Below are 41,541 nucleotides of genomic sequence, written 5' to 3' on the forward strand. Positions count from 1 at the left end.
TCAAGGTCAGGAAATTCGCGGCACTGCCCTGCCCGGGCCCCGACATCATCCGGACCCCCCGTTCGGGATGGGCGGCGGCAAAGCTGTTCACCAGATCAGGAGTAGAGTCGCGCGATCCGTCGTCCCCCACCAGCAGCGTCCAGTCGTCATGGTGCTGGTCAATGAAGGAATTCAGCTGATCGGGCAGATAGGCGGCGCCGTTGTAAGTGGCCAGCAAGATGCGCACGGACCCGTGTGCGGACAGCCGCGCGCCCCGGTTCGGCCTCTTGTCTGGTCCCCTATCCGGCCTCACATCTGGGCCCATAATTGGCCTTGTAATTGGCCTGTCGGCACGCTCGTTCATCGCCTGCCCTTTCTACCGGCCATCGCCCTGTGGTGCCGCTGGTCACCCTACCGTGCATCGGGCGCGGCGCCACTGGTCATCGGCCGTCATCTTATGTTACTTACCGCCAGCATTTCCATCATTTGACCGAGGCTGTTTTGAAGGCTCCCCGCCCCCAGGCACCTGCCGCCCCGACGGCAGAATCCGATACCCCCGCCGCCTCAGGCCCCGGGTCCGCTTTTGGATCGGGCAGCCCGGCCTCTCTGCGCGACGTATCTGCCACAACCCGCCCCCCCGCGCCAGAGCCCGACAGCAGCGCGGACCCCGACAGCGAAGCGGCAGCGCAGGCCCGGCTTGACGCGACACGCCGCGAGCGGCTGGAAATGGCGCAGCGCAAGGAAGAGATCAAAGCGATCAAGATGCGCAAGGAGCTGGATGCGCTGGAAGCGATGGTCGCCAAGGATGACGGTGACGACGACGGCCCGCTGCGCCCCGCTGCGCCCACCGGCAAGCCGGAACCGGAGCCGATCATCGCCGCCCCGCCGGTTGGCAAGGCACGCGCGAAACGGCGCCACTGGGGCGCGCTGATCAGCTTTGCCGTGATGGTGATTGTGCCGGTCATGGTCTGCGTCTGGTATCTGAACCAACGCGCCGCGCCGCGCTATGTGTCGCTGGCCGGGTTTTCGGTGCGCACCGAAGAAGTCGGATCGTCAATCGAACTGCTGGGCCAGGTGGCGCAGATGTCGGGATCATCCTCGTCGGATACCGATATCCTGTACCAGTTCATCCAGAGTCAGGAACTGGTCAGGAAGGCCGACGCGGTGCTGGATCTGCGCGCGCTCTGGGCCAAGGGCGACCCCGACACCGACTTTGTCTTTGCCTATCATCCGCCGGGCACGATCGAGGACCTGGTGACATACTGGGGCCGCATGGTCGGGGTCTATTCCGACAGCGGCACCGGGCTGATCGATCTTGAGGTACAGGCCTTCACCCCCGAAGACGCCACCCGCATCGCGCAGTTCATCTATGACGAGAGCACGCTGATGATCAACCGGCTGTCGGCCATCGCCCGTGACGATGCCACCGGATATGCCCGCGAAGAACTGGAAAGTTCGGTCGAAGAGTTGAAAATCGCCCGCGCGGCGCTGACCCGGTTCCGCAACGAGACCCAGATCGTCGATCCCGCCGCAAGCATCCAGAGCCAGATGGGCATCCTGTCGTCGTTGCAGGGCCAGCTGGCGCAGACGCTGATCGATCTGGACATCCTGATGCAAACCACCAGCGCCAGTGATCCACGCGTCGTGCAGATCCGCCGCCGGGTCGAGGTGATCGAGGCGCGGATCGCCGAAGAGCGCAAGAAGCTGGGCATCGGTGTGCGCGGCGAAACCGGGACGGATGTCCCCGAAGGCGAAGCCTTTGCCGATCTGGTGGGGGAATACGAACGCCTGCTGGTGGATCAGCAGTTCGCCGGCGAATCCTATACCGCCGCCCGCGCCACCTATGAATCCTCGCTGGCCGAGGCGCGGCGGCAAAGCCGCTATCTGGCCGCCCATGTGCACCCGACAACGGCGGAATCGGCCAGGTATCCGCAGTTCTATCAGACCAGCGGTTTGGTGATGCTGTTCTCTTTCCTGGCTTGGGCATTGATCGTGATGATCGGCTATGCTCTGCGCGACCGGCGCTGACGGGGGGCGGGCATGATCGTGCTGCGCAATCTGACCAAGGAGTTCCGCATGGCCGGCACCCGCAAGGTGGTGGCCCGCAACCTGAACGTGACCTTTCCTACCGGCGTGTCGGTGGGGCTGCTCGGGCGCAACGGCGCGGGCAAGTCGACCCTGCTGCAGATCATCGCCGGCTCCGTCGCCCCCACCTCGGGCGAAGTCCTGAGCGACGGCGACATTTCGTTTCCCGTGGGACTGGCCACGTCGATGCACCCCAATATGACGGGCGCACAGAACACCCGGTTTGTCGCGCGCATCTATGGTGTCGACACCGACGAGCTGGTTGAATTCGTGCGCGACTTTGCCGAACTGGAGGGACATTATCACCTGCCCGTGCGCACCTATTCCTCGGGGATGCGGGCGCGGCTGTCTTTCGGCATCAACATGGGGCTGAAGTTCGACACCTATCTGATCGACGAGGTGACGGCGACCGGCGACGCCGCCTTCCGCGGCAAAAGCGAGGCGCTGTTTCAGGACCGGTTGCGCGATTCGGGCGCGCTGTTCGTCAGTCACAGCATGGGGACGATGAAACGCATGTGCGAGGCGGGCGCCGTTCTGGAGAACGGCCATCTGACCTATTACGATGACATTGACGAAGCCATCGCCCAGCACGAGGAAAACATGACCCGCAAACCCGACAACGCCGCGGACGAGTTGCAGCGATGACCCCGGTTGCCCTCCCGGCTCCGGGCCAGAACAAACCCCGGAGCCGCCTGTCATGACCATGGACACGACCCCGCCCGGCCCGGCCGGCCCGTCCGGGGAATTTGCCGCGCCACAGCGCCCCGGCTACCAGACCGGCGGGCGCGATGGTGACAGTCTGGACCGCGACACGGCGCTGCGAACCGTGCGTCAGCGTCTGCCGCGGCTTGCCAGCCTGCGCACCATCGCAGCACTGATCCTGCGCGAGATCGGCACCTCCTATGGCCGCTCCCCGGGCGGGTTCCTCTGGGTCTTCGCCCAGCCGATCCTCGGCATCGGGGTGATGGTGGCGGTCTTTTCCACCGGGTTCCGCACCCCCTCGCTTGGCACCAGTTTCGCGGTGTTCTTCGCCTCGGGGTTTTTGCCCTATATGATGTTCACCGCCGTAACCGGATCGGTGACGGGATCGGTGGGTGCCGCACGCAACCTGCTGGCCTATCCCCGCGTGACCTTCATGGATGCGATTCTGGCGCGCTATTTTCTGGCGGTGATGGTGCAACTGGTGGTCAGCGCGGTCATTCTGGGGGTGATCCTCGGCATTCTTTATCCGCAGAACTACCTCGGGATCGGACCGATCCTGAACGCCTATGTGATGGCCGCCGCGCTGGCGTTGGGAATGGGCATCCTGAACTGCGTTTTGACGCTGTATTATCCGGTCTGGGGCACGGTCTGGTCGGTGGCCACCCGACCTCTGGTCATCCTGTCGGGGGTGATCCTGCTGCACGACCGGATTCCCATGCCCTACCGCGAATGGCTGGAATGGAACCCGCTGGTCCATGTTGTCGGCGCATCGCGCACCGGGTTCTATTACAGCTATCGCGGCGAATACGTCGACACCGTCTATGTCTATATGTTCGCAGCGATCACCGGCACCGTGGGGCTGGTGTTCCTGCGTCGCTACTATCGCGAAAGCATGGAGCGCTGACACGGGCTTCCGGCCGAACGCGCCCCGGCCGGTTGTCGCAGCCGGGGCCTACAGTCAGTCTTCGCTGCCGTCGGGATCTTCGGCGGGAGTGCCTGTGGGTTTCTGGGCCGGGTTCCTGGCCGCTGAGCCCCCTGCCCCGCCGCCATTGAAGCCCTGCCAAGCACGTTTGGCCGGGTTCACCCAGCGGTCGGCAAAATTGCGCGCCAGTTCGTCCGGATGATCGACGGCCAGCTTGCGGATGAACCCGATCGCATTGCCCGGACCATCGGCGACGATGCGCGCCAGATCCTCGCGGATATCGTCCAGATCACAGACCGTGTCACGGTCGAACAACGCGGTCAGGCCGATCCTGTCCAGCCGGTTCAGCGCGCGTTGCTCGATCTTCTCGAGTTCGACCTTGTCGCGCCGGGTCTGGCGGGTCTTGATATGGTCGATCTCGGCCAGAGCCTGTTCGCCGAACTCCGGCGCGACGCCGGGGGCGATATGTTCGATGGCCCGGCTCATGGCCTTGCGCCAGTCGGCCAGCAGCGCCTTTTGCGGCATGATCAGGATCTTTGCATCCTGCGGCGCATGGTGCAGTGCATGCACCAGCATCAGCGCATCCCCCACCGCAAACAGCCCGCGCCGCCCGGAGTTCCAGCGGTCCTTTGTGTTGGACGCCCGGGTGGAATACGACAGGGCGACGGAATGGGGATCGCGGATACAGGCGATGGCGGGCGCATTGTCCAACTCGGCCAGTACGCCGTTCAGGCGATAGAAATAGGTCGGTGTCTTGTTGCCATAAAGCCGGATGCGATCCCGGTTCGCGGTGACGGCGGCGACCGAACTGTCATTCCAGCGGTCGTTGACCGGCGTCAGGAAGGCATCGGGAATATCCAGCGTGGAATGGTCGGTGCTGATCGTCATCACCTCCTGCCCGCAATGCAGCGGTTCCACAGCCGAAATATAGCGCGCGACCGCCGAAGTGCCGCCGCGCGGCATGCCGAACACGATGAAGTCAAGTTTCCTGACCAACAGATATCTCCTTGCAGGAACGGATCAGGTCCGCCGCCACGGTGGTGTGCCCGGTCGGGCGAAAGGGGGGCCGCGCCGGTGGCGCGGCTCCCGGATTTGGGCCCTGATTGGGGCCCGGGACGGTCTGCGGCCCGACCTGAAAATCAGGGCGCCGAAGACCCGGCACTTACGCCTTGGGGGTAATGACCCAGCCGCTTTCAGTCAGCGACTTGAGGGCCTTTCTGGCGGTCCGGGTCATTTCCGGCTTGGCGGCCTTCCAGGCGGCCTTGCGCTCTTCGGCGGACATCTTGGGTTCGCCCTTGCCGGTGGCGCCGCGGGCCTGCCACAGCGCCTTGGCCAGATCACTGGCCATTTTCTGCTCGGGGCCGCGTTCCTTGCGGGCCGCCCCGGTGTTTTCGGAAGTATCCATATCTTCGGGAGCATCCATGGGAAAATCCTTTGTAGGTGACTTGGGGTTGCGGATATCGGGCCGGATCAGGCGGCCGTTTCCCTGCCGATCTTTTGGACGATGGTCTTGTGGGCGTCCCACACTTCGGTCATCGGGACTTCGTCGGTAATACCGCCCGACAGGCTGTCCCACAAGGCGGCGTTGCCAATGCAGCGGTCCATGATCCCGGCCAGTTGGGTCGCCGATCCGGGCAGGAAGGTCAGGCCGTCGACCCCGTCGGCGATCCGTTCGGTCAGCCCCCCGGCGCGGGAGGAGATCACCGGACGGCGCGCGTCCCAGGCCTCGGACACCACCAGGCCAAAGGTTTCGGGCCAGACCGACGGCATCACCACCCAGTCGACCGTCGTCATCAGGTCAAACACGTTGTCGCGCGAATAGGCCCCCGCCTCGGTGATCTTCAGGTTCTTCTTGGCGCCTTTCAGGATCTTGTCGACCTTGGCGACGTAATCCTCGCTGGCATATTGCTTGTTGCCGCCGAAAATCCTGATCTCGACCGGCTTGGTCTTGCTGACCGCGACCGCGGCGCGCAACAGCACATCGATCCCCTTGGCATCGACGAACTGGCCGAAGAAACCGAACACGTTCAGATCGGCCGACCGGGTCGGCGTCCAGCCTTCGGGGCGGCGCGGGGTGTGACCATTGGCGATCACGCTGATCCGATCAGCCTCGATCCCCCAGTCGACATAGCGCGACCGCAGATATTCGGACGGGGCGATGAAATGATCGACCAGATCAAAGGCGCGGCGGAACACCCGGCGGCGCAGGATGAAATCATCGGTGGTGTGGTCGGGAAAGCATTTGACGCATTGATCCGGCGCGGTGTCATGGCAGATCGCGCCTTCGTGATAGCGGAACAACTGCCCCCGGGAATAACAGATCGGCAAGTATTCGTGCAGGGTATAGATGATCTTGACCCCCGGCAGCACCTTGCGCGCCAGTTGCAGGAACTCCAGCCCCACCCACAGGGAATGGTGGATGTGGATCACATCGGGGCGGTGCTGTTCCAGAAAATGGCGCACCGCCTTGTTGCGCCGCTTGTCATAGATCAGGTGATAGAATTCGACGAACCGCTGTCCGGGCAGCAGATATTCGTGATCACCGTCGGGCAGCGCGGTGATGCTGGCGCCGGTCTTGGCGTATTGCGGAAAGATATTGGCGTCGATCGCCGCCAGCATCACCGGATCCGTATCCGGATCGGCGCGGGCCACATCATGCAGATCCTTGGCGACGTATTGCGCGCCGCCTTTCATCACCGATGGATGATAGAGAGACACCGTGAGGTATTTCATGAGCAGGCTCCCGGGGTCACTCAGAGAAGGGACAGATCGGCCGACTCGTCCGAAAGCAGATCGGAGTCGGCGAATTTCTGCGAATAAAGCGCACGGTTCAGCCACATGAAGCTGCGCACATGGGCCGGTTTCGCCTTGCCCACGCCCTCCATGTGAATCCAGCGCGCGGTGTTGTCGATCACGATGTCACGGCCCTGTCCGCGCAGCGCCAGACAGAAATCCGCATCCTCGTAATAGGCGAACAGATAATCGATCGGCAGCCCGCCAACGGCGTCGAACACCGTCTTGCGGATCTTCCACAGGGCCGCGCTGGCCAGCACCGGCTGACCGGCGATCGCGGCCAAGGTCGGTGCGATGATATCGGCGGCGTCGTCCACGTGATGGGTCAGCCCCTTGCCGAAATGTTCGACCCGGAGCACCGGCGCCGACACCCCGCTCCGGGCATTGAAGGCCAGGTCGGCCGTGGTGTACATGCCCGAATGCATCAGCATGCCGTCGCCGTAATACAGCAACGCCCCGTGCAGATCCTCGCCCGGATCGGAAAACAGAAAATCCGTGCCCCGTTCAGGCGCGGTTTCCGGCGGGAAGATGTCGGGGTTCATGAAGATCAGGATCTCGCCCCGGGCGATTTCGGCACCGTGGTTGTTGCCGGCCGAGAACCCCGAATTGCCCGAACACAGGTGCAGCGACAGCGGGATATCGTGAATCTGGCAAAAGGCGCCGAGCTGTTCGACCAGCAGTTGCGCCCCCGCCAGTTCATTGCCGATCACGATCACCTCGGTTTCGCCGTCCCGGGTCAGGGCCTCGGCCAGACTGTCGAGCTGAATCAGCAGCATCTCGGCCTTGCGGTGCAGCGTGATGATGATGCTGCGCGCCACCGGGGCCTGCGCGCGGTGTTGAAACGCCGCGCTAAAGGTCAGACCGTCCAGATATTCCCCCCAGATTTCGGCATACTGGGGATACAGTGCCTGCGCATGGGACAGGGTGTTGCCCACCGGCTGATCGGCCAGAACCGCGCAGGCACTCAGCGACCGGGTGAGAAAACTGTCGATCGACAGCCAGCGCATCGCCGGCTCGTCATACATCTTCTTGTCGTTGATCAGGATACGCACGCCGGAATGCAGGATCAGACCGTCGATCTTGAGCAGCGCCAGATACCCCGAGTCCTGCTGCGTGTCGCCGGTCACCGCCGTCACGTCGGCGCGTTCGTACCAACAGGGCGTCACCTCGCCCAGATCATAGCGTATATAACCGACTTCGACCGTCACATGGAAACTGTGGATGAGCCGCCGGTCGGCCCAGCCCGCCAACTGAATATGGCCGCGGTCGGAACAGAAAACAGCCTCGAGCCGGATGTAATCCTCGGCCTTGATGCCGCGCATCTCGTGCTGGCCATAGCGGGTGAAATGTTCGTTCAGATTGGCGTCGGCATCGGCATCGGTGCCGAAACGCTCGGCCAAATCGCCATTGCCCTCGGCATAGCGGCCGTGAAGGAAGGTGGTCTTCATGTCAGGCTCTCAGTCTTGGGCGCGGGCGCAGGCATGGCCGCAATCCGGGGATCGGTGGTCACGTCAGGGGGCGTCGCAATCTACGCCTTGTCGTCCAGAATGCTATTCGTCTCAAGACGAAATGCGCGCCCTTCCCCGAAACCGACGCTATAGAAGTGGTCGCGTGCATCGGCGAAGGCCTCGCCCTCGATCGCGGCGCCGACATCCTTGTGCTGCATCAGATAGCTCTCTTCGTCCAGCGGCGCGGGAAATGGCATGCGCCCCTCGAATATGCCCGACTGAGCGTAATGATCCAGCGCCGAGGGCACCAGCCCTTCTGCGATGGCGGCCGCCACATCGGGATAGCGGTTGAGATACCAAAAGTCCGAGAACGACCCGTCAAGCGCGGCTTTCAGAATATCGCGCAGGGTGCCCCGCGGCAATGTCACGGTCTTGCCGGCTCCGGGGTCGGCAGCCATCACATTGCGCAGCACCAGCAAAATGTCCTGAGGGTCCATCCGGAAAATTCCTTCTTTAAAAGGATATATTCAGCTATAAATATCAGTATGCCAAGACCCGCGCAGGGCGCGATGGCGCAGATTTCCTCTAAAAGGCGGGACGGAAAAACAAAAGCAAAACCACGCCCGTGCCACCCCGGAGTTGAACTTCCCTTTCAGATGGGGTTGGTCATCGGGAAACCATGCGCAAGGCGCGCTGTTTTGCAACAACGGACAATTGAGGAAAATCACAACCCATGACAGAAATCGTCTATATTCTCGGCTCCACGCGGTCGGGCACTTCGGCCCTGCGCAACGGGCTGGGTGAAACGCGGTTTTCGGGCTATGGCGAGGGGCATATCGTGCCGATCCTCGACGATCTGCTGAGCTCGGTGCGCAAGCACAAGAAACAGGGGCTGGGCGCCGCCGTTTCGGGCAATGGGATGAGAGAGTTGCGCGAGAACGTGCTTCTGCGGCATCTGTTTCACGGCTATGAGCAATATCTGGTCAACCAGATCGGCAGCCGTCACCTGATGGACAAGACGCCAACGATCACGCCGATCCGCATGGCGCCCGACCTGAATACCTTTCACCAGAACCCCCGTTTTATCCACTGCGCGCGGCGTCATGTGGATAATGTGCAATCAAAGGTTAAGAAATTCACCGACCGCAGCCTGGAACAGCATTGCCGTGAATGGGCCGATTGCAACCGGGCCTGGCTGGACACCCGCGACCGGCTGAACGGTAATTTCATCGATTTCGATTTCCACGATCTGGCCACGGACCCCGAGCGTATTTCAGCCCTGATCGGCACATATCTTGAATTGAGCGAGGCCGACACCGCTGCCCTGGCCGCCTATCTGATCGCCAAACGCCCCCAGGCCAGCGCCGACCGCGATCTGACCCAGTTCCTGCGCCTGTCAGAAATGGATTGGTCGGACGAGGAAAAAGCGACCTTCACCAGAATCTGCGGCCCCGTGGGCGAGGTGCTGAATTACGGCATGGAAGATTATTACGCCTGATCCTTCAGCCCGATTGCAGTCAGGCAGTGTCCGGACTAATGATCCCCAATACGACAGAACATCGGGACCGGCATGACGACCTATATCTGCGGCGGATCGAATTCAGTGCGCCGGGGGGGATGGGTTCATCACTTCGACGTGGCATCCGACAATATCTCTATCGGCGCGTCGACATCTATCATGGGCGCTTACCGGGTGATGTTCTGTCGCGATGTTGCGCCCGGTGATACCGTTATTTGGGAATATGCCCTGAACGACGCGAACCAGGCGCTCGGGCGTGGGCGTGCCTATACTGTCGACTATCTCTTGGCCTATTGCGAGGCAATCATCCGCCATTGCGCCGAACGCGGCGCGCGGTTCATTGCCATCGTGCTTACGCCACGCCCCCATGAACGGCTCGACAAGCGGGATCCCTATCGCCGCAAACTCATCCCCCTGCTGCGCCATTACAAAATACCGTTTGTTGAGGTTTCGCAGGAAATGCGCCGCAAGATGGCTGTGGAAAAGCTGCCTGACGATGTATTCTTCGATGATTTTCACTATAAAGAAGATCACCGGATCGTGAAACACACGGCCCGCCGTGCCAAGCGGTTTTGCGATGCCCCCTTCGTCCCGGTCGACCCGACAATCGAGCCGCTTCTGATCACACCGGGCCGTCGGCTTGATCTGCTTACGGGGTTTCGCGACGCTGCCCCCCGATCTTTCTCGAACCGGCTTTTGACGATTGACGTTTTTCCCCCTGAAAGTTTGCCACTGCACATTCCAGACATGGAAGCAGGGGGCAGAATTGTGGGAATCTTCATGATCACCACCTCAAATGGCGGAGTTCTGGAATTAAAGATTACCGCGCCGGATGGGAAAGTCTCGTGTTATGATCTCAGCGTCGCCCATAATGAACCCGGCTTCAGCAAACCGGTTTTCAAGATGTTTTCACTTATAAATGCCCTATCGGATCCAGTCGTTTTTTCTCGGGGAGAGAGCATCACTCTTTCAATGTCTACCGGGGCCGGTCTTGCCCTGAATGATACCGGTTTTGCCGAATCTCCGGATACTTTGCCGACGACGATCGAAACCTCCATCGCAGGAATTCTCGTGGAGTTGGAAAGTTAAGGCAGAATGGATATCCTGAACAAGGGATGCCGTGGCGGCGACCGCACCGCGCCTCACAACTTGTAACCGTCGCTTGCTGATCAGGGCAATCTCTTGCGCCTCACCTTCTTGTCGGTCAGCCCAGCTGCACGTTTTGCTTCTTCCTGCAGAACGCCCCCACCATCGGTGGCCTGCCGGATCTCTTCGCTGATCGCCGCAACCAGCACCCGGAGCTGTGCTTCGCTGAACTGGTGAACCGGGGCGGGATCGGGGGCGGAGAATTGCGCCAGCGCCTCCTCGAGGGAGGGCAGGTGATAATGTTCGCCCTCAGGCAGGTGCCGTTCCAGCCCCTTGCGAACGATCAACCCCTGCATCCGTGACAGGAACCGTTCCAGAGCCTCGGGCGGTGCGGCGGGCCGCTCCGAACGCACATCGGGCAGATGTTCGCACAGCGGGTCGCTGATGAACTTGGCCGTTGCCCAGCCGAGCGCATCGCTGAATGCCCGCTGCAAAGCGATTTCGGCATTGGTCATCGACCGGTTGACCTGTTTCACCGATGGCGGGCACAGAGTGCCGTCCGGTATCCCCATCCAGTCTTCAAAGGTCTGCGCCAGCGTCGTCTTGTGCCGGGAGTAATTGCGCACCATCACATCGACATTGTCGAGTTCGCCCAGCCAGGCAAGAAACGCCGACACATTGCCCGGGGTGACATAATCATCCAGAAAACTTGCGAAATCGCCCGTATATCCGCCGCGTTTGACCGACTGCTGATAGCATGACACGGCATGGTCCAGCGGATCGCGGATATACAGCATCACCCGGATGGACGTTCCAGGCAGCCGGCGCTGCAACTTGTCCATGAACCCCTTGGGGCGCATCTTGTTGAAATGGGATTCACTGGACAGCAGCAGCCTGTCGACAGGCACGGTCGCCCCCCCCGTCCAGTCGCCTTTGAGAAGTTGCACCAGACGGGCGGGTGCGGGACCCATGTTACCCGAAGAAATCCCCCCCGCCCGCACCCTTTCGCGTTCCTCTGCAGCCATCGGATAGGCGATGCCATGGCTCGCCAGTTCCTCGATCGAATTGGCCAGGGCAGATTGCAGGAAACTGCTGCCGGTCTTGCCATGGCCGACATGCAGCAGAACTTCGCGGGGGGCGGCGGGCGATGTCATCGCAAATGTCCTTTCGGGAAGTCGGGCCAGAAATCTGATCCGGAAAATTGGGCCAGAGATTCAGACTGGCCGGTCAGGTTTTTTTGTCGCCGCCCTGCGCATCCAGTCTTTCCTGCAGTTCCAGCACCTGACGTTGCAGCGAAAACACCATCTGGAACAGCATCCTGTCGATCTCCCAGGTCGATACATCGCGCCGCTTTTCGTCCGGCACGTCATAGACCATGGGCGGCTGTCCCTGTTGCGCCAGCATCGCGTTCACCGCGGCCAGATCGCCGCCGTATTTCGCCTGAATCTCGATCAGGGCGGCGGCATCGGGCAGCAGTTCGTCCAGCGGCGGCACCGGCTGGCCCTTTTGCTGCAGCACCTTCAGCGGTCCGGCCAGCCGGGTGAATGCGGCGGGCAGGGTCTGTCCTTCCTGCGCACCGTTGAACACCGACCAGGCGGCCAGCAGCCCGTTCGTCGGGCTGTCGTTGGCACGCACCACATCGATCCCGACCAGATCCAGCAGCCCGAAAAAATGCATCGCCACATCGGGAATCGCATCGAAGTTAAAGATTTCAAGCTGCGGAAAGGCCGCCCGCCAGATCTCCAGATCCGGGCCATAGGCGATCCGCGGCTGCCCCTCTGCCCAGTCGCGGAAATTGCGCAACGGCCCGGGGTATGACTTGAACTTCAGACCGAACTGCACATAGGCGCTGCGCGCCCATTTGTCGTGGCGGCGGACATAGACGATGGGGCGGACCGGCACACCGTCTGCCGCCAACTGCTGCATGATCCCAAGCACCCGGTCATGGCGGGTCAGGAACGCCTCGTTGCTCCAGATCACCTGGGTCACGCCCAATTCGCCCTGGCGCTTCAGCTCGGCCAAGATGGTTTGATAGACCTCTTCATTGGTCTCTTCGCGGTTCTTGGCGCGGAAGTATTTATGCGGCGCGCCCTCGGCGCACCAGGGATAGTCGAGGGCACCGGGCACCTTTTCCAGCATCAGCCCGACATAGGCGGCCCGCTGCTCGGCCAGTTGTCCCGCCGCCCGGCGCAGGGTGAACTGAATCGAGGTCGACCCGGTTTTTCCCGCCCCGATATGCAGCACGAGTGTGGGAAACTTCGCCATGTCGGTTCCTTCGCAGCCGGTGTTCGCAACCCCGACCGGATGGAGGGCGGGCACAGGAACGCATAGCACCGGCCTTGGCGGCGGGCAACACTGGCCGGGAGCCAGACAGGGCAGGCGGGCAAGGGCATGAACACCCCGTCAGACGCCCGGTTCAGACGCCCGGCTCAGACAAATGTCACGTTGTCCAGAACCATGCCGAGATTGGTGATCGCGTTCAGCGTCAGGCTGTCACCGGCGCCAAAGCTGAACACCAGATTGCCGTCGGTCACTGCGGCAAGATCCGCCAGCTCCTGCCCGGGCAGGAGCAGATCAGCCTCGATCTCCAGCCTGTCCACAATCAGCGAATAATCCCGGATCACGTCATCGCCGCCGGTAAAGACAAAGACATCCGCCCCCTGCCCGCCGCGCATCGTGTCGTTGGCCGCGCCGCCCTCCAGAGTGTCATTGCCGGCATTGCCCTCCAGGTCGTCGTCACCAGCGCCGCCGATCAGGATGTCATGCCCGTTCAAACCAAAGAGCACATCGTTGCCGGCCCCCCCGTCCAGACTGTCGGAGCCCAGACCACCGTTCAAAGTGTCATCCCCCGCGCCTCCCATCAGGCTGTCGTTGCCAAAGCCACCGTTCAGGAAATCGTCACCATCTCCGCCCAAAAGCGTGTCAAACCCGTTTAGGCCGATCAGGATATCGTCACCGCTCCCGCCCTCCAGACTGTCAAAGCCAAGATCGCCGTTCAGCGTATCGTCGCCGCTCCCGCCCCACGCCACTCCCGACCCGCCGGACCCAACATACCGGGCAGTTTTATCCCCGGCACAGGGCGGCTTTGCCCGCCTTAGAAAATATCCAGATCATCTGCCAGAGCCGCAGGATTGGTCAGTCCGATGATCGTCAGACTGTCGTGTGTGCCGAAATGCAGCACCGTATTGCCGTCAACCACGACGGCCCCCGCCAACACCTGTGCCACGCTGCGCGCGCCCCCGCCCCACAACCCGTTGTCCAACCGGATCCTGTCCAGATCGTTCTGGAAATCCAGCACCACGTCATGTCCGCCGTTGAAGATGAACACGTCATCGGCCAAACCGCCGTTCAGCGTGTCATTGCCCGCACCGCCGTCCAGGGTGTCGGGGCCCGCATTGCCCTGCAGGCGATCGTCACCCGGGCAACCATACAGAACATCGGCACCATTCATGCCCGAAAGCAGGTCATTCCCGTCTTCGCCGTACAGGGTGTCGTGGTTGATGCCGCCGTTCAGGGTGTCGTTACCCGCACCGCCATACAACAGATCGGCCCCGGCGTTGCCCTGTATGTCGTCGCGCCCTGCCCCGCCATACAGCACATCGTTGCCGTTCATCCCCAGCAGGGTGTCATCGCCCCCGTCGCCATAGAGGGTGTCGTGGTTGATACCGCCGTTCAACAGATCGTTGCCATCATCGCCATGGAGCACATCGGCTCCGGCATTGCCCGAGAGGGTGTCGTTGCCCGCCCCGCCGAACAGCAGGTCCGGCCCCGCATCACCCGAAAGCACGTCATGACCATCGCCCCCCGTCAGGGTATCGGCACCGATCCCGCCCGACAGGGTGTCGTCGCCCGCCTCGCCCTCCAGACTGTCGTTGCCCGCATTGCCCCACAGAACGTCATCGCCATCGCCGCCCCAAAGACTGTCAAATCCGCCGCCGCCGATCAGGGTGTCGTTGCCCCCGTTGCCCCAGATCCGGTCGGCACCGCGCCGCCCGTCCAGAACATCGTTCCCCATGCCGATCATCGAATTCGCGCCCTCGGTCCCGGTCAGCCGGTCAGGACCGGGGGTGCCGGTCAGCGCAGACGGGACGGGTGGAGGAGGAGGAGGGGGCGGGGGGGCCGGAATATCGACGGGAAACATGTCTTCGGTGATCCAGGACGGCAGAAACCGCCCGCCGATGACAATATCCAACGCCTGCATCTGCGCCACAGTCATCGTTGCACCGTTGAAGGTGTAGATCCGCAGGGATTCGTCCCCAAACCGGATCTCGCCGCCGCCGGGCAGCGAGACCAGCACCAGCTGCGCCATCGCGCGCAGGAAGGGCCAGTGCGACAGGTCGATCCGGTCAAGCATCGGTTCGAAATCGCCGATGATGTCACGCGCGTCGTCGGCGGCCATGATGAACGTGTCGGCCCCTGCCCCGCCCAACAGACTGTCGACACCCGCTCCGTCGCGCAGGATGTCATCGCCCGCCTCCCCGACCAGCCGGTCATTGCCCGCCCCCCCTTCCAGCAGATCTCCATGGGCGCCGCCGGTAACCACACCACCCGCCGCAGGCGCCGTCAGCCACAGCCCCGGTCGGCCCGGATCGACCATATGCCAGCTGATCCCCCGCTCCGATCCGCTGGTGCTGAGGATATGCAGATTGCCGTCGCGTTCGGTCAGCACGATGGCCGACACATCGGCCAGCGAGGTGTCGGCCGTGTCGGCCAGACTGCCCAGATGGAGCAGCGTGCCATCGGGCAACAGGCGGAACAGGCTGATGCCGTCATCACTGCCAGCCACGGCGACATAGGCAATGCCACCGATCACGAGGACGTCCAGCACATGGGCATTGGCAAAACGGCTGGCCAGATCGTCGCTCAGGTGATCGGTCAGGGTCAGGGTGCCATCAGCGGCAAGGGAAAACACGCTCAGGGTGCCGCTGAGACTGCCCGCGACCAGAACGTATTGCTGGCTGCCGAGGGTCACCACCTCGACCGCCATCGGCCCGGCGATGCCCGGCCCGGTGATCATCGCCGCGCTGTCGGTCTCTCGCAGGGTGCCGTTCGCCGCCACCCTATAGGCGATCAGCGTGTCGGCCCCGCCCGAAATCGCCACCAGCAGCGGCGTGGCAGGGCTGCCCGCCTGCGCCAGCCCGGTGATGCCCGGGGGCGTCACGCCTTGGGGGGCACCGGGGCTGGCGGTCAGATCGACGGGGCGCAGAACGCCGTTCGCCTGCAATTCCCAGACCGAAGGCTCGCCAGCACCTGGCGTGACCGTATAGACCCAGGTGCGCCCGTTCAGAACAACCGTCTCGACCGCGCAGATATCGCCCGGAACCGGCCCCGTCGAGCTCAGCATCACCCGCGCACCGGGCATGCCGTCGGCACCGATCCGCATGGCCCAAAGACCGCCCCCCACCCCGGTGACGATCATCATTCCGGTGCCGATGCCGGAATCGGCGCCCGAGATTACACCGATGCCGCTGTCCACCCCGGCCACGGCACCGCCGGTCAGGGTGGTGCCGCCGATCAGCGTCAACTGCCCGCCCCCGCTCTCACCATGGACAAGCTCCCAGACCGACACCCCGCCCAGCCCGGGCCGGGTGGTCGCATAGATCATCTGCCCGCCCCCGGCTGTCGTGCCCCCCAGAACAATATCCGTCATCCCGGCCGCGAACACACTGGTCCCGGCCGTTACAGTGGCCACATGGCCAAACGTAACGTTGCGCATCACTCACCCTCGCCGCACCCGGGATCACCTTGGCGAAGCGCGGTTAAGGATGGCTCAGGGCATTGTGGCGAAACCGGGGAGCTTATCGAAAATGCTCCGGCACCGGCTAAGGCTGTTGCGCCGGATCTGCGCGCAAGGCCCTGTTCTCACTGGTTCGCGCATCGGATCGGGGTTAAGCGGTCCGGATTTTCGCCAGCCGCTGAGCCCGCCCATACCCGGGACAGTTCAGACCCTGTTCCGGTCCGGCACGCTTTGGCTGTTGCGCGACTGCGGCCTGCCCGGGACCAAAGAGGGTGCCGATACACGCCCGATCTGAACCCCGGCGAAGGCGCTGCCGGGCGCAGATCCTGATACAGAACCGCCGCAAGGCCGGGGTCTCTGTCCGCCATACCGCTGAACCGGTCGGGCGGCGTGTCCGGGGTTGGGTGCTCCATGGCGATATCTGCGTCTGGCCGGGCTGGAACCGGCTTGTTCGGGACTCGGCCGCCAGAATATCGATCCGGCCGGCAATCCCGCGCTGGTCACCCCTCCTGCGACCCAGTCCCGTCCTGACTCCCGCCCTGAAACACCGCGTTCAGGCACAGCCGGGCGGCAGCGCGCTCGGCGCTGATCTCCCCGGGGACCGGCACGCCGGTTTCGGCGGCGCGGATGGCCATCCAGTCGGTTCGCGCCAACAGGGCACGGGCCGCCGCTTTGGCACCGGCTTGGGCGCGGGCTTTTGCACTGGCTTTGAGGCTGACCGCCTGCGTAAAATCGATATTGCTCATGGTCATTCCTTTGGTCCGTGGGGCGGCAGATCGACCGGCCCGTCACCGGTCAGGGTCAGCGGCGCGGGAAACAGTCTGGCCTCGGGCGCGCCCGGCCCATGGGGCAGGATCAGCGACAGATGCAGCACGCCCCGGCGGCGCGAAACCTCACCTGACAACCAGTCACAGGCGACAGCCTCCTGCGGCAGCACCGCGCCCTCGGGCAGAGGCGAAAAGTCGAAATCCACGCCGTTGATCGTCAGGGTATCGCCCGCGCGAACCAGTGTCAGACAACCGTCATGGCGCATGGGTGAGAGTGTGATGTGCATGGGGGTGCTCCTTAGGCCGTCCAGCGACCAATGGCCGTATACGTTCCGACGTAATCCGCAGGGCCGCTCGTGAGACGCATGAAGCGGACAGTAAAGAACGTGGCGCCTGTAATGACACCGCACACCAGCATGTCCGTTCCCGCGAGGTCATTTGACATGGCGCTGATGGCCGGGGATGACGCGAATGTGGCGGCATAGGTGATCGACGGCCCGGTGCCAGAGCGAAAACCGCCTGCAAAGCCGATGCTGCAGGATACAGAGGCCGCCGTGATCACCCCCCGACAGATCTGCGTGCCATCGGCCCATCGCGTATATGTCCCGTTCGCGTTGGTTCCGGTTTCGATGATCGCGCCAGTCGCCACACCGCCGGTCTGGCTGACGGTGCCCAGAATATCGGCATTGACCAGCCCGCGCAGCCAGGGCGACCAGCCGCCCGAGGTGCGCGCCCGCGACAACATGGTGCCCGGGCGGATCCCCGATGCCTCTTCGGCGATCATCACCTGCACCTCGCCGCCGCCCGTGGCACGGCGCGACTGGATCATCTGGCCGCGTGTGACCCCCGCCGGCCCGCCTGTGCCGCCCCCCGCCGTCGAGAACCCGAACACCCCGCCGGCAGGCAACGAATTGTCGGTGACGGAAATATCGCTCAGGAACGGGGACAGCCCGCCGATGCCAAAGGCGCCGGTCTTCATCAGACGGCCCGGTGTAACGTCCGATGGCCCGCTCTGCACCGCCGCGCCCGTCACCTGACCGCTGGTCCGGTCGACCCTGAGCGCCTCGGTCCAGGCGGCCCCATCGGGGCTGACCTTGATGGAAAAGTCGTTGTTGCCCGCCGTGCCCATTTCGGCCCGGCCGGAAAACCCGGTCTGAAACATCAGGCTGGCCGTGTCGGTCGCGCCTGCCTTGTTGATCTTCAACTGATGCCCGGCACCCTGATGGTTCAGCAGCACGGCAGAGGAGGACACCGCCAGCCGGTTGGTGGCATCCGCAGCGCCATTCACCCCCAGCATATCCAGACCATCAAGGCTCACCGGCAGCCGGATCCAGCCCTGCGCGGCGTCGAACACCAGCGGCCCGCCCTCGGCCAGATCATAGACCGTCCAGCCCGGGCGCGGCGCGGCGAACCGCCATCCGGCACCGTCCCACCAGGTCAGGGCGTTCTCCTGTCCGGCCCAGGCGTTCACCGCGCCGGATGGCGCCACCAGCCAGGCATCGCCGGTCTGGGGTGCGGCGGGCGGAGTGGCCAGGGTGCGTCCCTTTACCGCAGCCTGCACAAGGGCATCGAGGCTCGCCAGGGCCTCGTTGTGGGTGACGTGCTTTTGCGCCTGGGAGGGCTGGATATAGGGCAGCCCCAGAATGGCGGAAACGTCTGACATCGCAGTACCTCGCATATCGGGTCGGTTGCGAAACTATGGCCCGGTGATGAAGAACGGCTAAGCAATGCGGGCGCTGCCCCGGGTGCAGAGGCAACACCTCCAGCGATTTCTTGTCTTGGACAGGTTGACAGAGACGGCGTGTTACTCAACTCAGGGTAGAACGATCCCAAGTCCGCGAATCCGTCTCCATCGAGATATCCGATCGATACCCGAATTCGTATATTTCAGGGTTGCGGCCCGCCCCACTCAAAGGATCCCATGTCCGCCACCTGAAAGAACCCAATGCCCCTGACCGCGGCCAATGCTCCTCTGCGCACGCCCAGCAGTTTATCCGACACCGGCAGCCTGAATGAAATCGCCGCAGATCTCATGGGTGCCCCCGCTCTGGCCGCGCTTGGGCGGGTGGTCGACACCCATTCGGTGCTGACCTTCGCGGATGGCAGCACACTGACCGCGAACAACCTCACCCATCTGACACAGCTGTTTGACGATGTCGTTTTCATCTGACCCCCCTTCCCTTTTCACCCCCCGGCACGCCTCCAAAGGATGGCCGTCAAAACCCCCGTTGGCCAAAGATTGGCGCCCAAATGCGGCAATCTGGCTAATTTTAATCGCCTCAAACGATAAAATCCCCATTTTTGCCCCCTTTCCGACCAGCCCGGGCCACGCCCGGCCAATACCCCCGTCGCTATTCACACCGATGTTCGACGGTGTGCGGCAGGGACGCCCCTCTGGGCCACACAGCAATCTGGCTCGGACAGAGCCTTTGGAGAATAAGGACGACAGATGACACAGGCCACCGCTGCAGGCATGCCCAACCAGAGCCAGCTTGACGAAATCACCGATTACATTGTCTCGGGCTATTGGGAGCAGGTCGGCGGAATGCAACACGCCTATGACACCCCGGTGCTCACGGTAAACCTGGGCGGACTTTCGGGGGATCTGGCACAGCTTGCCACCTGGGCGTTCGAAGCCTGGGAAATGGTTGCCGACATCCGGTTTTCATATGGCAACGATGCCAATGCCGACATCCGGTTCACAACCAACGCGGCCTCCAACCCGACAACAACCACATCCTATTTCACCAACGGCGTGACCGACTGGTCGATCATCAACATTCCCACGGCATGGACCGATGAATACGGCAGCACCGTCGACAGCCACTCATTCCTGACCTACATACACGAAATCGGCCATGCCCTGGGTCTGGGACATGCGGGATACTATAACAACAACGCCAGTTTCGACCGCAACGCCATGTTCGACCATGACAGTCTGCACACCACGGTCATGTCCTATTTCGACCAGAGCGATAACCCCAACACCACCGCCATCGATGCCGCTCCGATCACGGCCATGGCGGCCGATATTGCGGGGATCCAGCAACTTTACGGTGCCGCTTCGGGCGGGGCGACGGCGGGCGATACCACCTGGGGGGCGGGATCGACCCTGGACAACTATATCACCGAGATCTGGGACGCGATGACCGGGCCCCGCGATCCGTCGATCCATGGCGGCGAACCGGTCACCATGACGATCTTCGACGAAGGCGGCATCGACACGCTGAACCTTGATACCGCGGCCTTTAACCGCGGCGTCACGGTCGATCTGCGCGATGGCGGCTATGCCGGCACCGCCGCCGCACCGCAAAGCATCCTGATCGCCCGGGGCACGGTGATCGAGAACCTGATCACCGGCGCGGGCAAGGACCATGTCACCGGCAATGCCGCCGACAACCTGATCATGACCGGCGCAGGCGCCGACACGGTGCTGGCCGGTGACGGAGACGACATCATTCGCGCCAACTGGGCCCGCGATCTGACCGGCGATGTCATCGATGGTGGCCGGGGGCGCGACGTGCTGCAACTGACCGGGCTGGCCAGCCTGAGCGCGCTGATCGCCGATGCCATCGTCAAGCGTTCGGGCAATGACACCTATCTGTTCACCGACCGCAGCAATGGTGACATCCTGCTGACCCTGACGGGCACCGAAACGGTAGAGCTGCGCAATGGCGCTGGCGGTCTGATCGCCGATGCGACCCTGCCCGAATTGCTGGCGCTCTCGGATGCGGTTAAGCCCGTGGATCACGCCGCCCCGCTTACCCTGCGCGGCGACGGTGGCCATAATCTTTTGGTCGGCGACACCGGTCACGACACGATTTCAGGCGGTGCAGGCAACGACACGATCATTGGCGATGAAGGCGACGACGTGATCAACGGCGGCATCGGTTTCGACAGCCTTATGGGCGGTAATGGTGACGATATGATCATCGCCCTCAACGGGTTTGACGTCCTGCACGGTGGCGCAGGCAATGACACGATGCAAGGCAACTTCGGCAACGACACGATGCACGGCGGCAACGGCGACGACCAGATGAATGGCGGTCTTGGCGCCGATGTCATGTATGGCGACGAGGGCGACGACCAGATGACCGGATTGAACGGCGGCGATCTGATGTCGGGCGGCGCGGGCGACGACACGATCTATGGCAACGCCGGATTCGACACTCTTACAGGGGGCGACGGCAATGATTCCATCCGTGGCGGCATCGCCTTCGATGTTCTTCACGGCGACGCAGGCGATGACATGCTGTTCGGCGACAACGGTTTTGACACGCTGTTCGGCGGCGCAGGCAACGATATGCTGGAAGGCAACTCTGGCAACGATGTGTTGTCAGGCGGCACCGGCAACGACATCCTGCGCGGCGGACAGGGGGCGGATACGTTCGTGTTCACCGCCGGTCACGATCTGATCCGCGATTTCCAGAACAACATCGACACGATCCATATCGAGTCCGATCTGCTGGGCAATCTGCCGGCACAGCCGACATCCCTTGCCCGGATCTCCAGCATTGTCGACGACGCGCTGGTGCTCGACTTTGGCGGTGGCAACACTCTGACGCTGAACGGGGTGACCAACGTCGCACAACTTTATGACGACGTTCAGTTCATCTGATCCCAGAACAGGGACTGTTTAACCTCAAAACGCCCGGCCTGCGCTGATCTGCGGGCCGGGCGTTTTACGTTTTCGGATCAATCGCCAAACTGGGTGGCAAGCCAGACATCGAGCCGGGCCAGGAACTCCGGATCGACGCCGCCCCCCCGGATCACCACCTTGCCCGGCGCGGCGGTCAGTCTCGTTCCCGGGGCCAGATCCCGGGTGACCGCCTCCTGCCCGCCCGCCGGAACTGCCTGTTTCGCGGATCTCTTTGGCGCGGTGCCCTCCGACAACACCTGGGCCAGAACCTCCGCTTCAGCCTCGGGCGTTTGCGGTTCGGCCTTGTGCAGGGCCGCGATCAGTTGATCGGTGAACCCGTCGCGGGTCATCGCAGCCGACAAGGCCAAACCGGTCCGTTCGGGGATCCGAGCGGGAAACCGCAGCACCCCGTCCAGCGCCGCAACCAGTGTCATGAAGGTCTTGATCTTGGACCGTCTGGCATAGCTGACATTGGCAAACAGGCTCTGCAACGCCTGTTTGTCACTATCGAACACACCGCCCTGCCGCGCCATCAGTACAATCCGCGCCCGTTCGTAAAACGACAGCCCGGCGCGGATTTCGTTTTCCTCGACCATGGCGATATAGGCCGCGCCCCGGTCGGCGGGCTGTTTCACCAGAGCCAGAATACGGTCATAGGCGCCACCGGGCAGGGCATCGGACAGCTCGTGCAGGGCTAGCAGACGCCGCCACCCCGAAATGAGCCCATACCGGCCCTCGCCCAGATCGACGACCTCGACAGGGGTCTGCTGGCCCCGGGCCATCAGGCTCTGTTTCAGCTCTTCTAGAGCCTCCGAGTCGGTGGCGACCCGATCACGGATCAGATGATCGGCGACCACCGCCGCCAGCGGCAGAGACAGCACCATCCGCCCTTCGGCCCGGGCACGGGACAACTCGCCGCTCACCTCATCAAAGGCCGAAGACGCCGCAGCGGCGCCCGCCAGATGGGCAATCGGCGGGCGCGGCACCGCTGTGGCATCGGGCACCACAGGGGACGCCCCGACAAATGCATCCGCACCCCGGTGGATCGGCGGCGCAGCCGCGTCCGGGCGTGCCGGGCTCAGACGTTTGCGTTTGGCCATGTCCTGTTCCCTTTCTTGCCGCAACCGGCCCTGTTACAGCGCAGATCGGTTAACCACTCCCTGCCCCAGCGTACGCTTTCAACCTTTCGCATGCGAAAGATCCGCGCGGTCACCCTGATCCCCGGCACTTTGCCCTTCGGCATCCCGGGCCAATTCCTCGCGCCGCCAGATCCCGACCAACAGCCGTTTGAACGCAGCATAGGTCTGATCGAAAGTCTCGCGCCCCCGGACATAGGTTTCGCGGTTGAAGTCGCGGTAATCCGCCTCATAGATCCCGTTCACCTGTTCGCCGGCCTGTCCGATCAGCGCGGTGAAATCCTGCCGGTGTGGTGACAGGACCGGGCCAAGATAGGCCTGCATCAGCGCCGCCAGCTCGCCCTGTTGCGCCCCGTCATAGCGGGTGATCACCGCGCGCACGGCATCCCACTCAAAGTTCAGGCTTTCGCGCCCCAGGGCCCGCGCGGCCATGTTCTCGGCGTCCTCAATACTGGCAAAGGTCGAATGCAGCATGTCAAAGAACCGCCCCGTGGAATCGAACTCCAGAAACGAAGCCCCGAGCGGCACCAAAAGGATATCCGCCGCCGCCAGTCCGTTGATCGTCAGATACCCCAGCGCGGGCGGCGTATCGAGAAACACCAGATCGTAATCGTCCAGCACCCCGTCCGCCTCGAGGGTTTCGCTCAGAGCCTCCCACAGCTTCCAGCTGCGCCCCTGCATCCGCCAGACCGGCACCTGAAATTCGGCCCAGTACAGATTCAGCTGCGCGCCAATCAAATCGATGTTGGGCCAGTGGGTCGATTGCACCAGATCCCTGGCCGTCAGTTTCAGCGCCTCGGACAACGTGTCATCCAGCGGGATCGGGTCGTCACCGCGCGCCATCCGGTTGCGGTTTTCGCCCTGCAAATGGGTGGCATAGTGCCGCGCAAGCAGGGGGAAAACCGTGCCCCATTCATCGGCCACCTTGCCGCCGAAAATGCTGGTCATCGAGCCTTGGGAATCCAGATCGATCACCAGCACCCGGTATCCGTCGAGCGCGGCCGACATCGCCAGATGCGCCGCCGTGCTGGTCTTGCCGACACCACCCTTGAAGTTCGCCACCGCGACCATCTTGGCCGCCAACCCCTCGGGGCGATAGGGGCGGTACTCCTTGGCGCGGCTGCCGCCCTTGGCAAAATGCGCCCGCAGCACCAGCACCTCGTCCAGGGTGAACCACTTGGCACCACCCTCGGTTTCGCTGGTGCCCTGCGGCAGCTTCGGATTGCCCTTCAGCACCCGGCGGAAATGCGCGGCGGCAACCGGGATCAGATAGCGGGTGATTTCCCAGGTTGAAAACAGCCGCAGCGCCTTGCGCCCGGTTTCATCCAGACCCCGCCCGGCCAGATCACTACGCCCCTGTGCGCAACTCGCTGCGATCTCGGCAAAGCTCTGGGTCGTCGGGGCCGGCCCCAGTTCGGCGAGGGCGCGGTCGGGATCGATGTTGAAATAGGGGGGCGTTGTGTTGCTCTCAAATGCCACCGGAACCTCTGTATGTCATGTTTTGCGTATCATACTGCAAAACATCGCTCATGAAAGGTTTATGATCACATCGCGGCACGATCCCAGTGCTTTTCTGAGCAAAATCGGCTGCTTCGCAAAGGCCAAAGCGGGTGGAGATAAATATTTTCCAACAGCTTTGTTCAGTTATATCAGGTTAAATATGTGTTACGCACTCTCAGATGCACAGAAAAATCATTTTTTGTCAAAGGCTTGTGGTTCTTTTTTCGGCACAAGGTGACTCTGAAACCACGATAAAGCGATTCCGAACCCCCGACAAAGAGATTCCGAACCCCCGTTGACTGTCGGCCCGGCTGACCGCTGTCTGACCCGGGCAGGCTGGACCGGGGCTGTGGATAACTCTAGGGTGTAAACAAAACCACGTTGGCCCGAGTCGTTTGACGAGTTGGAATTCAATTGGGCGGGCGCAAGATCCGCAGTGCGGCAGAGGTGATCCGGAACAACCGGGCAAGAGGCAGAGGCAGGCAGATGACGGGACAGCGCGCAGCCCCGGGCGGCACCCTTGCGGGGCATGCCCCGGCGATGGCCGATTTCTTTTTGTGCGATATGTTCTCGGCGGCGCCGAAGAACGATCTGACCTCGATGGAACATCCGATGTTCTCGCTGGCCACCCGCCCCGATCTGCGGATTCTCGACTATGAGCATAATGGTACGCAGATTCGGGTCACACCTTCGGTCAAGGGGCTGGCGACGATCCACGACAAGGACATCCTGATCTTCTGCATCAGCCAGTTGATGGCGGCGCTGAATACCGGGCGGGCCGTGTCGCGCACTCTGCGACTGACCGCCCATGATCTTTTGGTGGCCACCCGGCGCGAAACCTCGGGCGATGCTTACCGGCGGCTTTGCGAGGCCTTCGAACGTCTGGCGGGCACCCGGATCACCACCAATGTGGAGACCGGCGGGCTTGAAGTGACCAGCGGTTTCGGGTTGATCGAATCCTGGCAGGTGGTGCGCAAATCCCGTGGCGGGCGCATGGTGTCGGTGGTCATCACCCTGTCGGACTGGCTGTTCCGCGCGGTGCTGAACAAATCGGTCCTGACGTTGAACCGAGACTATTTCAGCCTGAGAAAGCCACTGGAGCGGCGGGTCTATGAACTGGCGCGCAAACATTGTGGCCGACAGGCGGCCTGGCACATCTCGGTCGAACTGCTGTTGAAAAAATCCGGGAGTGCCAGTCCGCGCCGGGTGTTCCGCAAGATGATCCGCGACATGATCACCGCCGACCCGCTGCCCGATTACACCATGGCCGAGGAGGCGGGCGATCTGATCCGCTTTACCCCGCGCTTTGCCCCGGATCCGGGCGCAACGGGCGCGCGTGCGCCGCTGCTGTCCTCCGACACACTGGAGCGGGCGCGGGCGCTGGTGCCCGGTGCCGATGTGCATGCCCTTGTCGCCGAATGGCAGGCCATGTGGCGTGCCACCGGTGCCCGCCCCCTGCGCGCCCCCGACCGGGCCTTTCTGGGCTGGCTGGGCAAGCGGAATGACAAGGGATGAGGGCGGCGGCCTGATCCTGACCTGACCGCGTTCTTTCGCATGCGAAAGGTCGGCCCGGCCCCTGCCGCAATCTCAGGGGGTCACGTGATCGCCATCGATGGATCGCTGCTGACCCGGAATTATGGCCGCGTTACAGCCGCGTGACCGACGGCAATCTGTTGCTGGATCTTGGCGGCGGCAACGCGCTGACGATCAACGGCATCGCCGATGCAGGCGATATCCCTGACGTCATCGTCCTTATCTGACCGGCCCCTGTCCGAACGGGAAGGGGCAGGTAAAGGCCAGCGCTGGTTCCCAAAACGGCAGAACCTTAGTAACCCGACATTCAAGTCTGTTTTGAACAAGGGTCACCGCCATGCCTGATACAATTCCCGCCAGTACCGGCACCACTGCCACGATTTCCATTGGCGGCACTTTTTCCAGCGCATTGGACACACCGGGCGACCGCGACTGGATCCGGCTGGACCTGACAGCGGGGCAGGAGGTTGCGATCAACCTTGACGGTGCCCCGGGGGTGAACAGCCTGTATGATCCTTATCTGTACCTGCACGATTCCGACGGCATGTTGATTGCCAGCAATGACGACAGCGGCCTGGGGACGAATTCGCAGATTACCGTTACCGCAGGTTACTCCGGCGCGTATTACATCGATGTCGGCGCATTCGGCGACAACTCGACCGGCGATTACGTGGTCAGTGTGCAGGAGGCGGGTGCATCGCTGCCGGGCAATTATGATCCGCTGGAATCGCTGCAATGGGGCGTGCCCCTTGCCGATACCCATGTCACCGTCCATTTCGGCGCTGCGGGATTCACCGCCGCCGGATATACTTCGGATGGGTTCCGCACCTTCGAGACCTTGCAGTTTCGGGTGGTCTTTGACCTGATATCGTCACTGACCCATCTGACATTCAGCGTGGTCGACGACCCCGAACAGGCAGATTTCCAGCTCATTCTGGACGTGATCAGATTGCCGCAAACCGGATATCTGGGCACATTCATCCCGCCGGGCGAAATCGACGAAGGTGTCGGCGTGTTCAACGGCGAGGCCTGGGACCGTTGGGTGGGCGGCGATCTGGAGCAAGGAGGCTATGGCTTTGCCACCATCCTGCACGAGGTGCTGCATGGTCTTGGCATGGCGCATCCCCATGACAGCGGCGGCACATCCACTGTCATGCCGGGGGTTACCAGCTCTTTTTTCAACACGGGCACCGATCTGCTGAATCAGGGTGTCTTTACCGTGATGGGCTATAACCGGGGATTTTTCGAAGGCCCAGTGGGCACCGGGCACTATGGGTCTGACTGGGGCTATGAGGCGGGGCCGATGGCGCTTGATATTGCCGTGCTGCAACGGATGTATGGCGCAAATACCGGCACCAACACCGGCGATGACACCTATGTGCTGCCCGATGCAAATGTCAGAGGCACCGGCTGGGTGTCGATCTGGGACAGTGGTGGCATCGACACGATCCGTCATGACGGCACGCGCACCAGCACCATCGATCTGCGCGCGGCGACGCTGCTTGGGGCCGAGGGCGGCGGCGGATATATCTCGGCCCGCAATGGTATCACCGGGGGGTTCACCATCGCCAATGGCGTGGTGATCGAAAACGCCATCGGTGGATCGGGCAGTGACATGTTGAACGGCAATGCCGCCGCCAATTCGCTGAGAGGTCGCGCGGGCAGTGACACGATCATCGGCGGCATGGGGGATGACTCGATCGACGGCGGCGCCAATTTCGACACGGCGGTTCTGGGTGTGGCCATGGGCACGATCCAAGTCACCGGCATGGGCAGCGGGTGGATCGGCATCCTTTCAGCCGAGGGGGCGGATGTATTCTTAAGCATCGAGAGCTTTGAGTTCTCTGACGGCACACTGAGTATTGCGCAGATCATGGCGCTGGCGGTGGGCGGGTCCGGACAGGTGATCGAGGGCACACCATTGCACGACCCGCTGTACGGCACGATCGGTGACGATACGATTTCAGGCTTTGACGGCAACGACACGATATATGGCGATGATGGTAACGATCTGATCAACGGCGGCGCTGGCGACGACAGTCTGCTGGGCGGGCTGGGCGCCGACGAGATCCATGGCGCGACAGGCAACGACACGATCTCCGGGCTGAACGGGTTCGACGCGATCAATGGCGGGGCCGGTGACGACAGTCTGAACGGTGGGCAGGGCAATGACACCCTGCTGGGCGGAGACGGCAATGACCACATGATCGGTGGTCTGGGTTTCGACGAGATCAATGGCGGTACCGGTGACGACACGCTGTACGGGCTGAACGGTTTTGACCTGCTGAGCGGCGGGGCGGGGAATGACAGTCTGAACGGCGGCTCTGGCAACGACACCCTGCGGGGCGGCGATGGCAATGACCACATGACCGGCGGTCTGGGCTTTGACGAGATGGACGGCGGAGCGGGCAATGACACGCTGTATGGGCTGAACGGGTTTGACCTGCTCAACGGCGGTGCCGGTGACGACCGCCTGAACGGCGGCTCTGGCAACGACACCCTGTTTGGCGCGACGGGCAACGACACGCTGATCGGCGGGCTTGGTTTTGACATTCTGAGCGGTGGCGGCGGTGACGACATATTGCTGGGGCAGACGGGGTTCGACCGGCTGAACGGTGGCGCGGGCAACGACGATCTGCAGGGCAACGCGGGCAACGATACGTTGATGGGCGGGCAGGGCGACGACATCCTGCGCGGCGGGCAGGGGGCGGATCTGTTCATTTTTCAGTCCGGGGCCGATGTGATCCGCGATTTCCAGAATGACGTCGATTCCGTGCGGATCAACTCGCGCCTGTTGTTTCAGGAAAGTCCGGTGGCCAGTGATCTTGGTGGCTATTCCAGCGTTATATCAGGAAATCTGATGCTGGATTTCGGTCGCGGGAATACGCTCACCTTCAATGGGCTGACCAATGTCACGGCGCTGTATGATGATGTGATATTCGCCTGACGGCTTATCCCTGACGGGGCTTGATGGGTCCTGATCGGCCCCGAATTAGCGCGACCCGGCCCCGGGCGTGCAGCGCGCCGGGGTATTCTTATTTGCATTTGTATTTGATTTTTCCTTGATTCCAAATCCGGATTTGGCTTTTGTGCAAACCGGGGGCACGACTGATTCAGCCCCGAATTCAATTTTGGGGCTTTCATGATCATCACATACCTCGGCGGCAACAGCGATTTCTTCAGCGATGCATTCTTTGACACAAGCGGCGAATTTGATGCCAATTTCCTGAACGCGAGTGCGACCCGCGTCGTATTGCAGCAACCGACAACCCGTGATGTGACCACGATCACCGGCACCGATTTCACCTTTGCGGGCAACGACCCCACGGGCGGCACGGTCACCGGGATGAGTTTTTCCTCGAACGGGGTCAACACCGGCACGATAACCGGGATTTCCTGGAGTGTGACGGCGCTGGGGGATGCGCTGGACGCGGCCGAGAATGACAATCCGCTCCCGCTTGGTGTGCTGTTTTCGTCCAGCGGTGGCATCACCGTGGACGCGACGGGGGCCAGCACCGGGTTCGATGCCGACGATCTGAGTTTCCTGTCAGATTACATCACCGTGCCGATCACGATAAACGGATCGCGCTTTGACGACGAATTGTCCGGGGGCAGGGGCAACGACACGATCCGCCCCGGCGCCAATGACGGATACGACAAGATCGAAGGCTCGCTTGGCAATGATGTGATCGATTTCGCCGGCGCCAACAGCAACAGTTATTATTCGATCGACCTGGAGGGCGCAGACCTCGGCGCCGCCACCTTCAACCTGAATGGCACGGCGAACACCGGATCCTTCACCGCCTCCGGGGCCAACACGACGCTGCAGAACGTGCGGGGTGCGCTGACCGGTGAGGAGGGCGGTCTCGAGTTCATCGGCACCGGCTATAACGACGTGTTCAACATCGCCTCGGTTGCGGGGGGGTGGCTGCAACTGACCGGCGGTCTGGGCAACGACACCTTCAACCTGACACTGGACGGCACGATCCGGCTTGCGTTCAACTGGAACGGCGACATGGGCGCCACCCAGGGCGTGGTGGTCAACCTGGCCACCGGGGTGATTGCCAACGACGGGTTCGGCGGCCGCGACACGGTGAATGTGCTGGCGGACCACGGCGGGCGGCTGGAGGTGCGGGGCACCCAATACGCCGACAGGATCACCGGATCGGCCCGGGACGAAAGGTTCATCACCGAATCGGGCAACGACACCGTCGACGGCGGCGGCGGCGCTGACATGGTGCACTATGACCGCAACGGTTTGGGGGCGATGAACATCGATCTGGCGGCAGGCACTGCAAGCGGTACCTGGTACGGACAGGCCTTCACGGATACGCTGATCCGCATCGAGGATATCCGCGGCACCGGTGGCAACGACACGATCCGCGGCAACGGTGACGACAACCGGCTGGAAGGGCGCGATGGCAACGATCTGCTGGAAGGGCGCGCGGGTGACGATGACCTGCGCGGCGGTGATGGCAGTGACACGCTGGTCGGCGGCAACGGTGACGACAGCATGGACGGCGGCGCAGGCGATGATGACTGGATCCGCTTTGGTGTGGCCACCGGCGACATCACCGTCATCGATCTGGGCGATGGCCGGGTCGAAATCCAGTCGTCCGAAGGCACAGATACGGTGCAGGGCAGCGAATGGTTCGAATTCTCCGATGATACGCTGACCCTGAGCGAACTTCTGGCGATCGACAACGACGGGTCGGGCGGACCGGGCATTCTGGTCCCGGGCACGCCGCAGCATGACACGCTGACCGGCACCGATGGTGACGATACGGTCAATGGCGGCGCGGGCAACGACACGATGGATGGCGGTGCCGGCAACGACATGATGAACGGCGGCATCGGTTTCGATTCGATGGAGGGCGGCAACGGCAATGACACGCTGATCGGTCTGAACGGCTTTGACACCCTGTCGGGCGGGAGTGGCGACGACAGCCTGAATGGCGGGTTCGGCAATGACATGCTGTCGGGCGGGGCCGGCAACGACACGCTGAACGGTGGTCTTGGCATCGACATCATGGATGGCGGCAGCGGCGACGACGTGCTGATCGGGTTGAACGGCAACGACATCATGACCGGCGGATCGGGCAATGACACGATATCGGGCAACGCCGGGTTCGATTCCGTATCGGGCGGCGATGGCGACGATGTGATCTCGGGCGGGTTGGCAAATGACACGCTGTCGGGCGGGGATGGTGACGATATCATCCGCGGCGACAACGGCTTTGACCTGCTGTTCGGCGGCGACGGCAACGACGACCTGCAAGGCAATGCGGGCAACGACACCCTGAATGGCGGCGCGGGCGACGACACGATGCGCGGCGGGCAGGGGGCGGATGTCTTCGTCTTTACCGGCGGCAACGATCTGATCCGGGATTTCTCGGGGATCGTCGATTCCCTTGAGATCGACGCATCGCTGCTGTCTCAAGCCAACCCGCAGCCTTTGCATCTGGCGCAATACGATAGCATCGTGAATGGCAATCTGGTGTTGGATTTCGGCGATGGCAATACGCTGACCTTCAACGGGATCGGCAGTGTCGCGGTGCTGTTCGACGATGTGACCTTTATCTAGGGCGTTACAGGTTTAGCGCAATAACAGGGAATTGAAAGGCCTGCTCGCCTACGGGGGAGAGGTAATTGTTTCGATACCCGAAACGATCTGCGCCGGATTTCCGGATTGACCCGGGATAAACCCAATCCCACCCCGGGCGTGTAATACGCGCCCGGGACAGGTCTTTGCCGTTTAATTTACATCCATCCTGTCTTTCGATACCGGTTTTTCTCTGTCCGAAACCGGGGCGGGATCGAAACAGCCCGATTCAACTTGGGGCTCTTCATGAGCATCCCATATTTCCGCGCCAACAGCGATTTCTTCAGCGATGCATTTTCCAACGACTCCGACGGCGAACTCGACGCCACTTTAGAGAGCGCGTCGTCCACCACCCTGGTCATGCAGGGATGATCTGATCACGGATTATTCGCTGATCACCGATGCGCTGCAGATCGAGGCAGAACTGCTCCTTCCGGGGCAGGATCTGGCGGATCTCGCCCCGGTTTCAGGCGGGCGGGGTTTCAGTCTTCCGCCATCCCCAGCCGCCGCATCAGCCGGCGGTCCAGCCGGCCAAAGGATTTCAGCTGCCGAATGCTGGCGTCCTTTTCGAACCTTGCGGCCAGTTGTGGCCAGCGCAGGGCGGGCGTGGCGGCGGCCGCCTCGGGGCCTGCGTTCATGAACCGGTCGGCCACCTTGATCCCGGCCCCCAGCCGGATTTCGATGTCACGTTCCAATACGGCCAGATCATCAACCGAATAAATCCGGTCCAGCGCCTTGGTGCCCTTCAGGGCGCGGCGGAACAGATCGTCGCGGGCGGTGGATTCGATATCCCGCCAGCCGCGGATCTTGCGGGTGGCGAAATAGGTGCAATAGACATTGTCGTAATGGTCATGGATGAACCGCTGCCACCTCTGGTCGCCACCAAAGAAATAATCGTCGGCGGACAGGCTGGTGATCATCCGCATCCCGGTACGCTGGGGGGTGGCCAGTTCTTCGCCGCTCAGGCCCGCGGCCTGGCGCAGGGTATAGAAATAGAACGACGCGATCCGTTCAAGCGGCGCGCGCAGCACGCTGAACACAAAGCGGTCGGACGGCAGAGTTTCCAGCGCCTCCCAGTCGATATGGCCGGAATAGAGCCTGTATCCCGGCGGAAACTGCCCCGCCCCCGGCGGTGCCCCGGTGTGGACGCGCACCGGCGATACGGCGGAGTCACCCACCACCCGCGACAGTTCGGAATGGATCGTCTGACCGGCGGTCTTGGGGATATGCAGAAACACCACCGGGCCAGTGGTACGGCCCGTGGTGGCGGTATCGGAAGGGTCGGTCATGGGGCGGGTTTGTCAGTCTTCAATGCGTCTGTCCTGAGGTCGAGCGTATCGGGGCGGAACGGTTTTACAGCGCCCATCTGGTTCAGCCCATGCACGAAATCGGCGATATTCGATGGGTCGAGATGGGTCATCTGCCAGGGCGCATAGCGCCACCAGGCCAGCCGGATCAGCGGTGAAATGAACTGCGGCGGCACGCGCAACCGTTTCAGCACCGCCGGATTGCCCGCCACCACGCCATAGGGCGGCACGTCTTTCGTCACCACCGAATGGGCGGCCACAATCGCGCCGTCGCCAATCCTGACCCCCGCCGCCACATAGGCGCCATGGCCGATCCAGACGTCGTTGCCGATCACCGTGATCTTCGCCTTGGTCGGCGGTTCCTTCGCCTTGAATTTATAGCTGTGATAATCGGCGGCCCCGGCAAACCCGTCGCCCAGATCAAACAGCCGGTCGCCCAGATAGAACGCCGGGCTGGTCGACACCCAGGTCAGCGGATGGTTTTGCCGCCCGATCTGCACCTCTTCGCCAAAGGAACAATATCGCCCGATCCGCGCGGCAAAACAGTATCCCGACACCTGATAGGAAAACGCCCCCAACTCGATGGAATGCTCGTAGGCGGTCCATTTCAGGCTCGACGGCGCTTCGATCACGCTGTGGCGGGGCAGGGCGACCGTATCGCCCGCGCCGCGGGGCAGAACCTCGATTCCGCTGGATTTCAGCCGGGCATAGGAGACCTGAACCTGGGTCACGACGGCTCCTTTTCAGCGGGGCTGGCGGGCGCGGCGGCGGGCGGCAGCTCGGCGCGATCCGACAGGCCGTTCAGCGCGGCCAGAATCGCGGCGGCGGCAAACCCAACGGCATCTTCGCCCGGCCCGGTACTTCTCAGCGGCACGGGAACACCGTTGGGGGCGGCGCGCACCGCCTCGCCCTGGGCGCCGATGTCAAAGGCCAGCACCGGCAGGCCGGTCGCCAAGGTTTCGCGGGTGGTATAGGAAAACGTCTCGGGCCAGATCGACGGGATCAGCCAATGGGTGATGCCATGCCGTGCCGCCAGTTCGGGGATGTCGGCGGGGATGTAATCGCCGTGCACCAGAACGGATTTCGGCAGGGCATAGGCGGGATCGATGTTGCCGATCAGGACCAGCCCGGCTGGCTTGGTGCGGTTGGGCCTGTCTTGGGCGGGTGCATTCTGCCCCCCCGATGTTAGGTCCTGCGCCGCACCCGATTCAAGCCTGCGCGCCAGTGTTTGCAGCACCGCCGCCCCCTTTTGCCGCCCGATATTGCCCAGCACGCCAATCACCGGCGCGGCGCCCGGGGCAGGGGGTTCAATCACCGGCAGGGTCTGGGGCAGGGCATGGGGACGTATCGCAATCCGCCGGGACAGGGCGGGCCAGACGGCGCGCACCTGTGCGGCGCTGTCGGCGGAAAACACCGTCAGCACCTCGGCCGCGCGCACCAGCGGCGCCCAGGCATCCTGCCAGTCGGCCAGGGTGGCCGGTGTGCCATCGGGATGGGCCGAGCGATGCGCCTGATCGTCACGGCCGCGCCGCACCGGACCACGATACACACCGTCAAAATCGAGCAGGGTATAGGACGGCGAAAGCGGGAAGAAATCGTGGAACAGCACTTCGATCCGGTCGTCCGGGTGGCCGCGCAGTGACAGCAGGATGTCCGGCAGGGACATCGGATCGGGGTCACCCACACCGCAGGAATAGACGATGCGCCGTCGCGGCAGGAGGGCCAGCAGGCGGAGCACAAAGGCGGTGTCGTCACTGCTGCCCCGGGTGATGCCGCTGGGCGCACAGAGTTCGATCTGCCAGCGGCGCGACCCGCCGACCCGCAGAACCACCGCCGCGCCGAGCGTTTCCAGATCGCCCGCGATACGTTCCTGCAACCAGTTTTCTGCACCGCCACCCAGCGAATGCGCCAGATAGACGGGGACGGGCGCGGGCGCGGCTCCTTGCGCCCCCAGACTGCCGGCCCAGGCCATGCCAAGGGCCAGACGCGCGGTGACCATGGGATCGGCGGCGATGAAATCCTGGATCTCCAGATCGTATCCGGGATACCGCCGCGCGATGATGTCGTTGTTCCTTGCCACCAGCACCAGTTTTTCGGTCGAGCCGAAGCTTTCGCCGCCGCGGTGCTCAACGAACAACCCCGCCAAGCCCAGATGCCGCCCACCCAGGGCGCGCACCTTCTGGCACCAGTCGACCTCTTCGCCGTACCCCCGGCCAAAGGCGGGATCGAGCGCGCCAGCCCGCACCAGCCAGTCGCGCGACAGAGCCATGCAGAACCCCACACCGGTGGGCGCAGGGGTCAGCAGCGCCTCGGGGTGAAAGGTGCGCGCGACCGCGTCCATTGCATCGCCCTGACCCGGGGTCAGCAGGGTGCGCGCGCAGATTGCCGGGGACGAGAAGATCTCGGCATCATTCGACATCGGCGTGACGCTGGCGACGTTTTCGTGCTGCAACATCGGGCGCACCAGACGCGATGCCCATCCGGCGGGCACCAGAGCGTCCGAGTTGAGCAGGATCACCGGCCCCTCGGGTGTATCGTCCACCGGCGCGGGCTGGGCTGCGGCGGCTGCCAGCCCGGTATTGACCGAACGGATAAAGCCAAGGTTCTCGGGGTTTTCGATCAGCTCGATATCGTGACTGTTCTGGCGGGATTCGACCCAATCGCGCAGAAACGGACGGACGGCGGCATCGCTTGATCTGTCCTCGATCAGGATCAGCCGCCAGGGCAGGTCGGTATGTTCTTCGATCCGCGCCAAGGCCAGCTTCAGCAGATCCAGCGCGTTATAGACCGGCAGGACAATGGTGATCCGGCAGGGGGCCAAAGGTTCGATCCGGTCGATATTGGCGTCACCGGTCAGGAACAACCGGCTTTCCAGTGGGACGGCCATATGCAGCGTGTTCAGCCCCAGCCCGCGTTTCACCTTTGCGCGATAGGCCGGATCGCGGGTGATGAACCACCCGGCAACCGCCGGCAGCAGGCAAAATCCGACCCAGAGAAATCGCAAAAACAGCTTTATGCGGGCCGGGCCGGGGGCGGGCAGGGGCAGCGACAGCGGGTAGATCTCGACACCCCCCGGCACGGGCGTGGCCAGCAGCCCCGGCGCATCGCAGGTCGCCAGCGTGTCAAGCGTGCAGGGCAGGTCCAGATCGAACCCCACCTCGGACGGAATACCGAGGGAGGCGCCCACATCCTCGCGGCGCAGGCGGGGGATGATTTCGGCGCGGTTGCCGCCAAGCACCAACGTGATCCGCGCCGCCCGCGCCCATCCCGACACCCTCAGCCGTCCCTGATCCACGGTCACCCGCTCGACATAGCCGATCGTCTCGCCGTCGGTATTGCGCAACTCGGCAGGCGCCCCCGAAAGCACCAGATGCGTCGCCGCATAACGGTCGTTCAGGGCAATCAACCGCCTAAACATCGCGCAGTACCCTGCGCGTCAGGGGTGCGCGCAGTACCTTGCGCGTTTGGGGTGCGTGCAGGCGCGCGCGAAACGCCTTGCGCATTGGGCCGTCGCGCAATGCCGGGCGCATTGGATGACCGCGCAACGCTTTGCACGTCGGGGGAGAAATCGGGACGGAATGCGGAGCGGGCCGGACAGCGGGCGCACTGTCCCGCATAAGGAGAATAGAACAGATCATTTGCGCCAAAACTCGTCCCGTCTGAGGTAGCTCAGGTTACCATCATGCAAAGCGCATCCATGCAAGGGCAAAGTCCGGCCTTTGCCGCCACTCCTGTACTGGCTCCCGTATTGGCGAACGACGTCGTGCAAAGGGCCCTCCGGACCCGGCGCATCAGGCCCGGGCCTGTAACAACGCCCCTGCCCCGGACGGGGTTTCACCGCGTCGGGGGCGGTGCTATGCCGGGGCCATGTCGAAACTGCGCCGGGATGCGTGGTGCCTGCCGCTTTGTCTTGCCGTTTCAACCTGTCGTTTTCATCAGCCGTTTCTTCCTTTCGGGGCCTGTCATGACCAAACCCGCCATCTCTGCCGCACCTGAAACCATCGATATCGGGCAGGGCCTGCAGGTGTCGCTGTTTGCCGCCGAGTCTGCGGCACGGGTACCGCCCGAAAGTCTGGGCGCGGGGGGGCCGGAGGGCGGCGAGAAAGACAGGCCAGTTGCGATTCTGGCCTGGCATGGCGGCGGCGGGGTGGACGGCGCCCCTGACATGCTGGCACCGTTCTGTCGGCAGTTGTCCGCCGGGGGTGCCGATGTGATCGCCGCCGGATACCGCACGCTGAACCGCGATGGTGCCACGCTCGAGCAGATGCGCGCCGATGCCGCACATGCCTTGAGCTGGGCGCGAAATTGGGCAGGGGGACAGCAGCCAGAGGCGCGGCTGTTCCTGCTGGGCGCGTCCTTTGGCGGGCTGCTGGCGCTGGATGCGGCGCTGGAGGATGACACTGGGATTGCGGGACTGATCCTGCTCAATCCGGTCACCGATACCGGACCGGGCGGGTTCGCCAACCGTGTGGTCGACCCTGCCGTTCACGCCGCCCTGTCGCCCCGGGCGCTGCTGGCGGATGGCAAGACGGGTGATGAATCCGGGCATCCGCTGCTGTCCCGGCTGCGCTGTTTTATTGCCCATGGCGGCCAAGACGAGGTGGTGCCGATCGCCGCCGCCCGAGAGTTCGCTGCGCTATGGCCCGCCGGGCGCTGCGTGATCAAGGAATATCCAAATGCGGGCCATGGGTTTTTCAACCGCCCGCCCCATGACGAAAATGTTGCCCGGCTGGTTCTGGCCTTTATTCGCGAGGAAGCTTCCGCAGTAACGACACCAGCCGCCGAAAAGTCGCCCAAAAAGCCACGCAAACCATCCAGCCTGTTGCCTGCGGGGGCGACGCTGGTCTTTGGTATCGGCGCGCAGAAGGCCGGCACCAGCTGGCTGTTTGAACAGCTGCGCGCCAGCCCTGACTGCCATACGGTGCCCACCAAAGAGCTGCATTATTTCGACGCCCTGCACATCAAGGGCGAACAGAGCCACATCAACGACCGCCTCGCCCACCTGCGCCGGGTGGTCGATACCCTGACACCCGGCGCCGATCCGGCCAATCGCGGACGGTTGCGCACCATTCAGGTGCTGGCCGAGCGTCTGTCGATTCATGCCACGACCCCCGGCGATCACCGGGCCTATATCAATCATCTGCTGACCGGTTATGCGGGGCAAAAGATCATCTGCGATTTCACCCCGTCCTACTCCGTGCTGCCGCCCGAGGTCTTCGCCGAAATGGCCGAAATCGGCCCGGCGCGGTTCATTTTCATCCTGCGCGATCCGGTTGACCGGATCTGGTCGCAGATCCGCATGTCGATCAGCGCCGCACAGCCGAAACTGGCCGATGCGGCGTTCGAAACGGCCTGCGCCGCCCGTGCCGCTGAAATGCACGCGGGGCGCGATCTGGCGCGCATCCCCCGGGCCAATTACGCTGGCACACTAGAGGCGCTGGACCAGTCCGTGCCATCCGGATCGGTGCATACGGTGTTCTATGAAGACCTGTTCACCCAAGCCAGCATGGACGAGGTCTGCGCCTTTCTCGACATCGCCCCGCTGCCCGTCGAGGCGGACAAAAGGGTCGGGCTGGGGCGGGTGTCGTCGCTGCCGCCGGAAACTGAAGCACTGCTGTTCGCCGGTCTGCGCCCCCAGTACGAGGCGGCGTTCGAGCGGTTCGGTGCCGCTGTGCCAAGCGCATGGCACAGCCGGTATGCCGCGCTTTGCGGTGAAACCGTGCCTGTTGTGGCACCACCAACAGCGCCAGATCTGCCGCGCCGCGCCGCATCGCGGCTGGTTGACCTGCTGAAGGGACGCGGGAAATGAGCCGGCTGCGCAGCTTGCTGGGCGGGCGGGCACGGGCGGCTTCTGGCCCTGTGGTGGTCTTTCCCCATATCCCGAAAACCGCGGGTCAGACGGTGATTTCCGAGTTGCGCCGGGTGCTGGGCGAGGCGGCCCATTCGCCGGTCCGCACCCATGCCGCGGCCCCCGAGGATGCGCAGATGCCGCCGGGATACCGGCTCTATGCCGGGCATATCGATTGGGTCGATCTGGAGACCCTGCCCGACAACCGCTTTGCCTTTACCCTGCTGCGCGACCCCTATGAACGGATCGCGTCGTTCTATTTCTATCTGCTGCGCGAGGCGGCAAAACTGACCCCCGAGGAATTGGCGACCAAAGCGCGCACCAACATGCGAATGATCTCGACCCGGTCCGCCGACGATTATTTCTTTGGCGGCAACCGGCCCTGGCAACGCTTCGTCCTGGATCACTATGACAATTTCCAAACCGCATATCTGGCCACCGGGCGGATCCGTGGTGCCAAGCAGATCGATACCCTGCCGCGCTCTGACTGGGTGGGTTGGGCGCTGAGCGGGGCACAACGGCTACAGGGGATTTACGGGCTGAACGATCTGGACCGGCTGGAAAGCGATCTGGCCGCGCGGCTGGGAACAACAGTGAACCTGACCGGTAATTTCGTGAACGCGGGGCCGGATCTGGCGCCAGAGGCCAGAGCCGGGACGCGCCCGCGCCGCTGGCCCGATCTTGTCGCCCGGCTCGAACAGGACGGCAACGCCGCCCGGCTTGAGCGGTTTGCCGAAACCGATGCCGACCTGATCGAGCAATTGGGGATGAGACAGTGACTGTACTGTGGGAAAATGAAAACTGATGGCTAAATCTACGTCTGACCAGATCGTCGAACTGCGCGATGTTGCCGTCGCCCCCTATGTCTATAAGCGGCCGAAGTTTCGCGGCGGAATCGAAGCGCCGCTGGCCCCGCCACAGGGGCGAATGCGGCGGGGCGCGAACCTGCGCGACGATCCGCAGCCGATCGATCGCGGCGGGCGGCGGCTCTTTGGCGGTGGCGATCTGGACCGGCTAAAGGGGCGATATCTGTACGGCGGGCCGATGTGGAACCATTTCGGCCATTTCTTCGTCGACTGTATCCACCGTCTCTGGGCGCTCAAGGCAGGGGGCACATCCTATGATGGAATCGTCTTTCTGGCGGTTCAGGGTCTGCTTGGTGTGCGCAGCGACGCCGATCTGGCCGCAGCACAGCCGCCCGGTTTTCTGATCGACCTGATGCGCCTTCTGGATATGCCGGATGTGCCGGTGATCATGGTGCGTGCGCCGATGCTTTTTGACCGTCTGGACGTGCCCGAGGCGGGTACTGCTCCACGGCAACCCATCGCGCCGTTTTACCGCCCCTATCTGGACGGGTATCAGGCCGCGCTTGAGGACAAGCTGGCCCTGCATATCTCGCGGGCGCCGGAACGGCTCTATCTTGGCCGATCGCACCTTTTGGCCAAGGGTGGCGTGCTGGGGTCCAGCCATCTGGAACAGGCGCTGAAGGCTGCCGGCGCCTATGTGTCGACCCCCGAAGCGGTGGGTCTGCCGGTGCAGTTCGGCCATCTTCTGGGTGCCAAAACGGTGGTGTTCGACGAAGGCAGTGCCGGCCATCCGACCCAGGTGATGTCCCGCACCCCGACGGAATATCTGATGTTTCCACGCCGCGCGGCCAACGAAATCTATGGCGATGCGATTTCCCAGCGTGCGCCTTTTGCGCTGCTGGCGGAAAACGACAACATCGCCGTGCTGCCCGACCGCCACGGCTCTACCTCGTCACCCGGCGGGCTGGCCGCTTACCGCGATCCCGGTGCGGTCTGGGATGGGTTGGTGCGGCGCGATCTGGTGCAGGGAGCCTTCGACATGGACGCCTGGCGCGCTGCCGAAGCAGCCGACCTGATCGCCGCCCGGTCCGCCACCCCGGAAATCGAGTCGGTGCGGCGCGCGGCATTGGAAAGCGTGCGCGGCTGACACCCGGAGGGACGCCGGTTCCGGGCGGATTCGTGCCGAAATTCGGGGGTGGTTGGGAATGGGTGATAATCAGGGTTATGTAATATTAACCTCTGTCCGTCGCTTGTTCGCCAGGGTGTTACAGCCGCCCGGTGCGCGCCAGCAGCCGCAGCATGCGGTCGCCCGCGTCGGTCTGGCGATAGATCCCAAGGTTGTCCAGCGCCGCCAGGCAGGTGCGGCGGCGGCCTTGTCGGGCAGCGGCAAAGGCGGTGAACAGAGTGCGGGACTCAGGTGTCAGCAGTTCGGCACAGCCGGTCAACCCCGCCAAATTTCTGCTCAGCCAGTCGGAATAGTGCCGGTTGGCCAACATTCCCAACCGCGCCATACGCCCGCGCATCCCGCCATGATTGCCCAATACGTTGGTCTTGTGCTGGCGATAGAACACACCGGGGCGGCGGTCGAAGACGATGGTACCGCCTGCCCCCGCAATCAGCAGATAGATCCACCAGTCATGGAACGGCACATCCGCCGCCAGCGCCGCGGGCACCGACCGGGCCACCAGCGCCGCCGCCGCAGGGCTGAGAACCATGGAATTCCCCCCAAGGATGTTCTGCACCAGTGCATTGGCAAAACCCGGCGGGCGCATCATATGCGGCGACACGCCGGTGAATTTCATCTCGGCGTCGGTCAGATACAATCGGCTGGCATAGGCGATCACCGCATCGCCCACGGGGGGCAGCGGGGCGTCACTGCCCTCGCCCGCCAGATCGCGCAAACGGCGGCGCATCATCAACTGGGCACGACCCAGCTTATGCGGCATCCAGACGTCGTCCTGATCGGAAAATGCCATCCACGATCCGGGGCGTGTGCCCTCTGCCGTCAAGGTCAGGAAATTCGCGGCACTGCCCTGCCCGGGCCCCGACATCATCCGGACCCCCCGTTCGGGATGGGCGGCGGCAAAGCTGTTCACCAGATCAGGAGTAGAGTCGCGCGATCCGTCGTCCCC

At 63.3% G+C, this 41,541-nt stretch carries 33 protein-coding genes; 14 read left to right on the forward strand and 19 right to left on the reverse strand.

Features of this window, described 5'->3' with window-relative positions; all coding sequences use genetic code 11:
- Positions 1-226, reverse strand: a 226-nt coding sequence (locus tag FQ320_RS22830; protein WP_187394046.1) for a glycosyltransferase, incomplete at its 3' end; no start/stop codon positions are given.
- A gap of 254 nt (positions 227-480) precedes the next feature.
- Here FQ320_RS22830 and FQ320_RS22835 point away from each other — a divergent pair.
- Genes FQ320_RS22835 through FQ320_RS22845 form a run of 3 tightly spaced genes read left to right on the forward strand, consistent with a single transcriptional unit; the run spans position 481 to position 3,670 of the window.
- The gene (locus FQ320_RS22835; RefSeq protein WP_255509676.1) at positions 481-2,007 is read left to right on the forward strand and encodes a capsule biosynthesis protein; all 1,527 of its coding nucleotides are present in this window, start codon (positions 481-483) and stop codon (positions 2,005-2,007) included.
- 12 nt (positions 2,008-2,019) lie between these two features.
- Positions 2,020-2,709: an ABC transporter ATP-binding protein gene (locus FQ320_RS22840; protein ID WP_148475604.1), complete on the forward strand. Its 690-nt coding sequence runs from the start codon at positions 2,020-2,022 to the stop codon at positions 2,707-2,709.
- 52 nt (positions 2,710-2,761) lie between these two features.
- Positions 2,762-3,670, forward strand: a complete 909-nt coding sequence (locus tag FQ320_RS22845) for an ABC transporter permease (RefSeq protein WP_255509677.1) — start codon at positions 2,762-2,764, stop codon at positions 3,668-3,670.
- Positions 3,671-3,724: 54 nt separating this feature from the next.
- Here FQ320_RS22845 and FQ320_RS22850 read toward each other — a convergent pair whose 3' ends face one another.
- The 5 genes from FQ320_RS22850 to FQ320_RS22870 form a co-directional block, all read right to left on the reverse strand.
- Positions 3,725-4,684 (reverse strand): sulfotransferase, encoded by a 960-nt coding sequence (locus tag FQ320_RS22850; RefSeq protein WP_148475605.1) that lies wholly within the window; start codon positions 4,682-4,684, stop codon positions 3,725-3,727.
- Positions 4,685-4,850: 166 nt separating this feature from the next.
- Positions 4,851-5,111: a hypothetical protein gene (locus FQ320_RS22855; protein WP_148475606.1), complete on the reverse strand. Its 261-nt coding sequence runs from the start codon at positions 5,109-5,111 to the stop codon at positions 4,851-4,853.
- Between the two features lie 47 nt (positions 5,112-5,158).
- Positions 5,159-6,421: a glycosyltransferase gene (locus FQ320_RS22860; RefSeq protein WP_148475607.1), complete on the reverse strand. Its 1,263-nt coding sequence runs from the start codon at positions 6,419-6,421 to the stop codon at positions 5,159-5,161.
- A 20-nt stretch (positions 6,422-6,441) separates the two neighbouring features.
- A complete protein-coding gene (locus FQ320_RS22865) occupies positions 6,442-7,929 on the reverse strand; it encodes a glycosyltransferase family 2 protein (RefSeq protein WP_148475608.1) in 1,488 nt (495 codons plus the stop codon).
- Positions 7,930-8,009: 80 nt separating this feature from the next.
- A complete protein-coding gene (locus tag FQ320_RS22870) occupies positions 8,010-8,426 on the reverse strand; it encodes a hypothetical protein (RefSeq protein WP_148475609.1) in 417 nt (138 codons plus the stop codon).
- Between the two features lie 236 nt (positions 8,427-8,662).
- Here FQ320_RS22870 and FQ320_RS22875 point away from each other — a divergent pair, with 236 nt between their 5' ends.
- On the forward strand, positions 8,663-9,427 hold the full coding sequence (locus FQ320_RS22875) for a sulfotransferase (RefSeq protein WP_148475610.1): 765 nt from the start codon (positions 8,663-8,665) through the stop codon (positions 9,425-9,427).
- Positions 9,428-9,499: 72 nt separating this feature from the next.
- Complete coding sequence (locus tag FQ320_RS22880; protein WP_148475611.1) at positions 9,500-10,537, forward strand: SGNH/GDSL hydrolase family protein; 1,038 nt, start codon at positions 9,500-9,502, stop codon at positions 10,535-10,537.
- 80 nt (positions 10,538-10,617) lie between these two features.
- Here FQ320_RS22880 and FQ320_RS22885 read toward each other — a convergent pair whose 3' ends face one another.
- The 7 genes from FQ320_RS22885 to FQ320_RS26680 form a co-directional block, all read right to left on the reverse strand.
- Positions 10,618-11,688 (reverse strand): hypothetical protein, encoded by a 1,071-nt coding sequence (locus FQ320_RS22885; RefSeq protein ID WP_148475612.1) that lies wholly within the window; start codon positions 11,686-11,688, stop codon positions 10,618-10,620.
- Positions 11,689-11,761: 73 nt separating this feature from the next.
- Positions 11,762-12,799 (reverse strand): hypothetical protein, encoded by a 1,038-nt coding sequence (locus FQ320_RS22890; RefSeq protein WP_148475613.1) that lies wholly within the window; start codon positions 12,797-12,799, stop codon positions 11,762-11,764.
- A 164-nt stretch (positions 12,800-12,963) separates the two neighbouring features.
- Positions 12,964-13,563: a calcium-binding protein gene (locus FQ320_RS22895; protein WP_148475614.1), complete on the reverse strand. Its 600-nt coding sequence runs from the start codon at positions 13,561-13,563 to the stop codon at positions 12,964-12,966.
- Positions 13,564-13,628: 65 nt separating this feature from the next.
- Positions 13,629-16,250: a calcium-binding protein gene (locus FQ320_RS26795; protein WP_148475615.1), complete on the reverse strand. Its 2,622-nt coding sequence runs from the start codon at positions 16,248-16,250 to the stop codon at positions 13,629-13,631.
- 521 nt (positions 16,251-16,771) lie between these two features.
- Entirely contained in the window at positions 16,772-17,017 is a 246-nt protein-coding gene (locus tag FQ320_RS22910; RefSeq protein ID WP_148475617.1) for a hypothetical protein, read from the reverse strand.
- 2 nt (positions 17,018-17,019) lie between these two features.
- The gene (locus FQ320_RS22915; protein WP_148475618.1) at positions 17,020-17,325 is read right to left on the reverse strand and encodes a hypothetical protein; all 306 of its coding nucleotides are present in this window, start codon (positions 17,323-17,325) and stop codon (positions 17,020-17,022) included.
- An 11-nt stretch (positions 17,326-17,336) separates the two neighbouring features.
- Positions 17,337-18,701, reverse strand: coding sequence for a DUF2793 domain-containing protein (locus FQ320_RS26680; protein ID WP_255509678.1), 1,365 nt, complete (start codon positions 18,699-18,701; stop codon positions 17,337-17,339).
- 282 nt (positions 18,702-18,983) lie between these two features.
- Between FQ320_RS26680 and FQ320_RS22925 the strand changes: the two genes are divergently transcribed.
- Positions 18,984-19,208, forward strand: a complete 225-nt coding sequence (locus tag FQ320_RS22925) for a hypothetical protein (RefSeq protein WP_148475619.1) — start codon at positions 18,984-18,986, stop codon at positions 19,206-19,208.
- Positions 19,209-19,487: 279 nt separating this feature from the next.
- Entirely contained in the window at positions 19,488-21,656 is a 2,169-nt protein-coding gene (locus FQ320_RS22930; protein ID WP_148475620.1) for a M10 family metallopeptidase, read from the forward strand.
- Between the two features lie 77 nt (positions 21,657-21,733).
- Here the strand turns inward: FQ320_RS22930 and FQ320_RS22935 are convergent, their stop codons facing one another.
- Both FQ320_RS22935 and FQ320_RS22940 read right to left on the reverse strand, forming a co-directional pair.
- A complete protein-coding gene (locus FQ320_RS22935) occupies positions 21,734-22,777 on the reverse strand; it encodes a ParB N-terminal domain-containing protein (RefSeq protein WP_148475621.1) in 1,044 nt (347 codons plus the stop codon).
- Between the two features lie 78 nt (positions 22,778-22,855).
- Positions 22,856-24,292 (reverse strand): AAA family ATPase, encoded by a 1,437-nt coding sequence (locus tag FQ320_RS22940; RefSeq protein WP_148475622.1) that lies wholly within the window; start codon positions 24,290-24,292, stop codon positions 22,856-22,858.
- 507 nt (positions 24,293-24,799) lie between these two features.
- On the opposite strand from FQ320_RS22940, the gene FQ320_RS22945 reads away from it, so the two are divergent.
- From FQ320_RS22945 to FQ320_RS26690, 4 genes are all read left to right on the forward strand, one after another.
- Complete coding sequence (locus FQ320_RS22945) at positions 24,800-25,828, forward strand: replication initiator protein A (protein ID WP_148475623.1); 1,029 nt, start codon at positions 24,800-24,802, stop codon at positions 25,826-25,828.
- A gap of 355 nt (positions 25,829-26,183) precedes the next feature.
- The gene (locus FQ320_RS26800) at positions 26,184-28,793 is read left to right on the forward strand and encodes a M10 family metallopeptidase C-terminal domain-containing protein (RefSeq protein ID WP_148475624.1); all 2,610 of its coding nucleotides are present in this window, start codon (positions 26,184-26,186) and stop codon (positions 28,791-28,793) included.
- A gap of 195 nt (positions 28,794-28,988) precedes the next feature.
- Positions 28,989-31,430 carry a calcium-binding protein gene (locus FQ320_RS22955; protein ID WP_148475625.1) on the forward strand — a complete coding sequence of 814 codons (2,442 nt, stop codon included), beginning with the start codon at positions 28,989-28,991 and terminating at the stop codon, positions 31,428-31,430.
- A gap of 264 nt (positions 31,431-31,694) precedes the next feature.
- A complete protein-coding gene (locus FQ320_RS26690) occupies positions 31,695-31,820 on the forward strand; it encodes a hypothetical protein (RefSeq protein WP_255509679.1) in 126 nt (41 codons plus the stop codon).
- A gap of 110 nt (positions 31,821-31,930) precedes the next feature.
- Here FQ320_RS26690 and FQ320_RS22960 read toward each other — a convergent pair whose 3' ends face one another.
- Genes FQ320_RS22960 through FQ320_RS22970 form a run of 3 tightly spaced genes read right to left on the reverse strand, consistent with a single transcriptional unit; the run spans position 31,931 to position 36,173 of the window.
- Complete coding sequence (locus tag FQ320_RS22960) at positions 31,931-32,737, reverse strand: hypothetical protein (protein WP_148475626.1); 807 nt, start codon at positions 32,735-32,737, stop codon at positions 31,931-31,933.
- Entirely contained in the window at positions 32,734-33,486 is a 753-nt protein-coding gene (locus FQ320_RS22965; RefSeq protein ID WP_148475627.1) for a CatB-related O-acetyltransferase, read from the reverse strand. The genes FQ320_RS22960 and FQ320_RS22965 overlap by 4 nt, the downstream gene beginning before the upstream one ends.
- Complete coding sequence (locus FQ320_RS22970) at positions 33,483-36,173, reverse strand: glycosyltransferase (protein ID WP_148475628.1); 2,691 nt, start codon at positions 36,171-36,173, stop codon at positions 33,483-33,485. Before FQ320_RS22970 ends, FQ320_RS22965 begins: the two co-directional genes overlap by 4 nt.
- Before the next feature lie 546 nt (positions 36,174-36,719).
- On the opposite strand from FQ320_RS22970, the gene FQ320_RS22975 reads away from it, so the two are divergent.
- The 3 genes from FQ320_RS22975 to FQ320_RS22985 are packed head-to-tail and all read left to right on the forward strand — an operon-like array spanning position 36,720 to position 40,556.
- Positions 36,720-38,564, forward strand: a complete 1,845-nt coding sequence (locus tag FQ320_RS22975) for a sulfotransferase (protein ID WP_187394047.1) — start codon at positions 36,720-36,722, stop codon at positions 38,562-38,564.
- A complete protein-coding gene (locus FQ320_RS22980; RefSeq protein ID WP_148475630.1) occupies positions 38,561-39,382 on the forward strand; it encodes a sulfotransferase family 2 domain-containing protein in 822 nt (273 codons plus the stop codon). The genes FQ320_RS22975 and FQ320_RS22980 overlap by 4 nt, the downstream gene beginning before the upstream one ends.
- 25 nt (positions 39,383-39,407) lie before the next feature.
- Positions 39,408-40,556, forward strand: coding sequence for a glycosyltransferase 61 family protein (locus FQ320_RS22985; RefSeq protein WP_148475631.1), 1,149 nt, complete (start codon positions 39,408-39,410; stop codon positions 40,554-40,556).
- Between the two features lie 118 nt (positions 40,557-40,674).
- Here the strand turns inward: FQ320_RS22985 and FQ320_RS22990 are convergent.
- The coding region (locus tag FQ320_RS22990; RefSeq protein WP_148475632.1) for a glycosyltransferase at positions 40,675-41,541 on the reverse strand (867 nt) is incomplete at its 5' end.

The sequence above is a fragment of the Oceaniovalibus sp. ACAM 378 genome (assembly GCF_008085915.1).
GTDB lineage: Bacteria > Pseudomonadota > Alphaproteobacteria > Rhodobacterales > Rhodobacteraceae > Oceaniglobus.

Bases quoted from the DNA above. Each gene is read 5' to 3' on its own strand.
- FQ320_RS22840 (WP_148475604.1), top strand. From the start codon at position 2,020: ATGATCGTGCTGCGCAATCTGACCAAGGAGTTCCGCATGGCCGGCACC.
- FQ320_RS22845 (WP_255509677.1), top strand. From the start codon at position 2,762: ATGACCATGGACACGACCCCGCCCGGCCCGGCCGGCCCGTCCGGGGAA.
- FQ320_RS22855 (WP_148475606.1), bottom strand. From the start codon at position 5,111: ATGGATGCTCCCGAAGATATGGATACTTCCGAAAACACCGGGGCGGCC.
- FQ320_RS22860 (WP_148475607.1), bottom strand. From the start codon at position 6,421: ATGAAATACCTCACGGTGTCTCTCTATCATCCATCGGTGATGAAAGGC.
- FQ320_RS22865 (WP_148475608.1), bottom strand. From the start codon at position 7,929: ATGAAGACCACCTTCCTTCACGGCCGCTATGCCGAGGGCAATGGCGAT.
- FQ320_RS22870 (WP_148475609.1), bottom strand. From the start codon at position 8,426: ATGGACCCTCAGGACATTTTGCTGGTGCTGCGCAATGTGATGGCTGCC.
- FQ320_RS22875 (WP_148475610.1), top strand. From the start codon at position 8,663: ATGACAGAAATCGTCTATATTCTCGGCTCCACGCGGTCGGGCACTTCG.
- FQ320_RS22880 (WP_148475611.1), top strand. From the start codon at position 9,500: ATGACGACCTATATCTGCGGCGGATCGAATTCAGTGCGCCGGGGGGGA.
- FQ320_RS22885 (WP_148475612.1), bottom strand. From the start codon at position 11,688: ATGACATCGCCCGCCGCCCCCCGCGAAGTTCTGCTGCATGTCGGCCAT.
- FQ320_RS22890 (WP_148475613.1), bottom strand. From the start codon at position 12,799: ATGGCGAAGTTTCCCACACTCGTGCTGCATATCGGGGCGGGAAAAACC.
- FQ320_RS26795 (WP_148475615.1), bottom strand. From the start codon at position 16,250: ATGCGCAACGTTACGTTTGGCCATGTGGCCACTGTAACGGCCGGGACC.
- FQ320_RS22910 (WP_148475617.1), bottom strand. From the start codon at position 17,017: ATGAGCAATATCGATTTTACGCAGGCGGTCAGCCTCAAAGCCAGTGCA.
- FQ320_RS22915 (WP_148475618.1), bottom strand. From the start codon at position 17,325: ATGCACATCACACTCTCACCCATGCGCCATGACGGTTGTCTGACACTG.
- FQ320_RS26680 (WP_255509678.1), bottom strand. From the start codon at position 18,701: ATGTCAGACGTTTCCGCCATTCTGGGGCTGCCCTATATCCAGCCCTCC.
- FQ320_RS22925 (WP_148475619.1), top strand. From the start codon at position 18,984: ATGCCCCTGACCGCGGCCAATGCTCCTCTGCGCACGCCCAGCAGTTTA.
- FQ320_RS22930 (WP_148475620.1), top strand. From the start codon at position 19,488: ATGACACAGGCCACCGCTGCAGGCATGCCCAACCAGAGCCAGCTTGAC.
- FQ320_RS22935 (WP_148475621.1), bottom strand. From the start codon at position 22,777: ATGGCCAAACGCAAACGTCTGAGCCCGGCACGCCCGGACGCGGCTGCG.
- FQ320_RS22945 (WP_148475623.1), top strand. From the start codon at position 24,800: ATGACGGGACAGCGCGCAGCCCCGGGCGGCACCCTTGCGGGGCATGCC.
- FQ320_RS26800 (WP_148475624.1), top strand. From the start codon at position 26,184: ATGCCTGATACAATTCCCGCCAGTACCGGCACCACTGCCACGATTTCC.
- FQ320_RS22955 (WP_148475625.1), top strand. From the start codon at position 28,989: ATGATCATCACATACCTCGGCGGCAACAGCGATTTCTTCAGCGATGCA.
- FQ320_RS26690 (WP_255509679.1), top strand. From the start codon at position 31,695: ATGAGCATCCCATATTTCCGCGCCAACAGCGATTTCTTCAGCGATGCA.
- FQ320_RS22960 (WP_148475626.1), bottom strand. From the start codon at position 32,737: ATGACCGACCCTTCCGATACCGCCACCACGGGCCGTACCACTGGCCCG.
- FQ320_RS22970 (WP_148475628.1), bottom strand. From the start codon at position 36,173: ATGTTTAGGCGGTTGATTGCCCTGAACGACCGTTATGCGGCGACGCAT.
- FQ320_RS22975 (WP_187394047.1), top strand. From the start codon at position 36,720: ATGACCAAACCCGCCATCTCTGCCGCACCTGAAACCATCGATATCGGG.
- FQ320_RS22980 (WP_148475630.1), top strand. From the start codon at position 38,561: ATGAGCCGGCTGCGCAGCTTGCTGGGCGGGCGGGCACGGGCGGCTTCT.
- FQ320_RS22985 (WP_148475631.1), top strand. From the start codon at position 39,408: ATGGCTAAATCTACGTCTGACCAGATCGTCGAACTGCGCGATGTTGCC.